Annotated in this window: 56 protein-coding genes and 13 pseudogenes (1 of these 69 only partly in view); 28 read left to right on the top strand and 41 right to left on the bottom strand. The window is 61.1% G+C overall.

From position 1 onward, the window contains the following. The first annotated feature begins 627 nt into the window (after positions 1–627). Positions 628–2,009, top strand: a pseudogene (locus tag E1956_RS44210) (hypothetical protein). 66 nt (positions 2,010–2,075) lie between these two features. Here E1956_RS44210 and E1956_RS47900 read toward each other — a convergent pair. From E1956_RS47900 to E1956_RS44225, 4 genes and pseudogenes are all read right to left on the bottom strand, one after another. Next, a pseudogene (locus E1956_RS47900) lies at positions 2,076–2,237 on the bottom strand (ATP-binding protein); the annotation flags it as partial. Positions 2,238–2,409: 172 nt separating this feature from the next. Then, a pseudogene (locus E1956_RS47250) lies at positions 2,410–2,511 on the bottom strand (IS6 family transposase); the annotation flags it as partial. A 22-nt stretch (positions 2,512–2,533) separates the two neighbouring features. Then, positions 2,534–3,523, bottom strand: a complete 990-nt coding sequence (locus E1956_RS44220; RefSeq protein ID WP_232072623.1) for a porin — start codon at positions 3,521–3,523, stop codon at positions 2,534–2,536. A 250-nt stretch (positions 3,524–3,773) separates the two neighbouring features. Beyond that, positions 3,774–5,180, bottom strand: coding sequence for a purine-cytosine permease family protein (locus E1956_RS44225; protein ID WP_134760881.1), 1,407 nt, complete (start codon positions 5,178–5,180; stop codon positions 3,774–3,776). 362 nt (positions 5,181–5,542) lie between these two features. Here E1956_RS44225 and E1956_RS47255 point away from each other — a divergent pair. From E1956_RS47255 to E1956_RS44245, 5 genes and pseudogenes are all read left to right on the top strand, one after another. After that, positions 5,543–5,811: pseudogene (locus E1956_RS47255) on the top strand (DDE-type integrase/transposase/recombinase); the annotation flags it as partial. Between the two features lie 220 nt (positions 5,812–6,031). Then, positions 6,032–6,268, top strand: a complete 237-nt coding sequence (locus tag E1956_RS44235) for a type II toxin-antitoxin system ParD family antitoxin (RefSeq protein ID WP_134760263.1) — start codon at positions 6,032–6,034, stop codon at positions 6,266–6,268. After that, positions 6,265–6,603 (top strand): type II toxin-antitoxin system RelE/ParE family toxin, encoded by a 339-nt coding sequence (locus E1956_RS44240; protein WP_134760265.1) that lies wholly within the window; start codon positions 6,265–6,267, stop codon positions 6,601–6,603. Before E1956_RS44235 ends, E1956_RS44240 begins: the two co-directional genes overlap by 4 nt. A 64-nt stretch (positions 6,604–6,667) precedes the next feature. After that, complete coding sequence (locus E1956_RS46580; RefSeq protein ID WP_167760352.1) at positions 6,668–6,811, top strand: helix-turn-helix domain-containing protein; 144 nt, start codon at positions 6,668–6,670, stop codon at positions 6,809–6,811. 21 nt (positions 6,812–6,832) lie between these two features. Then, on the top strand, positions 6,833–7,213 hold the full coding sequence (locus E1956_RS44245; RefSeq protein ID WP_134760267.1) for a hypothetical protein: 381 nt from the start codon (positions 6,833–6,835) through the stop codon (positions 7,211–7,213). A 532-nt stretch (positions 7,214–7,745) separates the two neighbouring features. On the opposite strand, the gene E1956_RS44250 is transcribed toward E1956_RS44245, so the two are convergent. The 4 genes from E1956_RS44250 to E1956_RS44265 form a co-directional block, all read right to left on the bottom strand. Further along, positions 7,746–8,318, bottom strand: a complete 573-nt coding sequence (locus E1956_RS44250; RefSeq protein WP_134760269.1) for a DUF6875 domain-containing protein — start codon at positions 8,316–8,318, stop codon at positions 7,746–7,748. Between the two features lie 339 nt (positions 8,319–8,657). Beyond that, a complete protein-coding gene (locus E1956_RS44255; protein WP_232072490.1) occupies positions 8,658–10,460 on the bottom strand; it encodes a serine aminopeptidase domain-containing protein in 1,803 nt (600 codons plus the stop codon). A gap of 26 nt (positions 10,461–10,486) precedes the next feature. Continuing rightward, on the bottom strand, positions 10,487–10,771 hold the full coding sequence (locus E1956_RS44260; RefSeq protein WP_134760273.1) for an acyl carrier protein: 285 nt from the start codon (positions 10,769–10,771) through the stop codon (positions 10,487–10,489). A gap of 45 nt (positions 10,772–10,816) precedes the next feature. Beyond that, entirely contained in the window at positions 10,817–12,442 is a 1,626-nt protein-coding gene (locus E1956_RS44265) for an amino acid adenylation domain-containing protein (RefSeq protein WP_134760275.1), read from the bottom strand. Between the two features lie 274 nt (positions 12,443–12,716). Between E1956_RS44265 and E1956_RS44270 the strand changes: the two genes are divergently transcribed. Together E1956_RS44270 and E1956_RS44275 are read left to right on the top strand one after the other, a co-directional pair. Further along, positions 12,717–12,956 (top strand): hypothetical protein, encoded by a 240-nt coding sequence (locus tag E1956_RS44270; RefSeq protein ID WP_134760277.1) that lies wholly within the window; start codon positions 12,717–12,719, stop codon positions 12,954–12,956. Positions 12,957–13,334: 378 nt separating this feature from the next. Further along, positions 13,335–13,637 carry a hypothetical protein gene (locus E1956_RS44275; protein WP_134760279.1) on the top strand — a complete coding sequence of 101 codons (303 nt, stop codon included), beginning with the start codon at positions 13,335–13,337 and terminating at the stop codon, positions 13,635–13,637. A 26-nt stretch (positions 13,638–13,663) separates the two neighbouring features. On the opposite strand, the pseudogene E1956_RS44280 reads toward E1956_RS44275, so the two are convergent. Both E1956_RS44280 and E1956_RS44290 read right to left on the bottom strand, forming a co-directional pair. Then, a pseudogene (locus E1956_RS44280) lies at positions 13,664–14,475 on the bottom strand (hydantoinase/oxoprolinase N-terminal domain-containing protein). Positions 14,476–14,785: 310 nt separating this feature from the next. Next, positions 14,786–15,826 (bottom strand): polyamine ABC transporter substrate-binding protein, encoded by a 1,041-nt coding sequence (locus E1956_RS44290; RefSeq protein WP_134760281.1) that lies wholly within the window; start codon positions 15,824–15,826, stop codon positions 14,786–14,788. Between the two features lie 493 nt (positions 15,827–16,319). Here E1956_RS44290 and E1956_RS44295 point away from each other — a divergent pair, with 493 nt between their 5' ends. Further along, on the top strand, positions 16,320–16,892 hold the full coding sequence (locus E1956_RS44295; RefSeq protein WP_134760283.1) for a hypothetical protein: 573 nt from the start codon (positions 16,320–16,322) through the stop codon (positions 16,890–16,892). 58 nt (positions 16,893–16,950) lie between these two features. On the opposite strand, the gene E1956_RS44300 is transcribed toward E1956_RS44295, so the two are convergent. Continuing rightward, a complete protein-coding gene (locus E1956_RS44300) occupies positions 16,951–18,375 on the bottom strand; it encodes a chromosome partitioning protein ParB (protein WP_197733032.1) in 1,425 nt (474 codons plus the stop codon). A gap of 179 nt (positions 18,376–18,554) precedes the next feature. Then, complete coding sequence (locus E1956_RS46585) at positions 18,555–19,004, bottom strand: hypothetical protein (protein WP_167760353.1); 450 nt, start codon at positions 19,002–19,004, stop codon at positions 18,555–18,557. A gap of 273 nt (positions 19,005–19,277) precedes the next feature. Here E1956_RS46585 and E1956_RS46590 point away from each other — a divergent pair, with 273 nt between their 5' ends. From E1956_RS46590 to E1956_RS44315, 3 genes and pseudogenes are all read left to right on the top strand, one after another. Continuing rightward, complete coding sequence (locus E1956_RS46590; protein ID WP_167760354.1) at positions 19,278–20,090, top strand: tyrosine-type recombinase/integrase; 813 nt, start codon at positions 19,278–19,280, stop codon at positions 20,088–20,090. Further along, positions 20,084–20,998, top strand: a complete 915-nt coding sequence (locus E1956_RS44310; protein WP_134760287.1) for a tyrosine-type recombinase/integrase — start codon at positions 20,084–20,086, stop codon at positions 20,996–20,998. The genes E1956_RS46590 and E1956_RS44310 overlap by 7 nt, the downstream gene beginning before the upstream one ends. Then, positions 20,995–21,999: pseudogene (locus E1956_RS44315) on the top strand (tyrosine-type recombinase/integrase). The gene E1956_RS44310 and the pseudogene E1956_RS44315 overlap by 4 nt, the downstream one beginning before the upstream one ends. On the opposite strand, the gene E1956_RS44320 reads toward E1956_RS44315, so the two are convergent. Beyond that, a complete protein-coding gene (locus E1956_RS44320; protein ID WP_134760289.1) occupies positions 21,974–22,714 on the bottom strand; it encodes a ParB/RepB/Spo0J family partition protein in 741 nt (246 codons plus the stop codon). The pseudogene E1956_RS44315 and the gene E1956_RS44320 sit on opposite strands and share 26 nt — an antisense overlap. A gap of 172 nt (positions 22,715–22,886) precedes the next feature. Between E1956_RS44320 and E1956_RS47905 the strand changes: the two are divergent. The 7 genes and pseudogenes from E1956_RS47905 (at position 22,887) to E1956_RS44355 (ending at position 26,355) form a co-directional block, all read left to right on the top strand. After that, positions 22,887–23,303 (top strand): annotated as a pseudogene (locus E1956_RS47905) (antirestriction protein). A 52-nt stretch (positions 23,304–23,355) separates the two neighbouring features. Next, the gene (locus E1956_RS44330) at positions 23,356–24,186 is read left to right on the top strand and encodes a DUF932 domain-containing protein (RefSeq protein ID WP_133197037.1); all 831 of its coding nucleotides are present in this window, start codon (positions 23,356–23,358) and stop codon (positions 24,184–24,186) included. 52 nt (positions 24,187–24,238) lie between these two features. Further along, entirely contained in the window at positions 24,239–24,547 is a 309-nt protein-coding gene (locus E1956_RS44335) for a hypothetical protein (protein ID WP_134760291.1), read from the top strand. Next, a complete protein-coding gene (locus E1956_RS44340; protein ID WP_134760293.1) occupies positions 24,544–24,741 on the top strand; it encodes a hypothetical protein in 198 nt (65 codons plus the stop codon). Before E1956_RS44335 ends, E1956_RS44340 begins: the two co-directional genes overlap by 4 nt. 56 nt (positions 24,742–24,797) lie before the next feature. Continuing rightward, positions 24,798–25,025: pseudogene (locus E1956_RS44345) on the top strand (DUF3717 domain-containing protein). Between the two features lie 347 nt (positions 25,026–25,372). Further along, positions 25,373–25,930, top strand: a complete 558-nt coding sequence (locus E1956_RS47650; protein WP_335930048.1) for a hypothetical protein — start codon at positions 25,373–25,375, stop codon at positions 25,928–25,930. 98 nt (positions 25,931–26,028) lie between these two features. Further along, on the top strand, positions 26,029–26,355 hold the full coding sequence (locus E1956_RS44355) for a hypothetical protein (RefSeq protein WP_134760295.1): 327 nt from the start codon (positions 26,029–26,031) through the stop codon (positions 26,353–26,355). A 191-nt stretch (positions 26,356–26,546) separates the two neighbouring features. On the opposite strand, the gene E1956_RS44360 is transcribed toward E1956_RS44355, so the two are convergent. The 10 genes from E1956_RS44360 to E1956_RS44405 form a co-directional block, all read right to left on the bottom strand. Further along, the gene (locus E1956_RS44360) at positions 26,547–26,936 is read right to left on the bottom strand and encodes a site-specific integrase (RefSeq protein ID WP_134760297.1); all 390 of its coding nucleotides are present in this window, start codon (positions 26,934–26,936) and stop codon (positions 26,547–26,549) included. A gap of 15 nt (positions 26,937–26,951) precedes the next feature. Further along, positions 26,952–27,167: a hypothetical protein gene (locus E1956_RS46595; RefSeq protein ID WP_167760355.1), complete on the bottom strand. Its 216-nt coding sequence runs from the start codon at positions 27,165–27,167 to the stop codon at positions 26,952–26,954. 51 nt (positions 27,168–27,218) lie between these two features. Continuing rightward, positions 27,219–27,422 (bottom strand): zinc ribbon domain-containing protein, encoded by a 204-nt coding sequence (locus E1956_RS44370; protein WP_134760301.1) that lies wholly within the window; start codon positions 27,420–27,422, stop codon positions 27,219–27,221. A 103-nt stretch (positions 27,423–27,525) separates the two neighbouring features. After that, positions 27,526–27,831: a hypothetical protein gene (locus E1956_RS44375; RefSeq protein ID WP_134760303.1), complete on the bottom strand. Its 306-nt coding sequence runs from the start codon at positions 27,829–27,831 to the stop codon at positions 27,526–27,528. Between the two features lie 118 nt (positions 27,832–27,949). Continuing rightward, positions 27,950–29,044: a hypothetical protein gene (locus tag E1956_RS44380; RefSeq protein WP_134760305.1), complete on the bottom strand. Its 1,095-nt coding sequence runs from the start codon at positions 29,042–29,044 to the stop codon at positions 27,950–27,952. 18 nt (positions 29,045–29,062) lie between these two features. Next, positions 29,063–29,497 (bottom strand): type II toxin-antitoxin system VapC family toxin, encoded by a 435-nt coding sequence (locus tag E1956_RS44385; RefSeq protein ID WP_133197044.1) that lies wholly within the window; start codon positions 29,495–29,497, stop codon positions 29,063–29,065. Next, the gene (locus tag E1956_RS44390; RefSeq protein ID WP_134760307.1) at positions 29,494–29,742 is read right to left on the bottom strand and encodes a FitA-like ribbon-helix-helix domain-containing protein; all 249 of its coding nucleotides are present in this window, start codon (positions 29,740–29,742) and stop codon (positions 29,494–29,496) included. Before E1956_RS44390 ends, E1956_RS44385 begins: the two co-directional genes overlap by 4 nt. 434 nt (positions 29,743–30,176) lie before the next feature. Then, entirely contained in the window at positions 30,177–30,419 is a 243-nt protein-coding gene (locus E1956_RS44395) for a hypothetical protein (protein WP_232072498.1), read from the bottom strand. Positions 30,420–30,742: 323 nt separating this feature from the next. After that, positions 30,743–31,036, bottom strand: a complete 294-nt coding sequence (locus E1956_RS44400; protein WP_134760309.1) for an H-NS histone family protein — start codon at positions 31,034–31,036, stop codon at positions 30,743–30,745. Positions 31,037–31,176: 140 nt separating this feature from the next. Next, on the bottom strand, positions 31,177–31,521 hold the full coding sequence (locus E1956_RS44405; protein WP_134760311.1) for a hypothetical protein: 345 nt from the start codon (positions 31,519–31,521) through the stop codon (positions 31,177–31,179). Between the two features lie 261 nt (positions 31,522–31,782). Here E1956_RS44405 and E1956_RS44410 point away from each other — a divergent pair. Next, positions 31,783–33,523, top strand: a pseudogene (locus tag E1956_RS44410) (phage integrase family protein). A gap of 59 nt (positions 33,524–33,582) precedes the next feature. After that, positions 33,583–34,440 (top strand): hypothetical protein, encoded by an 858-nt coding sequence (locus E1956_RS44415; RefSeq protein ID WP_134760313.1) that lies wholly within the window; start codon positions 33,583–33,585, stop codon positions 34,438–34,440. A gap of 195 nt (positions 34,441–34,635) precedes the next feature. Here the strand turns inward: E1956_RS44415 and istB are convergent, their stop codons facing one another. From istB to E1956_RS47270, 10 genes and pseudogenes are all read right to left on the bottom strand, one after another. Further along, positions 34,636–35,412, bottom strand: a complete 777-nt coding sequence (gene istB, locus E1956_RS44420) for an IS21-like element helper ATPase IstB (protein WP_134760315.1) — start codon at positions 35,410–35,412, stop codon at positions 34,636–34,638. Beyond that, a pseudogene (istA, locus tag E1956_RS44425) lies at positions 35,402–36,927 on the bottom strand (IS21 family transposase). The gene istB and the pseudogene istA overlap by 11 nt, the downstream one beginning before the upstream one ends. Before the next feature lie 62 nt (positions 36,928–36,989). Continuing rightward, positions 36,990–37,433: a hypothetical protein gene (locus E1956_RS44430; RefSeq protein WP_134760317.1), complete on the bottom strand. Its 444-nt coding sequence runs from the start codon at positions 37,431–37,433 to the stop codon at positions 36,990–36,992. Positions 37,434–37,462: 29 nt separating this feature from the next. Further along, positions 37,463–38,629 carry a hypothetical protein gene (locus E1956_RS44435; protein ID WP_134760319.1) on the bottom strand — a complete coding sequence of 389 codons (1,167 nt, stop codon included), beginning with the start codon at positions 38,627–38,629 and terminating at the stop codon, positions 37,463–37,465. 204 nt (positions 38,630–38,833) lie between these two features. Next, positions 38,834–39,160 (bottom strand): hypothetical protein, encoded by a 327-nt coding sequence (locus E1956_RS44440; RefSeq protein ID WP_134760321.1) that lies wholly within the window; start codon positions 39,158–39,160, stop codon positions 38,834–38,836. 240 nt (positions 39,161–39,400) lie between these two features. Next, on the bottom strand, positions 39,401–40,093 hold the full coding sequence (locus E1956_RS44445) for a peptide arginase family protein (protein ID WP_134760323.1): 693 nt from the start codon (positions 40,091–40,093) through the stop codon (positions 39,401–39,403). A gap of 24 nt (positions 40,094–40,117) precedes the next feature. Further along, positions 40,118–40,315, bottom strand: coding sequence for a hypothetical protein (locus E1956_RS44450; protein ID WP_134760325.1), 198 nt, complete (start codon positions 40,313–40,315; stop codon positions 40,118–40,120). Positions 40,316–40,328: 13 nt separating this feature from the next. Further along, positions 40,329–41,543 carry an RES family NAD+ phosphorylase gene (locus E1956_RS44455; RefSeq protein ID WP_134760327.1) on the bottom strand — a complete coding sequence of 405 codons (1,215 nt, stop codon included), beginning with the start codon at positions 41,541–41,543 and terminating at the stop codon, positions 40,329–40,331. Positions 41,544–41,836: 293 nt separating this feature from the next. Further along, a complete protein-coding gene (locus tag E1956_RS44460; protein ID WP_134760329.1) occupies positions 41,837–43,636 on the bottom strand; it encodes a hypothetical protein in 1,800 nt (599 codons plus the stop codon). Between the two features lie 1,354 nt (positions 43,637–44,990). Beyond that, positions 44,991–45,113 (bottom strand): annotated as a pseudogene (locus E1956_RS47270) (ATP-binding cassette domain-containing protein); the annotation flags it as partial. 104 nt (positions 45,114–45,217) lie between these two features. Here E1956_RS47270 and E1956_RS44470 point away from each other — a divergent pair. Next, positions 45,218–45,889 carry a hypothetical protein gene (locus tag E1956_RS44470; RefSeq protein ID WP_167760321.1) on the top strand — a complete coding sequence of 224 codons (672 nt, stop codon included), beginning with the start codon at positions 45,218–45,220 and terminating at the stop codon, positions 45,887–45,889. Continuing rightward, positions 45,886–46,482: an RES family NAD+ phosphorylase gene (locus tag E1956_RS44475; RefSeq protein ID WP_134760336.1), complete on the top strand. Its 597-nt coding sequence runs from the start codon at positions 45,886–45,888 to the stop codon at positions 46,480–46,482. Before E1956_RS44470 ends, E1956_RS44475 begins: the two co-directional genes overlap by 4 nt. Before the next feature lie 317 nt (positions 46,483–46,799). Here E1956_RS44475 and E1956_RS44480 read toward each other — a convergent pair whose 3' ends face one another. Then, positions 46,800–47,312 carry a Uma2 family endonuclease gene (locus tag E1956_RS44480; protein ID WP_134760338.1) on the bottom strand — a complete coding sequence of 171 codons (513 nt, stop codon included), beginning with the start codon at positions 47,310–47,312 and terminating at the stop codon, positions 46,800–46,802. A gap of 318 nt (positions 47,313–47,630) precedes the next feature. Here E1956_RS44480 and E1956_RS44485 point away from each other — a divergent pair, with 318 nt between their 5' ends. Next, entirely contained in the window at positions 47,631–47,843 is a 213-nt protein-coding gene (locus tag E1956_RS44485; RefSeq protein WP_134760340.1) for a hypothetical protein, read from the top strand. Positions 47,844–48,013: 170 nt separating this feature from the next. Here E1956_RS44485 and E1956_RS44490 read toward each other — a convergent pair whose 3' ends face one another. From E1956_RS44490 to E1956_RS44495, 3 genes are all read right to left on the bottom strand, one after another. Next, the gene (locus E1956_RS44490) at positions 48,014–48,262 is read right to left on the bottom strand and encodes a hypothetical protein (RefSeq protein WP_134760342.1); all 249 of its coding nucleotides are present in this window, start codon (positions 48,260–48,262) and stop codon (positions 48,014–48,016) included. Positions 48,263–48,468: 206 nt separating this feature from the next. Further along, on the bottom strand, positions 48,469–48,639 hold the full coding sequence (locus tag E1956_RS46600) for a hypothetical protein (protein WP_167760356.1): 171 nt from the start codon (positions 48,637–48,639) through the stop codon (positions 48,469–48,471). A 1,061-nt stretch (positions 48,640–49,700) separates the two neighbouring features. Then, the gene (locus E1956_RS44495) at positions 49,701–49,961 is read right to left on the bottom strand and encodes a hypothetical protein (RefSeq protein ID WP_232072625.1); all 261 of its coding nucleotides are present in this window, start codon (positions 49,959–49,961) and stop codon (positions 49,701–49,703) included. Between the two features lie 440 nt (positions 49,962–50,401). Here E1956_RS44495 and E1956_RS44500 point away from each other — a divergent pair, with 440 nt between their 5' ends. The 3 genes and pseudogenes from E1956_RS44500 to E1956_RS44510 form a co-directional block, all read left to right on the top strand. Next, entirely contained in the window at positions 50,402–50,671 is a 270-nt protein-coding gene (locus E1956_RS44500; protein ID WP_134760346.1) for a DUF4148 domain-containing protein, read from the top strand. A gap of 443 nt (positions 50,672–51,114) precedes the next feature. Further along, positions 51,115–51,474 carry a plasmid pRiA4b ORF-3 family protein gene (locus E1956_RS44505; RefSeq protein WP_256377835.1) on the top strand — a complete coding sequence of 120 codons (360 nt, stop codon included), beginning with the start codon at positions 51,115–51,117 and terminating at the stop codon, positions 51,472–51,474. Positions 51,475–51,512: 38 nt separating this feature from the next. Further along, a pseudogene (locus E1956_RS44510) lies at positions 51,513–52,316 on the top strand (ISKra4-like element ISBte1 family transposase); the annotation flags it as partial. On the opposite strand, the pseudogene E1956_RS44515 reads toward E1956_RS44510, so the two are convergent. Continuing rightward, a pseudogene (locus tag E1956_RS44515) lies at positions 52,306–52,638 on the bottom strand (amidohydrolase family protein); the annotation flags it as partial. The pseudogenes E1956_RS44510 and E1956_RS44515 sit on opposite strands and share 11 nt — an antisense overlap. Before the next feature lie 46 nt (positions 52,639–52,684). Further along, entirely contained in the window at positions 52,685–52,843 is a 159-nt protein-coding gene (locus E1956_RS44520; RefSeq protein WP_134760350.1) for a DUF1427 family protein, read from the bottom strand. 142 nt (positions 52,844–52,985) lie between these two features. On the opposite strand from E1956_RS44520, the gene E1956_RS44525 reads away from it, so the two are divergent. Beyond that, positions 52,986–53,909, top strand: a complete 924-nt coding sequence (locus tag E1956_RS44525) for a LysR family transcriptional regulator (protein WP_134760352.1) — start codon at positions 52,986–52,988, stop codon at positions 53,907–53,909. An 89-nt stretch (positions 53,910–53,998) separates the two neighbouring features. Here the strand turns inward: E1956_RS44525 and E1956_RS44530 are convergent, their stop codons facing one another. Beyond that, positions 53,999–54,676, bottom strand: a complete 678-nt coding sequence (locus E1956_RS44530) for a hydrolase (RefSeq protein ID WP_134760354.1) — start codon at positions 54,674–54,676, stop codon at positions 53,999–54,001. 535 nt (positions 54,677–55,211) lie between these two features. After that, positions 55,212–55,857, bottom strand: partial view of an FAD-dependent oxidoreductase gene (locus tag E1956_RS44535; protein ID WP_134760883.1) — the final stretch only. 1,061 nt of this gene lie beyond the right edge of the window; 646 of the gene's 1,707 nt are visible here — the last part of the coding sequence; the start codon falls outside the window, past its right edge; the stop codon is at positions 55,212–55,214.

The raw sequence follows: 55,857 nt of genomic DNA on the forward strand, positions 1-55,857 counted from the left end.
GTTGCGCGATGAACACGCATGCTGGAGACACGCGATTCACTGCAGCGCCTTCAGCGTCATGTATGTATTGGAATACCTGCTTTGCTGTTGCATTGAGAAGGTTCATCATTGAGTCCCTTCACGACCGGTTTATTATGCTCGTCCGCGAGTCGCCTGGCTCGTTTCCCCTTGATCGCCTCGGCAAGTACAGTAGCCACGGCAACTGATCTGTCGAGAATCACGGTTTCAGAGCCGGGGCTGAATATTACGTTATGCCCCAACCAGGAACCCGTTGCTTCACGCAGGTCGGAATCAGTACGCGTGCCCCTGGTGTCAGCAAACCGTGTCATGTACCTCATGCTTCCGCCGCTCTTTCGCTCTCGCTCGCGTCCAATGTTCAGGTACCTCAAGCTTTGCGCTTTCAGGCGTCACGACCCGCTCGGTGAGCGGTATACGCGAAACCCCTGCGGGACTTCATTTCGCCGCCGCCGTGTCCATGCCAGTTCACGCTGTACCAGTATTTTAAAGTGTCTACCACGTTCATTCAGGCGTACATTTTCGTCCCATGGAGCCGCTGGCGCATCAAATGCCAACATCGCCTACGTCTATAATTCAAAGCATATCAACGATCGCATGGAGCCCTACTTTATGAGTCAAACCCGCGGGCGATATGCGGGATCCCGGGACAGCGGCCAACGCCAACCTCGCCACGAAAAGCAATCTCCACCCAACCGGCAGAGACAACCGTATGTGAAGGTGCCTCCCCGGGACGCCACCCAGACTGCCTCCATTTTCAAAACACGATCGTTTCAGTTTCTGGTCGATGCAGTTGGCGCGGAGAATATCGCGATAGCGCTTGAATCCAGCATGACGCGCGTGGCCGAACTCCTGACGGGCGAGCGGTTCACGCCAGAGACCGCCTTTCATATGGAAACCACGCTCGGGTTACCGCAGGGCTTTTTTGACCAGCCCAATCCCGGGCTCTCGGCCGAGACGATCGCTCGTCTGAAGTCACCGCTCGACCTCATTCAATCGGACGACGGAGCAGACGTAGAGTCGGAAGCACCCATGCCGGCTTCTGCCCTGGACGTCGGCCAACAACCCCTTTTTGAAGATAGTTTGTCCGAGGAAGCGCAAATGCCGAAGAATGCAACGGGCGGGTCGCCCAGGGCCCTCAAGAATCGTCGGAGCGAAACGGCGGAACAGACCAAACCTCAAGCGCCGCGAAAAGCTTCGCCATCGAAGGACAAGACGTCGCCTGAAACGACCCAGCAGCAACCGCTGGCACTCAACGATAGCGCCGAGGTAGAAAACATCCGGCGCGCCAACCTTCACGTTCTCACGAGTCGCAACGGATCGAAAGCAAGACTGGGTGTGGTCATGGCGATGAGTGGATCCAACATGGCCCATCGGCTACATGGCAAGAAACGCCTGGACACTGTCGAAGCAAGCCGGTTCACGGAGCGGCTTGGTTTGCCAACTGGCTGGACACCCCACGCGCCGAAGCCGAGATTCCGGAGTCGGTATCGCGTATGCTCGCCCCTGCTCCGCGTGGTCGCGTTTCGGCTCAACAACACGAGCCGCTTGCGCCCGTAACAAACGATGGCGCACCAGGGAAGCCCGCCGATTCAACGGCGCACACGGAGCATGCACGGGCGGGCGCCCTGGGCGATCCGGAAAACCCCTCACCTGTGTCGGCGTATGGCGCAGGAGAGAAAGAGACGATCGTCGTCAGCCCGCAAGTTCATGCAAGTGATCTTCCCGGCGAGCTTGCCGGTCACTCACCTGAAGAAAGTCATGGCGAGACACCGCCAGCCATACCGGCAACCCTGGAGTCGGTCCCCGCCTGCGCAATACCGCCGCGAAACCCGGTAGCGCTCCCCTTCGCTTCGGTGACCAGCCTGGGCAACCTTCACGGTATTGAACCGATAGCAGAAGCCTTGCTCAAGACGCTGGCAGGGAAAGCACGCACCGGTCGCCTGGACGAGTTGAAAGCGCTGGAGCTTTTGCAGCAAGCGGTCCTGTTGTGAGTCAGTGGTAGCGTGCCAGGCCCCCTCGCGCGACGAGGCATCAAGCGCATCGAGGTAGCCCGGGGCTCAAGCAGCACGGCCGGTCATGGTTGTCACGCCTTGTTGATGTTTGTCGCTGGATGACTGTCGGCCCCGGTTGTTCTATTTGTCGCTGGCTGTGCGACGACGGTAGCTTTTGACGTCCATCTCGAAGATCGTCGAGTGGTACACGAGCCGGTCGATGGCGGCGAATGGATTTCGCAGCTCGATACCTGGCCCATGCGTACCTCTGCCAACGCTTCGCCTGCGTCCTTACGGACGCACACGCATGACTCGAGGCCGTCGTGGCTGGCCAGACCTTCAACGTATGACTCTTTCATTCACAACGGCTTGCCGGTTTTGACCGGCGCACGGACGCGTTCATTTCATTCAATTCGACGCCCGCCAGCAGGATCCGGGTCCAGCGAAAAGTCTTGAATCGCAGCGTGGGCCGCATCCGTCGCTTGATTGTCCGATGGGCCTGCGCACACCGGGCGCTCCGGCGTTTAGAACCGGTGGACGATACCGAGCTGCACCCCACGCGCGTCGGCGCCAGGATACGCGAGCGGCAAGCCCGGGTTGGCCGCGCCGGCCAGCGTGTAGCTAGCCTCGTTGCGGTTGCGCAGGAAAGAGAGCGCGCCGTAGAAGTTGGTCCGCTTCGACAGGTCGTACTCGTACATCAGGCCCACCTGGTCCGCGTTGTTGCCCTGCGAGGTCTTGTCGTGGGCGTAGGCATAGCCGACGGACAGGCTGTTGGCCGCGTTGAACTGATACTTCGCGGAAAGCCCGTAGACGTCCGTATGGATATCGATGTCGGTCCACTTGACGCCCGAGTAGCCGCCATAGAGGGTCGTCTTCCCGATCGTGTACGACGCTCCGGCCATGATCGTGCGGTCGGTCGTCGTGGCGGGCGCATTCTTGAGCCATTGCCCCGCCACGAAGGCAGCGAACGGTCCGTGCTCCCAGGTGAGGTCGACCTGCTGGCTTGAACCCGCCGAGCGAAGCCCCCCGGCGTCGCCGAAGCCCAGATAGATCCCACCTTGGAAGCCGGCGACTTCGGGGCTCATGTACGAGATCGTGTTGCTCGTGCGAAATGCGAAGATCGTCAGGTTGTCCATGCCGGAGGCCTGCGTGACCCCGCCGAATGCGTCCTGCCCGCTCTGATCGTAGAACAGCGGCGAATTCTGGCGGCCCGCTCTCACCTGCCCCCACGCGCCCGAGATGCCGACCCAGGCTTGGCGGTTGAACATCGAGCCCGCGTTGTCGACGCTGCCGTCGGTCGGGTTGAAGCCGTTTTCGAGGTCGAAGACGATCTTCTGGCCTCCGCCGATGTCTTCCGAACCCTTCACCCCGAAGCGACTCCCCCATTGCCCGTTCGAGCCCAGTGCGGCCGTATAGCCGTTACCCGTGTTCACATACTGTGCGAACTCGTCGATCAAACCATATAGCGTAACCCCGTCCTGCGCGAAGGCGCCGTGCGATGCCAGTGCCAGCATGGTCGCACAGCCCGCCTTGAGCCCCGCGGCACGACGTGACGATTCCATGAAATTTCCGATGCGATTCATATATTTGTAGTCCTATTTAACTTTATAGTGAAAAATCGCTTTACTGATTTTGACTTTCCATAAAAGGAAAAAACGAACGTCAAGCACCAGAGCTAGAACCAGTGCTCGACGTTCGGTCAACCGGATCGGGCGGGCAAGGCCTGGTGGAGGGGCTCCTGCCCGATCGGCATGCCGGCGACAGTCAGTGTGCCTGTTTGCGCAGCTCCTGCACGTCGGCAGGGAGAATGAGGCGTTCGGGAATGATGCGTGCCGAGGCGCGGGCGCAGACGTAGTAGAGCACAGCCGGCACCACGAGGCCGAGAATCCACGAGATGTCCGTTCCGCCCAGGTCGTCGACAAGCGGACCGGTATAGAAGCTCGTCGAAATGAAGGGCATCTGGACGAGCACGCCGACCACGTACACCGTAATGGCCATGACGTTCCAGCGGCCGTAGCGTCCGCTCGGGTCCGTGAGTGCCGGGACGTCGTAGCGCGATTTCGTGAAGCAGTAGTAGTCGACGAGGTTAATCGCACTCCACGGAGTAAAGAACGCGAGCAAGAAAAGAATGAACGCCGTGAACTCCTTCAGGAACGAATGACGCCCGATCAGCGCGAGCGCGGTCGAAGCGGCCACCATCGCGAGGATGTAGAGCAGGCGATGGCGCGTGGACATGGTGCGTTGGCCGCGAAAGCCGCTCACGATCGTCGCCATCGACATGAAGCTGCCGTAGGCGTTGAGCGTCGTCACCGTCACCTTTCCGAACGCAATGCTGAAGTACAGCAGCGCGGCAACCGCGCCGGACGACCCAAGGCCGACGATGAACGACACCTCGTGATGCGCGAACTGCGATCCCGCCAGTGCCGCGGCGAACACGCCGAACACCATCGATGCGTGCGCGCCGATCACCGACCCGAGACCCACGGCGAAGAACGTGCCGACCGACGATGTGGAGCGCGGCAGGTAACGCGAGTAGTCGGCTACGTAGGGGCCGAAGGCGATCTGCCACGAGGCCGACAGCGACATCGAGAGCAGGAAGCTCGCGATCGAGAAGTGCCGGTTGGCGAGCAGCGTGCCCACGTCGTGGTGCGCAAAGAGCGTCGAGAACATGAACGCGAACGCGGCAACGCCGATTATGCTCGCAATGCGCCCGATGAAGTGGATGGTGCGATAGCCGAGGATTGTCAGGATCACGATGATGACTGCAAAGATCGTAATACCGGCCGCGTCGTCCACGTTGAGCAGCTGTGCAACGGCCTGACCGGCCAGCACGGTGCCGCTGGCCGAGAAGCCGACATACATCAGGCAGACCAGAACGATGGGAATCATCGCGCCATAGACGCCGAACTGCACGCGGCTCGAGATCATCTGCGGAAGTCCAAGCTGCGGTCCCTGCGCGCCATGCAGCGCCATCACCACCCCGCCGACCATCTGGCCGATCAACAGTGCGATCAGTGACCAGAAGACGTCGCCGCCCAGTACGACGGCGAGCGCGCCCGTGACAATTGCCGTAATCTGCAAATTCGCTGACAACCAAAGCGTGAACTGGCTCGCCAGGCTGCCATGACGCTCTGAGTCAGGAATAAAATCAATCGACCGGGACTCGACCAACTCGCCGCCGGCACCACTCTCTCTATCGCTCACCACAGAACTAGCTCCAGAATTTTTCACGGATGACACTCCGATCAGGGACGAACGGACGTCACGAGGTACTTCGCTACCCGTCCAGCCTGTCACCTGGCGCGTAGTGAATGAAAACGGACACGGGCCGCCCCACCGAAACGAGTCGCAGGCAGGCCACAGATGCATTGTCTTGTATAGACAACTATGGTGATATCGGGAATTACCCCGCAAGGCCTTGCGTAAGGTTTGAACACCTGATCAATGCCATGCTTTGGCACCTATTCACATGATATGTATACATTTAAATACGTATCAGAATGATCTCCCATCTAAGTTGAATGGACAACTTTGCGGGCTTCGCACGTCAAGTCACGGCGGCTCTCCGGAGGCGGGACATCACCCGGCATCTTGATGAAGTGTTTGTATCGTTGTGTGGCGAGCCTTATCCGCTATGGCGGCGGTTGATGAGCGTGGCGCCAAACTCGGCATCCTGGTGCAGAAACGGCGGGACAAGGCGGCCGCCGAACGGTTCTTCAGCCGCGCGCGTCGTTCATGCCCGCTGCCACGCAAGATCGTCACCGATCAGCTTCACGCGCCTAACGCGGTCTTGACGGAGGTGTTCAGCAAGAGCATCGGGTCATGACCAGTCATCCCGCGCGTGGCACTTAACAAGGCGTTAAGTGGCCTGGAAGCGGATAGGAGAAACAGTCCATCGCCGCCCGCACGATTTCCCGGAAAGCTGCGTCAGATAAGGCTATTCGAACCGGTCAGGCCATACCTGAACATCTCCGGAAAGATGACCTTGGCAAATTTTGCCAAAGCCTGATAGACTGGTTCGCATGAGCACGATGAACATTTCCCTTCCCGATTCGCTGAAGGAATACGTCGACGAGCAGGTCGGCGAGTGCGGCTACGGCACGAGCAGCGAATACGTCCGAGAACTTATCCGTAAGGATCAGGATCGCAAACGCCTGCGCGCAATGATCCTGCAGGGAGCGACTTCGGGCCTCGCGGATCCCGCCGATCCCGACTACTTCGAATCGCTGCGCGCCCGCGTGCGTACTTCGCGCAAATGACGGCCAAGCCCGTCATCCCGACCCGACTGGCCAGGCAGGACGTAGAAGACGAGCTGACCCACTACCTCGTGAACGAGGGCTCGGAACAGGCAGCGCTCGGGTTCATTGCGGAGCTCGAAGAGGCATACGCGCATCTCGCCAAACACCCCAACATTGGCTCTCCCCGTTATGCGTATGAGCTGGACATACCGGGCCTGCGCTCATGGTCTCTCGATCGCTACCCGCATCTGATCTTCTACATTGAGCGCAAGGATCACGTCGAGGTCTGGCGCGTGCTCAACGGCAGGCGTGATATTCCGGCGTGGCTGTTGAGTGATGACAGCGGGTTCCATTGACACCATCTGCACGGCACAAAGCCCGCGAGCCATCCGGCATCGCGGGCTTCATCATTTTCAGACCATGACGAAAGCAAAACCGTTTGACGCAGCACGCTCCCTGACCGACGAAGAGGCCATCCAGCGCTACCTCGCACAGTCGTTCGAAGCGGGCAACCCACGTCGTGCCAGCAAGCGCTCGGCAATGTTGCGCGGGCATTGGGGGTGAGGGACATCGCGCAGCGCAGGGATGACGCGCAAGGCCTTCGAGCGGACATTAACCGACAAGCATGTCAGCTTCGATACCATCGCGCGCATCGTCGGCGCGATGGGCTACAAGTTGACCGTCCAGCGCACCACGCAGCCGAACGCATCGGACATCTGGCAGATTGCAGGCGCACGCTACACCAGGAAAGCGGGTAAGCTGCGCGTCGAATTCGCGCTCGGGGTGCGGTATCACATCCCGATCACCCGGTTTCCACAATTCGCCGCGCTTGATCGCCAGCCGACCGCGCGTGACCTGAAAGCGGTCAAAGTATCGCCCAAGGGGCGCAGCGTGCGATTCCCGCGGCTCGGTGTAAAGGTCCGCATTGCAGACGTCCGGCAAGCAATCAGCGGCGGGAGCATTTGATGGACCGCGAATATCGTTCGCGGAGACTGGAGCCCCACAAAAGAATAAAGCCGCCCGACCATTGTCAGCTCGCGAACTCGCCTAAATTGATTAGTTATACGATTTTTCTACAAGACCGGACTGCCATGGAAGAACCGGCGTGACGATGGCCTTTTCATGTGTCACCGAAGGGGCCCATTGTCATTGCAGACTTGTCCGCGCCCCTGCTGTTGCAGGCGCGTGGAAATCTGGTGCTTGGTGGGCCTAGAACCGACCGTTAGTCGCAAATATGACCCGGACTGTCTTACACCCGGAATTTGACATAGTCCCGCATTATCAAACTTCACAAATTTTGTAGTGGCCAAGTTCAAATGTCCCCCGAGTCGGACATCTGTATCTGGCCGGGACTCGAACGAACGCGCTTTTATTGGGCGTAGTGGCTGTTGACTGAGTCAATTGGCCCCGTCAGCAAGGACCTGATAACTGAAAGCAGATCGGCAACGTCGACCGGCTTCGTCAATAGCGCGCTCCATGCGTCCGGAGGCACGCCCGATCAACTTTGCATCGCAATCGCCGACCTGAGCTCCATGATCCGGTGATGAATTCTCATACCTTCCGCCTCCGGCAGACCGTCGCCAACCCATCGCTGGTAATTCATCAGCTCGTGAAGACGGACTTCGGCGGGGCTATCGGCCCGATCGATAAACAGTGCGTCATGAGGAGACATCGCCCGCACAACAAATGCGGGCTGACTACTGCGCATCGGCAGGAACGTCTCCGAATGAACACCCTTCGTCTTGCTCAAAGGATGAAATTCACCCAGCATCAATCCTGCCTCCATAAAGGCAGGCTTGATCAAGGAATGGGCTCCGTCTATATACCTACCATATTGTTCTTCCTCGAGTCCGCGCACGAATATGCACATCGAAAACAGCTTCGAATTCCCGTGCATGCGGGCAAGCAGCCTGAAATAGGATTCGGGAATTTTCTTTAATACGCACAGAAAATCATTAAATCGCAGATTATTTGCATTCCACACACAGAAGATCAGCGAATCGTCGTTATGAACGGCCCTGGCGAACGGGCAGACAGCGCCACGGCGACCCAATTCGGCATGAGGTTCCATGATAAAGCCCTCCATCCATGCGAGACCCGATTGAAATAGCCTTCGGGTAATCTCGTCTGACGTGGATTCGATTGCGGTCGACAGACATGCCGAACGCTCTATTTCTATGATTTCCCGATCGACTATCGAGCGGAGAGACTCGTACGCGTCATTAGTCACCATGATAATAATCCACTCGTCTGGAAACAGGGCCGCGCATCGCCCGGTGGCGCGTGTCAGGACGCGCGCCACCCGGTCGTACAGCGTTAGCCCGTCAGGTTGCAGCTCGGTACTGCCCGCCTGCGATGCGGAGGTTGAGCGTTGTCGTGGTTGGGCAGCTCTGCTCAGACCGCGTTGAACCTAAGTCCGGCACAACCGGCGTGAGCCCAGATTTGCTGCGCCAGGGGCATCAGCACGCGCGGCGCCAAGCGTCCTCCCGCGCAAATAATCCTCGAAAAGAGCCATGACAGTTTCTCGCGCACTGCGCGAAAACAGCGAGTGATCCACCTTCTCGTGCACCTTGACATTGACGTTCGTCAGCCTGTGAAGTGCACTCCCGTTGCGCCCAAAACGGCTCTCCAGTTCATCCAGTCCTACATCGATCGAACCGTAGACCAGCGACGTCTGCACGCCCTTGCGCTCGAGGTCCATCAGCAGCCTGCCAATGGCGTCTGTCGAGGGGTTGATGCCAGATATCCCGTCGATCGGGCTGCTGGCGAGCGAAGTCAGGCGCACGAACCAGCGGCGTGCCAACTCCAGCGCGATCGCGCTTCCATTTGACCGCCAGGTCAGCAACCTGAGCCACTTGCGGGGACTGCGCACCGAGCGCCAATACACGCGGCTGGATTCGACACGCCGCGCATTCGGTTTCGTTTGCGGGCCGTTCCAGAAAAAGAACGGCAAGTTGATCGACATGCAGCCCACCACGCGAGAATGAGCCAATGCCGCGTGAATGCTAACGTAGCCGCCTGAGCAGACGCCAAACGTCACGACGCCCTGATATCCGGCCGCCGTCAACCAGTCCACACCCGCGAGCGCGTCCGAGACTGCATGACGGGCATAAATGTCTTCAAGCGTCGTGGACGCCCCGTGTTGCTGACTATCTCCGAGCCCCCCCATATCCATGCGCATCGAGGCGATGCCCTGCGCCGCAAGCCTTCTTGCCATCAGCACGGCAAGCCTCGCGTCACCGACACGATGAACCCCGCCAGTATTGACGATCAGTACGGCGGGTGCATAACTTTTCGCGTGGCGCGGCCTGCAGAAGATGCCCGCATACTGCCCTTCCCCAAAAACCACAGGTTTCTCGTGGCCATGTGCAAAATCGATCCGTGTGTCGGCGGCCGGCGGCAGCAATTTCGGCGCAAGCCTTCGCTGCCCGCTGGACTGATAGCCCAGCCACTCGAGCACACTGTCGAAAGCCCGTCGAGGCGTCACGCTGGATCGCGGATCGGTCAGGAATTTGTCGAATTCGGGAAAGACCTGTACGTCCGCGCTCGCACCCCGCTCATGGTAGTGCTCCACCAGGTGGCGTGAAGCCGAACTGCTGCAAACATCCTGCACCAGTACACGCCGCGCAGGCACACGCGCACGCCGCGCAAGGTCGACGCCGGCTAATTCGTCGAGTGTGTCGGCATGCAACTGGAATCCAAATGCGCCCACCGATTGCGCATCGGTATCTGCTTGTGCCGTGGTCTGGCCGTTGGGCGTCTTGAGCCAGCTCTCATGCTGCATGCCCAACTCCCGGATATAGCGCTTGCCCGTTATAACCGGCGCCATCAGGACCACGCTGTCCACATCCCCCAGTTCCTCGGCAGCCACGACCGCGAGAAGCGCGCCAAGCCGCAAGCCACAAAGAATCAGGCGTGTCGCACCGGTAGCCGCGCGCAAATATCGCGCTGCGGCCTTGATGCTTTCGACCCATGCGCGGAGACGTTGCGGATCTTCCTCATAGCCTTCCGAATCACCCGTTCCCGGATAGTCGAAGCGCAGAACGGACGTCCGGCCTTCTGCCGTCAGTCTTTCCGCAAGTTCGCGCCAGCCGCGATGCACGCAAAGCGCGTCGTAGCCGAAGGGACTGCACAACACGACAGCCGTCGTCGCCCTGCCGCTTGCCGGCAGGTGCAGCACCCCATAACAGCCATCGAAGGTAACTGGCCTCATTGCTGACCTCATCGCTGCCCTCCCTGTTATTCCCGTCGTTGCATGGCCGCGAACGGTGCGCACTCCGTTCGTCCGTCCTGTTTCAGCGAAGCGAGCAAGCGCGCAAGGGACTCGATGCTTTGAAACAGATCAAACGTGATCAGCTCGGCCGGTATCTCGATACCCAGCGCCTCTTCAATCGCCAGCATCACACGTATGGTGCCCAGCGAGGACAGACCGACGGCATAGAGGTTGTCGGTGTCGCTCAAGCTTGCGACCGGCACGTCAAGGCATGCGGTTTCCGAAATGATGCTGCGCAGATCGGCTTTCATTCATCCCCCTGTCAGCGTGTACATCTGGGTATTTCGTCCACGCGTTCATGCATGGAGACGTTCTGCAATACGCCGCACAGACCGGTCCACGGTTTTGTCGGCAATTGTGTCGCTGATGCACTGTTGTGCGAGCACCTTTCTGTCGATCTTTCCGTTCGCGTTGAGCGGCAATGAATCAACAACAACGACACGCTCTGGAATCGCATAGGACGGCAAGCGCTGCCGGCACGCCTGCAGAACCCGATCCGGCTCGACCTTGACATTCGCCACGAAGGCGATCAGCCCGGCGGCACGTCCCGCCTCGTCAACCCGCCATGGGATCACCGCGCACTGCGTACCCTGACTACACGTTTGCACGACGTTCTCGACTTCTTCCAGCTCAACGCGGTTTCCGCGAATCTTGACCTGCATGTCGAGACGACCATGAAACACGATTCCGTGGTCCGCAGTCGTGCGCGCAACGTCGCCTGTCCGGTACCACCGACGCGCGCGCCTGCCAGGATAGTCTTTTTTTACAAATCGGCTACTGCCTGCTTCGTCTGGTACGAGATAGCCGCCTGCAATCTGCGGACCCGCAACCAGCAACTCCCCCCGCTGACCGAAGGCGACACGTTCGAGCGCGGCATCGACGACCATCAATTCCACACCCGGCAACGCCCAGCCCAGCGGCATCACAGTGTTCTGTGCGTCTTCAAGAAATCCCCTCCGCACCTCGAAGCACGTACAGGCAATCGTTGCCTCGGTTGGCCCGTACATATGCAGGATTCGGCTGTTGGGCGCCGCGCGCATCCATGCAAGCGCCAACAAGCGGGTCAATGGCTCGCCACCGAACATGGAGACCCGCAGGCTCGGAAAGGCCGCTGGCGCCAGCTTGCGCATCTGCTGCATGAGACCGGCCACGGAAGGCACGCTATTCCAGTGGGTAATCTCGTGTCGCTTGATAAAATCCGCGTTGAATAGAGGGTCAACAGTGTCCGGTACGTACAGGCAACCGCCGTTCGCCCAGCAAACGAACATGTCATGCACGGAGGGATCGAATACCAGTTCGCATAACTGAATATAGCGTGCGTTACTGTACTTCTCCTGCAACTTCAATTGGCCTTTTACGTAGGCGTCGGCGTTCGCATGGGTGATTGGAACCCCCTTCGGTGCGCCTGTCGATCCGGAGGTGAACAGCACGTAAGCAACATCGTCCATCGTGCCCCGGCGTAGCGTGTACGCTGCATCCGGCAGAGGCTGCAATCGGGTGGCACCGGAAAGCTGGTTGGGATTGATTCCCTCTTCGTCAAGCCGGAAAATCCGTGGAGGTTCCTCGAGAAGGGGCAGCACCTCATCAAGCATTGCGGCGCAATGACGATCGACCAGCATCACCGGCGCACCGGACTGCTTAATAATGGCCGCGATCCGCGCCGCCGGCATCTTCGGACTCAGCGGCACATAGGCCAACCCTGCGTCGAGAATGCCTAGCACGCCCCAATAGGCCGCGGCACTCCGATGCGCAAACAGTAGACAACGCTTCGCGTCGCCGGCCTGCTCGACCGATGCCAACCCGGACGATACACGTCGCACCTGAACCTCAATCTCCCCATAGGTATAAGAACGCCCATCAACCCATAAAGCGGGACTGTGCGGTTGGTTCGCGGCCGAATCGAAGAAGAAGGCATGCAACATTGGACGCTCCGGTCGTTCTCGGAAAGATGGCACCCGCGGCGACCACAACACCGCTGGCGTCAGCAACATGCCAACCCTTTTCGTCGACTGACGTCACGAACAACTTCGCTGTCAACAGCCGAACCGGCGCATTGCTCGCGACCAAGCATAGAGGACGGCAACCCTATGAGAAAAGCATATCCTTGTAACAGGATGTGATCAGTTTATTTAGGAATACGATATTTATCGTGCGCATTAAAAAAAGTTCCAGGTCTTGAATATCGGACACCGCTACGTGACACGCGCCAAAGCCGATTCAACTACGCCGATGGAATATCTCATCTGCACATCGAGAATATCAACGCAGTCTGGATCCACCCTGGACACCACGGGGATCCTCCTTTCAGGCAAGCGCAGCACCGCTGATCGACAGAAAATCGTCAGCCTCGCAGCCTGTTCGATTCTTTGGTCTGACGAATTCCGTGATTTTTTGCCTTTTGTGGGTACGGATGTGCCGGGAGCGCGGTTCGCATGATTTATTTCTCGATTTCTTTTCGATTTTTTGTCGCCTATCGTTAGCACCATTATGCGTGCGCGGCCAGCCCGTTCCTGCCGGCCAGGCGTCAACCGGGCATCGTAAAGTGGCGAGACGTACACGGCGTCTCACGCAGCGACGAGAACGAAGATCTCAACCGCCCCCTTTGCGCCAGGCTTTCCCGCCTTGAAGAACGCGAGGCGATGCGCGTCTGACCTTTCGAACCTGCAAGCCTCGGCAGGCGCCCCCCCGGGAGTTTCCCAAGGGACGCCTCAGGTTGTGCGTGCTATTGTTGCGCGCGTGCCGCCAGACGGTTGCGAATAGCGCTTTCCGACACGCTACCGATAGAAAAACAGAATGAACATTAGCAGTGCACGCATGCTCGATCCTGTCGAAGAACGATACGCCTGCTACGTCGACGGAAGAGTCCTGACTGTAGTCATTCGCAACGGTGCAGGAGTCACGGCACTGAGTGACTTCGATACGTTTTCACCCGACGGCAATATTTGCGTCGTCGTTATTCACGGCGCGAGCAGCGTTACTGACCAGTTGCAAAAAGCGATCGCGGAAGCGAGGGACGGTGATTCGATTCTGGTCTACTGCCCCGTGAGCGAGCGCCATCAGGCCGCACGACGTATGCTCCGCATCGGGCAACGGAACGTGGCTTACGCGGAGGCCTGACCGCAACTGCCAAAGAGTCGTCCCCGTTACCCAGGCAAAGCGATGCCCGCCGGCGGAGTCGCGCCCTCATCCACCGCATCCAGATATCGCCACGAGTCGACTTTCGCCTGAACTGAACTACCCATTCGATACAAATGTAATTGTCTGTTAGCGGCGAACCTGATGGTATGTCTTAACGACAGGGACGCACTGTTGCTTTGGTACGATCCGGGCTTTCGTCCATCGCATAGCCACCGCGAGCCACCCGTACGTATCGTTTTGTCGTGAAAGCGTTCGAACTCGCGGACTTCCGGCGACACGCCAGATGACAAGCTGATCCACAACGACGGCAAACGCGCGGCGAGCCGCTCGGCGGCCAGACGTTCGTGACGCGGATCGCGGTAGCTGTGCAGAAAGCCAATCGCGAGGCTTTCGATGTTGCGCGTTTCGAGTTGCCGGGCGACCGTGAAGCGAAGGTCGCGCGGGATCAGTGGAGCCGGTTGCCGGACGCACAGATCGTAATGGTCGGCGCGCGCCTCGAAACCCGTTTTGATCACATCGCGAAAGCCCTCAGTGGTGAGCAGCGCGGTGCGGGCGCCGCGGCGATTGATCACCGCGTTGGTGACGGGCGTCGTAATGTGCAGGATGGCACCGAGGTCGGTGGCAGCGACGCCGGCTTCGGCGAGCAAATGCCGCAGACCTCGAGCACCGCACGTTCGGGCGCGTCGGGCGTGGTCAAGCGCTTGTGAGTATGGCGGACGCCACCGGCTTCGAGTACGAAATCGGTAAACGTGCCACCGATGTCGATACCGACGCACGGCTTCGCTGGCGCGGCCTCCGGTGCAGCAATTGGGTTCATGACGGATCAGGCGAAGGAACGGTGCGCGAGATTGGGCAGTCGATATCGAAACGATACGGGTCACAATTCGCGGCCGCGTTCGACTTCGGAGCTCTGATGTTCGCTAGCCGATCTTCCTGCGCTGAAATTCAGCCAGCGAGACATCCATCCGCCGTGGCACTCATCGCTCCACCCGGCAACTCGACCAAGCTATTCGCCCTTACATCCAGATCGAGAACGCTGATTCGAAACCTTTCAACTGGGCCAGATCGGCCGACGACATCCTCGCCAGCATCAAGCGATTTCGTCTACGATGTTCTGGCTCGGGACACTAGATCCCCGACTTCAGTTGACTCCATAACCGATGTTCGAGCCGAAGAATTTCAGCCGGCATTGGCTTGAGCGGATACAACGTTTTCATCACCGATTCCGGCGGGTAGATGCCCGGATCGCTCGCGAGCTCCGGATTCACGTATTTGCGCGCCGCGAGGTTGGCGGTGGGGTAATAAACCTTATTCGTAATCTCCGCATTGGTTTCCGGCTTCTCGATGAAGTTGATCCATGGGAGCGCCGCCTCGGGGTCCGGCGCGTCTTTCGGGATCGCCATGATGTCGAATCCCACCGGCGCGCCACTTGTCGGAATCACATAGCTGATCTGGTAGGGCTTGTGCGCTTCGAGCGCACGGTGCTTCGCGATGTTCACGTCGCCGGAGTACCCGAGCGCGAGACAGATGTCCGCGCTCGCAAGATCGTTGATATAACCCGACGAGTTGAACTGGGCGATATACGGACGAATCTGCTTGAGCACATCGAAGGCGGCTTGATAGTCGGCGGGATTGGTGCTGGCCGGGTCCTTATGCAGGTAATGCAGCACCTCGGGAAAGACATCGGTCGGCTCGTCGAACACCGAGACGCCACATTGCTTGAGCTTCGCCGCGTTTTTCGGATCGAGGAGCAGGTTCCGGTCGTCGATCTGCGCGTCGTTGCCGAGTACGGCCTTGACGCGTGTGACGTTGATGCCGAGACCGATCGTCACCCACGTCCACGGGATACCGTACCGGTTGCCGGAATCGGCGTCCTGCACCATCGCCATGATGGTCTTGTCGAGATTGACGAGATTCGGCAGCTTCGATTTGTCGAGCCGCTGGTAAATGCCCGCGCTGATCTGCTTCGCCATGAAGTTCGCCGAAGGCACCACCACGTCGTAGCCCGTGTTGCCGGCCAGCAGCTTGGTCTGCAGCGTGTCGTTGCTGTCGTACACGTCGTACTTCACTTTGATGCCCGTTTCCGATTCGAAATTGGCAACCGTGTTCTCGCCGATGTAGTCGGACCAGTTATAGACGTTGAGCACTTGCCCCGCACTCGTCGCCATTGCACTCGAGCCCAGCAGCGCGCAGAACACCGCAGCCTTGCATAGAGATCAAATGCGCAAGCGCATTGCGCGCGCCGAGTTGGATGTCCACACCACACCGTCGATTGACGGTCAGCCCTGCAATGGGCTCCGATCTACTCGGGTAGCCGGCGTTCTCTCTGATTCGGAAGGCACTCGCGTTGGATACCCGCAACACCGTGCTTCGCACGGTGTTGCCCCGTCTGGCGGAGTCGACCGGGTTCTCCAAGGGGCATCCCCTTGGAGCACGGTATATGTAGACGGAAATGCGTCAGCATTTCCGTCTACATATACGTCGTGCCTCGGCTTTGAGCCGACCGCCCGACGACAGGCCATTTTTGGATCAGAATGAATCGCTTTTGGATCATTTCTGGATCGCTGTCAGAGCATGGAGGATCACAGGTTGAGCGCTAATGGCGCATCTTTCGATCATTCGCGGCATACTGACGCGGTTTCCTCTCCCGCGAGAGCTCAAATGGACGCCCAAATCGCCGCGCAACGCGCACAACGCCTCGATGCCCTGTCGGCGGCATCGGATGGCCGGTCCAAGACCGCCCAGCTTCGCGATGTGTTCGACAGCGTCGAGCGCGCCATTCGCGCAGGCGTCCGGTACGCCGCGATCATTCAGGACCTGGCCGAGACCGGCCTCGTCTTCACGTACCAGACTTTCGCTCTGACCCTCAAAAGACTCCGGCGCGAGCATGGCATCGTGCTCCGCCACCCCCGCGCGCCACACCCGGACACTGGCACGGCAGCCCACCGCGCGGAGGACGCGCCAGACCCGACAGCGGCACGCACGCCAACGCCTGGCAATGACGCCAGATCCGCTCCGGACGTGGTACCCGCCCCGCCCGTTGTGCGCGAACGTCGCCCGATCGCGCCGGTCGGCGCAAGGCTCCCCGATGACTGGCTCACCGCCGACCTGACGCGCGAACAGAAACGACTGCTGACACCTGAACAGCGAAGCGCACGCGCGGATGCGAAGGTCAAACAGTACTGGCCTAACCCGTTCGATCCGGTGCCGCCCAAAAAAGACAACCCCGCCTGAGCGGGGTTGTCGTGATACGACGCACAACGGACGTCAAAGACCTGAGGGGCAACCCCGCTCAGTGCGGCTCGTCGTCCTCCTTGCCTGAACCCGCCTGAGTTTCTGATAGTTCGTCAGCTTCGGCCCCGGTGTCGACTCCATCCTCTTCGTCGTCGTCCTCGCGGTATCCGTATGTGACGCGCTCCGGCACTTCGCGGTTGCGCAGGACTTCCGGCAACCATCCCGAGTCCGTCATGCGAAGCTCTGCCGTCGCTGCTGCGTCGTCCTTCTTCATGCCGCGCAGTTCGCCCGCCACCTGCGGCGAGACGCTCTCACTCACCACCGCCGCAATCCGGTCTTTCGCCACGTGCGCAAAATAACCGGCGTGCGTCGGTTTCCAGTAACGCGAGAGGTCCACCGCTAGCGTGTTGGCCACCTCGTTCACGGCGTGCGGACGGTCGGCGCTGCTGATCCCGTCAACCGTGGCCGCCACGCAGAAGGCAAAGAGGTTCGACGTCACGTCCTCGCCCTGTTCCAGCAGCCAGGGCAGCAGTTCTTCGACCCGCCTGGGCAGAATCCGCGCCCACTTCGCGCGCTCGCCTTCCAGTGCCTTCCAGGCCACGCTCCCGGCCATGTCGTCCGCATTCGATACCAGCGCATCGCGCGACGTATGCAGTTCAATCTTCACCGCGTGGTCGATGTACGACCGCGCATAGACGTCATCGAATACAACCGGAATCATGCGCTGCATCAGCACGGCAAGCGCCACGCCCGGTTGCTGCGCAAGCTCGATCTGCACGGCGGCGGTCCGGTGCGCGGTCAATCGCCTGCACAGCTTTTCGCCATGCAGGGGGCGCTCTTTCGGGGCGCGTACTGCGTTTGGAATCGCGCTGCCCACAGGCGACGCGCTTGCCAGCGCACCAGGCGTCGCCTCCCGGCGCACCAGGCCACGCTCGATACACACACGCCCCTCGTCATCGAGATAGATAAACGCCCCGGCCTGCTTCATGTCCTCCGGATCGAACGTCTCGAAGCGCTCGGCGTACTGGTCAGCGGCATACGTCGCGGCGGTGGCCGTCGCCTCCAGACGCTCCTGCCGTGCCTCGTCGGGTTCGCTGTCGTCGTCGTAATACGCGTCGAGCTCGGCCTGCGCGTTGTCGCGCATCGCGATCAGTTCCGCAAGCTCCGTCTTTTCCTTTTTCGTCGGCTTGCGTGTGGTCGAGGCGATGCGTCCATGACGCATGATTTCCATCGCCTCGTAACGGGTCCGGCATTCCGTCCACTGCCAGCCTTCCGCGGCGACCGTCTGCGAAAGCTCGATCAACCGGTCCGACGCGAGCCGGTACAGCAGTTCGGCATCCTCAATGTAACCCGCGTGCTCGTCGTCGCTGAACAGGTCGCGGCGAACACGACCGCCCGCAGCCGCGTAGGCCTCCAGGCCAACGAACTGCGCGAGAGCATTGTCCCTCGTGTCGATTTCCTCGCGCGTGATCGCCGCGCGCAACTCGGCGGGGCGGCGTTGCCATGCGTTCACGGCTTCGTGCCAGATTCGTTATCAAGAGCGAGAGATTATGCCGAGTATGGCGGACGACCCGCCGGCTAGCGTGGGTGATCCCCTGTAATTGCTCCGCATAACAATAATCCCCTTGTTATCAACTGAAAGGGGGCAACATGACAGTCCGCTCATATGTTTCGTTGGATACGGCGCCCGCGCGTCGCGTCACGACCGATAGCGCTTTTCTTCTGGCCGAGTATCTCAAGACTCAAGCCGGCTTCTCTTCCTTCGAAACCCGCGCCAGCGCTGCTCGTCATTTTCTCTACTGGCTGCAGCGACATCACCTTCCACTCAGTCAGGTGGACGCTGCCGTCGTTGAGCGCTTTGCTCACCATCGATGTCGGTGCATGGGGCACGGTGGCGTATGCTATAGCCGGCGAGAGTTTCAGCGGCCTCGGTACATCACGAATGTTCGTCGGTTCGTCAGTTTTCTCGAAGATTGCGGTACGATTCGCATTCCAGAAGACCTCGCTCCAATCGTCCTCCGGCTCCCTGTCTACGGGAATCATCTCAGTGCCTTGGGATACAGCCGTGGAACCAGAAGCATGCTCTTGTCCGGAGCTGAGCACTTCGTCCATTGGCTTCGCTTGTCGCGAATTCCGGCGCGGGATGTAGACGATTGCGATATCGAACGTTTTGCGAAGCACGACTGTCGTTGTTTTCTCTGTCGGAAGCACGGGTCACTGACTAATTCGGGCGTGACTCGACGACGCCGTGCGGGAGTTTCATTCCTTCAATACCTGCGTGGCTGCAATCTGGTGCCTCAAGGCATCGTTACGGAGGAAGATCCACGTCTCGTCGCTTTTCGAGCTTGGCTTACCCATCAGTGTGGGGTCACTGCGCAGACCGTTGTGCGCTATCTAGCCGAGGCAGCGCGGTGGCTGCCCGCTCTTTCCCAGGACCCTGGAACTTACGACGCCATCACGATTCGCAATATTGTGCTGCATCAGCCTCCGACGCGATCTCACAAGTCGGTGCAGCTGACTGCGACAGTGCTGCGAACCTATCTCCGATATCTCGTGGCCAGTGACGCGTGCCGTCCCGAACTTGTGTATGCCGTCCCTTGCTCACGACGACGACGTAATGCCGCTCTCCCGAAGTTCCTCAGTTCCGCAATCATCCAGCGGATCATCGCGTCCTGCGACATCAATACGCCATTGGGCCTGCGGGATCGCGCGATCCTCCTCCTCTTGGCGCGGCTCGGGCTGCGAGCTGGAGATGTCTGCCAACTTGGACTGGCAGACATTGATTGGAGGAATGGGCGTCTGCGCGTCGACGGCAAGAACCGCAGGGCGTCATGCTTGCCATTGCCGCAAGATGCAGGTGACGCACTGTTGGCGTATATCGAGCATGCTCGCCCGCCCGCACATGAAGATCACGTGTTCCTACGTGTTCAGGCACCGTTCAAGTCCTTGAAGCCATCGACGATCGCTTGCATCGTCGCAAAGGCGCGCACACGAGCCGGTGTTGAAGGTGTCCCGACGGGATCGCATGTGTTTCGCCATTCGCTGGCAACTTCCATGCTACGAGCTGGCTACAGCCTGGAACAGGTGGGCGCAATCCTTCGTCACCGCTCGCCCGACACGACGGCGATCTACGCCAAGATCGATATCGACATGCTTGCGCGTGTTGCCCAGCCATGGCCAGGAGACTCATCATGCTGAGTGACGACGTCAATCGTTACGTTGCCATGCAACGTGGTTTCGGCCTTAAATTTGATGCACCGTGCCGGATTTTGCTGCAGTTCGCCCGCTACGCTGAAGAGCACGGCGATCGATATATCCTGACTCAACGGGTCTTCGATTGGTGCCGGATTGCATCCTCACCAACTCAGGCAAGTACCTTCTTTAACGCCATCAGACGTTTGTGTGTCTTTCTCCATGCCGAGGACACACGCCACGAACTTCTTCCGGTCGGGGCCTTCGGCCCCAGTCAACTGCCACGCCCGACGCCGCACCTTCTGGATTCTGATGATGTCCGCGCCATCATGGAGGCCGCACTCGAGCTCTCACCCAAAGATTCGATCAGACCGCACACATACCATCATTTGTTTGGCCTTCTGGCGGCCACCGGTTTGCGCATATCCGAGGCACTGGCGCTCAAGTGCAGCGACCTCAACGAAGAAGGCCTTGTCGTTCGTAGCGGCAAGTTCGGCAAGAGTCGACTCCTCCCGATACATCCCACGACACGGCTGGCACTGGCCCGCTACCTCGCCATTCGAGACAGGTTCGCCGCCGATGTTGACGATCTATTTGTGGTCACGACCGGCCGCTCTCCGAATAAATCCACGGTTTGCCGCGTATTTGTCCAGCTAGCGCGAGAGTTAGGATTGCGCCCACCCAGTCCGACGCGGGGGGTTCGCCTTCATGACATACGACATACCTTTGCAGTACGTTCGCTGGAATCCTGTGTGCATGATCGACATGTGGTCGCCAACCACATGCTGGCACTCAGCACCTACCTCGGGCATGTCAACGTCGCGAACACCTACTGGTATCTCGAAGCGACGCCGGTTCTGATGAATCACATCGCCGAAGCATGCGAGCACTCATTCTCGGGAGAGATGTCATGACAGCTCTGGCTCCGCACCTTACCGCGTACTTGCGGGAGCATCTGCCGCGCGAGCGGAATGCCAGTCCGCATACCGTCGCAACCTACGCCCACTGCTTCTCACTGCTCGTTCGTTTTGCGGCCAATCGGCTCCGCCGCCGACCGAGTGACCTTTGCATTGAAGACCTTGGACCGGAACTCGTGCGCAAGTTTCTCGACGACATAGAGATTGGTCGCGGCAACTGCGCCCGAACACGCAATGCCCGGCTTGCTGCAATCCGGGCTTTCTTTCACTATCTTGAGTACCAGGTGCCAACTTGCCTCGACCAGGTGATGCGTATCAGGGCGTTGCCTCAGAAGCGGATGGATATCGCACTGATCGATTATCTGACTCGAGAAGAGATCCAGGCATAATTGGACGCACCACGCACTGACACCATCAGCGGCACGCGTGATCGAGCCATGCTGCATCTCGCCTATGCCGCAGGCCTGAGGGTTTCTGAGTTGCTGTCGCTGCGCACGGACGACTTTCCCAATCGATCGTTAGCTACGGTGCGGATTCTCGGCAAAGGTCGCCGTGAACGTGTACTACCGTTGTGGCATGAGACCCAGACGGTCCTGCGAGCGTGGATCGCCGTTCGCCCACCGGCGCCAACACCGGAGTTGTTTCTCAACCGCAACGGGAGACCAATGTCGCGGGACGGCTTTTCCCATCGGCTTGCCCAGCACGTGGCGGTCGCGGCCCAGAGGCACGCTTCGCTGCTGGAAAAGCACGTGACGCCTCACGTTCTACGGCACAGCTGTGCGATGCATACGCTCGCCGCCACAGGCGACATCCGGAAGGTCGCGTTGTGGCTCGGACACGCGAGCATTATGACCACTGAGGCCTACTTACGCGCGGACCCAACCGAGAAGCTTGCGGTGTTGGCCGGGCAAATGTCGCCATCCATCAAGCCAGGAAAGTTTCGTCCTCCATCTGACAAGCTCATCGCGATGCTCAGCGAAGTTCGCAATGGTACATAAGGAGGAAGGGCTCGAAGTGGAACACGGTTATGCCGAGCAATTGCAGGGAATCACCCACGCTAGCCGGCGGGTCGTCCGCCATACTCGGCATAATCTCTCGCTCTTGATAACACATCTTATGCCGACGTCGGCATAATATGCGCTCCTGGGTCGCGTGATCGTCGGCCAGCGCAAGCGCCTTCGCCTGCTCGTAGTCGAGCTTGTCATCGCGCAGCAGGTCCAGCAGCACGGGCGCAAGGTTGGCGATTTTCAGCGCGCGACGCACCGCGACTTCCGGAATGCTGAACAGCGCCGCAATATGCCCCGTCGTTTTTCCTTCTTCGCTGAGCAGCCGGAAAGCCACGCATTCATCCGCGAGACACATAGGCTCTCGTTCCCGGTTCTCGATCAGCGACGCGGCGACCGCCTCACCTTCACTGACGATCAGGACCGGCACTTGGTAGTCCTTCGTAATTCGCCCCTGCTCATAGAGCATGTCGAGCGCGGCCAGGCGGCGCTGGCCCGCGCAGACGCCCAGGCAGGGCGACTTCGCGCGTTCCTTCAATTCGTGTACGGCGAGATTCTGGAGCAAACCCTTCTGGGCAATCGATTCGGCAAGGGCTTCAATGCCGGTCGGCGCTTTCCCGCGCACATTAAGCGGCGAGCGTGCCAGCCGCGCATACGGGACGTACTGGATGGCGGCACGATCCGCCGTGGGTTCAACAGCGTTTTGCATCAGAGTTGCCTCCGGTAAGTGGCCAGAGCAGGAAGCCCGGCCCCACGTGAAATATAGGCTAATATGCCCTAACATACAAGCTAGCTTTGCTTGTATGTTAGGGCATATTAGCCTATATTAGAGCTAGACAACCCACGCATCCCGCCTCGGGTGTCTATTCCGGAGATTTCCGATGACCAGCGAAGCACAAACCTGTATTACCTCGGCAGTGGTCCCCGACGAACTGCGCCTGAACGTCCTCCCGCGCTACCTCGGTCGCCATTACCTCACCGGCGAGTCCTACGTGTACGACTGGGCCGCTCGCCTGTGCCGTAGCTATCAGGGCGGCCTGTGGCACTTCTTCACCCTCTCCAACGGCGGCTTCTACATGGCTCCGGCTGACTCCGGGCGCGTCCATGTGCGCTGGCACCTGAACGGCTACAGCGACATGATGGGCGCGGACGCGTTCGGCGTTACCGTGACGCTGTTTGCCCTCTGCCACCTCTCTGAAAAGACGCTCGACGATTCGGTCATCGAGCGTTAGCACCAGTTGCGCGAGTTCGCCTCGCAGCACACCGAAGCGGCCAATATCCTGCGCGCCATCGACTAACTGACCGGCCCCGGCCCTCGGGCCGGGTCTGCTCCATCATTGGGGAAAAGACATGAGTACGCTTGCAAGCCGCTTTAGCAGCAATGCCGTTGTCCTGCGCTCGGATCACCCGCTGACGAACGACGAAATTGCCGAAGTCGCGCCTTCGGTCCTTGCCAACTGCCCACACGAAAGCCGTACGGCGCGTTACACCTACATTCCCACCGTTGATGTGCTCGATGCACTCCGGAAGGAGGGCTTCCAGCCCTTCATGGTCTGCCAGACCCGCGTGCGCAATGACGGCATGCGCGAATACACCAAGCACATGCTGCGGCTGCGCCATGCCGACCAGATCACGGGCACGAGCGAAGCGAATGAGGTCATCCTGCTGAACAGCCATAACGGGGCCAGCAGCTATCAGATGCTCGCCGGAATGATCCGCTGGGCGTGCCAGAACGGGATTGTGTGCGGTAGTGACCTGAGCGATATCCGCATACCGCACAAGGGCGATGTGATCGGCCAGGTTGTCGAAGGTGCGTTCAAGGTACTGAAGAGCTTCGATGAAACGGCCCAGCAACGCGAAGGCATGGCGGCGATGGTCCTCGATGAGGGCGAACAGGCTGCGTTTGCCCGCGCGGCGCTCACGCTGCGTTATGACGAGGACAAGCCTGCGCCGGTCACGGAACGCCAGCTTCTCGCGCCGCGCCGGATGGAAGATCGCGCGCCCGATCTATGGACCACCTTCAACCGCGTCCAGGAGAACATGATTCGCGGCGGACTGCACGGTCGCAACGCGAGCGGTCGGGCCACCACGACCCGCGCCGTCACGGGCATCGACCAGAACATCCGCCTCAATCGTGCCCTGTGGGTACTGGCTGACGAACTGCGCCGCCTGCGCGGCTAACCGGATTGCCCCGGCCTTCGGGTCGGGGCATATCCCACCAGGGGAATATCACATGGACACCCTGAACATGCGTCCGACGTGGCTGACTGCCCTGCTGCCCCTGCTCGCCGTCTGGCAATACGGCGACCGATCGATGGCGCGCAGCGAACTTTTCCGCATGGCCCTGTCGGCAGATGCGGCGGCGCGCGCAGCCCGCGCGCTCGAACAGATTGCCGACATGCGAGACCGCGACGGACACGCGATCGAAATGCATCGTGACGAGCTTCGTGCAATCGCACGCAACGCCCTCGCCGAGCTTCAGCGCGTGCCGCCTGGCGCGCCGGTCACGGCACAGGTCTGCCGATTGGAGCAGGTCGGATGAGGTGTGCCAGACGACGCGGTGCCGAACTGAAGCCAGGCGAGGTCGTACGGACGTGGTTCGGCACCCTGACCATTCTGGAGATCCGGCCATATCTCGGCCCGTTCGATTTCGTCAGCGGCATTGCCTGTTTCGGGTCCGCAGCCATGTCGATCATCCGCGACCACCCGTACGAGGTACTGCTGCCGGACCTGTAAAGCGAAACCACCGGCCCGCAGTTTGCGGCGGGCTGATTTAGCATGCGTGGACGCACATGAAAGCTTCCCTCACAGTCGCCGAAATCAAGCAGGCGATCAATTACTGGCGTGCGCGCGAGGCCTCGGGCGAGGATGGCATGTTGTGAGCGGAGGCGCGTTTGCTGGCTAATGCTTACGGGCAGATGATCTTCGAACGCCTGCAGGCAATTGCCGTGTCACGGCTGATGCCCGGGCCGGCCGAAGCCGCACGCGTCGCGCTCGACCAGTGGGAGCGTCCGTTGTGAGCATGCGCCGAGCATCGCATGGCATCGTGCACGACCCGCCGGCTGCCTGGACGCACACCCGGCGACGCCACTTTGTGGTACGCCGTGACCGCCCCTCCTCCCTGCCGGCCGGACTTGCGATAATCACGCAACGTCTCGCGCGCGCCGCGCGCCCGGATCGAGGCGCACGGGGACCCACGCCGCAGGCGTGGGGAGAGCGCCGGCACGCCGCGGCTGCGGCGTGACGATCCGGCTGGGCCTGGGTGGACCACCGGTCGGGGTCGTCAAGCTCCCGCAGGGAGCGTGTATTCCCCGCGGCGAAGCCGTGGGGAGTGGAATGTGGATCGTCTTTTTAACCCGGACCGACGATGGATGAACAAACGAGTATCCGGCCAGAATGTCTGCGTCCAGCAAATGACTTCTGGATTCGACCGGAAGCCAATGAAGTACGCGAAGTGCTCCGACGGGGCAAACTCACCGGCGCGAAGGCCGCGCAGATACTGGGCCTCGGTACCGGCGGATCGCGCACGATCCGCCGGTACACGGGGGGCGACGCGGCGATTCCCTATGCGAGCTGGGCCATCCTGTGTGAGGTCGCCGGCCTGGGCCGCATCTGGCAGGCCGAGGGTGGTTCACCACCCGCCGATGCTCCGCCGTCTTCAAGTACGCCCCCATCGGCCGACGAGCTCGCGGAGGCTTTTGGACGGGCCGAAGAATTCATCGAGCGAATCTGGACCGGTCAGGACGCCGCTTCGGTAGCCACCATCGGCGACTGTCGCGATGCACTCGTGCGGATGAAACAGGCCTGGCATGCCATGTCCACACGCGAGCAGCCAGCCGGGCTCGGTCACGCCCGGCTTGAACAGCGGATAGCCGCCGCGCAAGACAGGGTGAAAACCATGTCCAGCTGGGTGGATCTGTCCTGATGAAACACGTGGCCGCTGTCGACACTGCGCATGGTCGACCACACCCGGCCCGGGATGCTCAACTTGCGTGGAAAGCCCCTGTATATGGAGGTTTATAGATGCCCCATACGCCTGTCTCTTTTCGCCGGTACCTTGCTGCGTCCGCCGTTGAGGCAATCGCGCTATGCGCGACGATTTACGTGCTCTGGAGCATCGTTCCGTTCTTTCGCGGAGACCTTGGCGAGCCTAGCGCATACGCCATTCACTGTGTGACACTCTGGTTGACGCACCTCGTCAATCAGTTCTTCAGTCTGCCCGTGGCGCACGGCACTGACGGGCTGACCTACTACGCCAGTGGTTTTATCGTCTGGACGGGGCTCTCAAGTTTTATGATCGCCATGGGCTACGGTCTGAGCCGCACGGCGGCAGGCCATCAGGATGACTGACGACGATATCGGTAGTTCGCGGCCGGCGGTAGCGGGCTGAACGGCGCTTCCGTTGTCGCTTCGTTCGGGGATGCCGCATATTCACGACGCGCGACGTGCGCTTTGAGCTCCGGGTCGTTCGTCTGGCGTGTGGAGACAATCATTGAAAGGCCGCCTGGGCCGCCCAAGGAAAGTACGGCCACGCCGCCTTTTCACTTTCCCGCCGCCCCATCCCGATCTGGCCGCACCGCCGCGTTAAAGAACTGATCGACGAGTCCGAAACGCCGCGCATTGTCGACCTTCGTGTGGAGCGTCGTCGTCGCGAGACTCGCATGGCCCGGCCCGACCTGCACGTCGCGTACGACGCCGCCGGCGTCCAGCGCATGGTTTGAGTGCGGGCGCCCAAGCCAGTGCGTGCTCGCGCGTCGCAGATCCGCCGCGGCACCCGGATACGTCCGCTCCAGCTGGTCCGCCGCGCGCACGAATACCCGATTGAAGAGTGCCCGGACCATGCTGGCCGACAGCGGTTTGCCCGTGCCGAGGTGCGCGAGCAGCGGCGGCGCCGGTCTCCGGTGCGAGCCCGGCGGCGGCGAGCTGGTCACGCAGGCTGCCCGGTTTCAGGCGCAACAGGTGCGGCGTCCGTGACGCGCGCGTGGCGCGTGGCGCGTGGCGTGCGGCGTGCGGCGTGCGGCGTGCGGCGTGCGGCGTGCGGCGGACGACAGCGTGTCGCGGATGAGCGCGATCTGCCGCGTGATCCGCACGTCGGTGCCCGCGGTTCCGTCGCTCGCGTGCGGCGCCGAGTCGTCCACCCCTTCGAGGCGCACGCCCGGCACAGCGCAAAATCCGCGCGGGTGAGGCGCGGCGCACGGGCGGGGCGTTGCGTGTCATCGTGAATCCGCGCTGTCGTCCCCGGCCGGCGGCGTGACGTGCAGCGTGACCCCGCCATCCCACTCGAGGACAACCGGGCCGCCACACGACCTGCAGCGGGCCGCTTCGCCGTCGTGCGTGTCGTCGAGCAGGCGGACTTCACCCCGGGCACTGCACGCGGGACACCGGTACACGTAGAGAACCTGCGCTGTGTCTTCCATCCTCGTCTCCAGATCAACTGGCCATCGTCTGATACACCCGCGTCGGAAAGACTCGAATCCGCGCAGGGGACGTCCCTGCAGCAGGCAAGAGCGCTCCCGCGCCTCAATCGCCGCGGCCCGGAACGGCCGGGAATTTGGCCCTGCGGGCGTTTTCCGCCTTGACGGCCGCCCAGTACCGCTTCGTGAGCACCCGCGCCATCAAGGCCTCCGCGAGACAACCTGCCGCGGCAGGTGCGGCAAGGGATCCGTACTGGTCGAAGCGGGCGATCGTGAAAACAAACAACCAGCCGCAGGCGATAGAAACAAGCTCGAGTGAAATCAGGCGCACGGGGAGAAACGCGAACGCCCATCGCCTCATGCCCCAGCCCGTCGCTGTGATAACGAAGCACACCGCAATAACTATGGTCATCGGTTACTCCCGTGAGAACACCGGCTCTCCGCAGGTGTCAATGAGCAGCAGACCGTGCCCTGGCGGGCATTGTCTCGCATTCATTGATAGGCAGTCCTTTACGTATGCGCAGCCGCTGCTAGAACCCGTACGGGTCCTGCTGCCAGCGGCGCAGCACCGCGTAGTCGCATTCCGGCAGCACGATCAGGCCGGCCTCGGCCGCCTCGAGCACGCGTTCCATCTGGCCGCTTTTCACGAGGTTGCCGTGCAGGCCGTAGAAGTACCAGGCGAACGGCATGCCGATGCGCTCGTCGAACTGGTTGAGCCTGCCGTACAGGCCGTAGGCATTGAGCCGGTGCGTGTCCTTCAGGGCCGCGATTTTCCGCGTATGCGCCCACTGCGGCACGAAATTCAGGTGCCGCCCGCCCCCCGGTTCGGTGTAATCCGACGTATTGAAGGTCCAGCGCGCGCACGCACGCTCGCCGGCGTGGCCCGCGCTGGAGTCCGTCCAGTCGTCGAAGAAGCGGCGGCCCGGCCAGCGTTGGCGGTCGTAGCCCGGCCAGAGCTCGCGCACGGTCAGCACCCGGTCCTGGCCGGTGGCGAGATCGCGCTCCACGATCCGGCGGTCGCCCTCGGCCTGCCGCCGCGCGTGCCAGGTCGCCCCGGCGAGCGCCACGAACCGCTGCATGTCGGTCGCCTCCTGGAGTGCGTAACGGGGTTCACCCAGCGTGCGCCGTTCGATCCGTTCCTCCGTCCCGTTTCCCGACGCGCGCCGGAGCTCATTGACATCGGGCAGACCCCAGCGTGGGTCGGACGGGAACACGGCGCGCTCGACGTACTCCTGCTCCTCCCAGACCGCAAACTGGGCGAAGTTGTCCTGGGCGCCGCCGCGGTCGTGCACGAAGTAATGCAGCAGCGGCCGGATCTCGGTCAGCCAGTAGCCGCTCTCCCGGTGTGCGTCGACCACCGCGCTGACCGACCCGTGTTCGGCCAGCTGTGCGTCGATCCATGCGCGGTAGTCGGGGGCGATCTCGCGCCCCTCGCCATCGATCACGCGCGCCGGCCAGTCGCTGTAAATGTCGCGTGTCATGACATAGCGCGCCGCGCGCCAGTCGGTACGTGTGGCGAATGCCGTCAGCAGCGCGGCGTGCTTTTTCGTGACCGGCGTGGTCGCAACGATCGTCGCCAGCACATCGGTCTGCAGGTCGTATTCGTGCCGTGTTCCGCGTGTCACGCTCGCCTCCCGCTGGACTCAGTTCGCCTGGCCGCGCATCAACCAGGGATTGTCCAGGTCGACCCCGCAGCCCGCGAAATCCTTGACGTTGCGCGTCGCGACCGCCGCACCGCGCGAGCGCGCGATCGCCGCAATCATCGCGTCGACCTGGCTGACCGGCTGGCCGGCCAGCCTGCGCTCCGCGGCCAGAACGGCCCAGGCGTCGGCGGCGTCCCAGTCAAAGGGCAGCACGCGGCCCGCGAAGTCGACGTCGAAGATGGCGGCGATCGCGGCGGCGAGACCCTCGCGCCGCGCGCCGGCCGGCAGCAGGTTCACGCCGTACAGCATCTCGGCGCGCGACAGCGTGGTCGTAAACAGCGCGGCGCGCGGCTGCCGGCCGAACCAGGCCAGCACGGCGGGTTCCGGCGCCGGGCGCAGCAGTTCGGACAGCACGTTGGTATCGAGCACGATCATGCGACGCCCAGGTCCGGTTCACGCATCGGCTCACGGGCCGGCAGCTCGAGCTCGACGCCCGCGAACGGCGCGACGCGCCGGCGAATCGTGTCCACGAGGCTGTCGCCCTGCAGGGGCTCGGCGGCGAGCGCGCTGCGCAGGATGTCGCGCGCCTCCTCCTCCATCGAGCGCCCGTGGCGGGCGGCCTGGATGCGCAGGCGCGCCTTGAGCGGCTCGTCGAGATTGCGGATGGTCATGATGGCCATGGGAGCCTCCGGGGTGTACACGACATCCACTGTAGTCAATGAATGCATTGCAGTCAATGCATTCATTGACTACACCCCGGCACACGGGCGCTTCGCCGCCGTGCCTTGCCCGGCGGGCGTCCGACGAAGTGAAAGTCAGCGTGTCCCGGAAGTGAATGTTTTCGACCCGCCCGGCGAACGCATCCATGACCACCACAGGTCCCCGTGATCAGCCAGTGGCTCACCACACTGGCGCGCAGCGCCCGGTATTCGGAGATGACCGCATAGGGCGAAAAACCCTGTCCGAACCACCGATGACGTTCGAACGACACGTGCCCGAAGCGGTGACAAATTGTTTGCGCTCCACATCCCGCTAGCGACGCAGGGGCACAACCGGCCTGCCCGTCCCGCATGGCCCGACCGTCGCGAACACCGGGCTTTGGGCACGCATCCCTTCAGCGCTCAAACGCAGGTTCGTCGAACAGATCGGGGCCCACGCGAGACGCGGCGGGCTCGGGGACTTCGCCGGCGCGGACCTGCTCCAGCAGGCGCGGGGGCAGCCAGACCTCCTCCAGTGTGCCGATCCCGCCTTCGATCAGTTGCTGCAGGAAGAACGACGGTTTGCGACCACTCGTTTCGGCCAGAAGCCGGAGCCTACGCTCGATGGCCGGATCGATGCGGACTGCGACAACCTTCAATTTTTCTGCTTTCCTGGGCCTGACCAACCTGCGCTCCGCAATTTTCAACGTATGCGCATTCTACGCGGAGCTCCCGGACGTAAGGCACTGCGCGTCAGGAACACGTAACGCGGTACCTGCCCGCACGCGTCGGCGAGCCCGCAACGCTTAGCGTTCGCCGGCTTGCGTCGCGCCCTTGCCCGATGCCGTCGTACGCGTTCACTCACCCCCCTGCACGCCGACAAGATCGCCATCCGTCACCGAGGCGATACCCCCGCCTCGAGACGTTAATGCACCCCGAGGTTTGTCCTCCGGCGCGGAGCCCTGGCTGCGGGACACTCTGCTCATAGAAGGAACCGGTCGCGGTTCTTCGCATCCTTGATCCAGTTCGGCGCACGGCCCCGGCCCGACCAGGTTGCCCCGGTCTTCGGATCACGATATTTGGCCGGCACAGCGCTTTCGGCCGTTTTCCTCGGTCTGCCGCGCCCGCGTCCGAAGATGTCCTGCTCGGTGAACCCGTAGTCGGCCACCTTGGCCCGGATGTCCGCGAGGACCTCCTGAAACTCAGCCGCCCGGGCCGCCGCCGCCTGCGCCTCGAGCTCGGCCATTTGGGCTTTCAGCTCCTTGAATGTCGCCAAGATTCGTCTCCCCCACGTAGATTCGGTGATGGCGATCATAGCCCGCTTCGCGTCGATGCGACCGGCAACTGCCCCCCAGTCGCAAGCAGCCGTCCAGACCCTGCATGCGCATCCAGACGCGCCTGCGGCTGGTCCACCAGTTACGAGAACAACCCCTGCTGCCGCACATCTCGGGGAGGCGGCAGCGAGACCTTCGCGCGGTGAGCGGTGCGACGGCGCGCGAGGCGGCGCACATGGGCCACGAGCTCGGCCCGGACGCCCTCCGCCACCAGCACCAGTGAATACAGCTGCAGGCCGTCGGGTCCGGCTTCAGGTCGTGCGCGCAACGAAATGCGCAGGGCCAGGCGCCGCGCGCGATCAAGTAGCTGGGTGCGGCTCATACCCGGCCAGCACGCGGCGACCAGTGCGGCAACCGGCGGCGGAAGCGATTCGGGGGCGCAGCCGGAGGGCAGCGCGAGGGCAACGAGTTCGAAGCGGACGGCCATATCGTGTGGAGATGCTGTTCTAACCTACGGAGAAGACCGGGCGACCTGCTCATCCTGGCGTAAATCCCGCTGCGCTGCAAACCCCTTGAGCAGCCGGCGTCATCGCTACCCGCTGACCATCGCAGAAGCCGCCAGAGCACCGTAGAGCACCACCGCCGCGCCAAAGCGGATCCAGGTTTTTCCCAAAAATGTGCAACACAACCAAGCCATTAAGATAACCTTCTTATCACAATGCACCGATTTGTACAGTAAACTCTGAGCATGACAAATCGCCCTGACCGGCTCCCGGCCCCGCCTTCCCCCGAACCCGCCGGCTTTCCCGACGCCGATGAACTCGCCATGCTGCGCGCGTGGTATTCCGGCCTTTCGGTACGCCAGGCCGTGGCGCGCTACCTGCCCGCGCGGCTCGGGGACGGCAAGTCCGCGCGCGGCGTGCTGGGCACGATCCGGCGCCGGCTGCAGGCCCTCGCCCGCGCCGCGCACCGCGACGATTGGGTGGCCCTCTTTGACCATCCCGCGGACGAACGCGAGCGCCACGCGAAGGCCGTCGCCCAGGCGATCGACGCCCTGCGCACCGCGCGCGCCCGAGCCGCAGATCGCCGATGCCATCGCGCAGTGGTTCGCGCCGCGCGCGGTGCGCGTGCTGCACGCGCACGGCATCACGACACTGGCCGACCTCACCGTGCGCATCCCGCGCCGCCGCCAGTGGTGGAAGGCGGTGCCGGGACTTGGTGTGGCGAGCGCCCGCGCGATCGAGGCGTTCTTCGCGGCGTGGCCGGCGCTCACGGAAAAGGCCCGCGCGCTGGTGGTTGCGGACCGGCGCGGCCCGATGGACATGATGTGCGTGCCGTGGGAAGCGATCCGGGTGCCGCACGAGGTCGACGGCTCCGATGGCACCTTCCGCGCACCGGCCGCCACCTGCACGCTCGATGCATCCAACGACTACGAGGCCGTGCACACCTGGCTCGCGCTGCACGAATCGCCCGCCACGCAGCGCACGTACCGCAAGGAAGCGGAGCGGCTGATCCTGTGGGCCATCGTCGAACGGGGCCGCGCACTGTCGTCGCTCACGACCGAAGACGCCATCGCCTACCGCACCTTCCTGCGCCACCCTTCGCCGCGTGGGCGCTGGGTCGGCCCCGTGCGGGCGCGCACCTCGCCGGACTGGCGGCCGTTCAACGGCAGTCTCTCGGCGCGCTCGGTCGCGCATGCGCTGTCGATCCTCGGCGCCCTGTTCCGCTGGCTCATCGAGCAGCGCTACGTGCTCGCGAATCCGTTTGCGGGCGTGAAGGTGCGCGACGCGACCGGCACCCGGGTGCTCGATACCTCGCACGCGTTCAGCGAGGGCGAATGGGCCCTCGTGCGCACGATCGCGGACGGGCTCGAATGGTCGTCGAAGGGGTCACCGCGCTGGTCGGCGCCCGCGGCGCAGCGGCTGCGCTTCCTGCTGGATTTCGGCTACGCAACCGGCCTGCGCGCGAGCGAGCTCATCGGCGCGACGCTGGGACACGTCGAAACCGATCCGCGTGGCGACCACTGGCTGCGCGTGACGGGCAAGGGAAAGAAGCTGGCGCGCGTCGCACTGCCGCCGCTCGCGTGGGACGCGCTTGCGCACTACCTCGCCGCACGCGGCCTGCCCGTGCTGCCCGTGCGCTGGAATCCGGCCACGCCCATGATCGGCAGCCTTGACGTGGGCACCCCTGCGGGCAGCGACGCGGCGATCAGCAGCGTGCGCCTGTGGATGGTGATGCGGCGGTTCTTCGTGCTGGCCGCCAATGCGATCGAGGCCGACCATGCGCCACTCGCGGAAAAGCTGCGCCGCGCGAGCCCCCACTGGATGCGGCACACGCATGCGACGCACGCGCTGGGTCGCGGCGCGGAACTCACCACGGTTCGCGACAACCTCCGGCACGCGTCCGTGTCGACCACGTCGATCTACCTGCACAGCGACGAGGTCAAGCGCGCGCGACAGATCGGGGAGGCATTTGCCGTCAAGAAATAGTATGTCCGGTCAGTACGCGACACACCGTTCGAAGCGACCATTATTGTCTTGCATAACAAATGAACGATCACCGATCCAACAAGCTGGATACATGGTGGAAAGCGCGGTCGCACGACGCGTCACATTGGGTCGCCAATCCCGTCGCGTACTACGTGACGAATGTACTCAGCATGGCATTCGCCGTTCCCCTCATATTTCACGCATTTTTTTCGAATGAAACCTTTTGGAGGAACCTGAACAATATCCTGATTGCCGGTTCACTCACCCTCGCACTTGCGGTCGGCTCGCTATTCCAGCTAAAAGCGCTACGCCTGTCGACAGGCGTTCCAGCGGTAGTCATTGCCATTCTGGCCGCGTCCGCATGGCTCTACCTGGACGCAAACAACCAGATTGTCGTCATTCTTCACCGCTACTTCACCTTCGATGTCTCGCAACTCACCCAGGCAATTTCTACTGGAACGCGGGTCCTGTACGCGCTGGAAGTATCACTGGGCGGCGGCGTCCTGGCGGCGATCGGTGCGCTGTCACTGACCTGGTTTTACGCCATCAGTCGACGTCGCCAAGGACGTCAATGGCTCGACTGGTGGTTTTTCGGGATTTCATCGGGGATGTTCATCGGGTTTCTGACAGTTGCATGCATCTCCTCGAGAATTGTCGATACATTCTCGATCGACGCCATTGCATTGCATGCGGCCTACGATTTTGACTTTACCGATCGCTTTGACTGCGTGCATCCGCCGAAAGGAGCAAAGGTCCTGCTGTCGAAGATGTCGGATAACGTTGGCTATGCGGCCAGAATGACAATACCGAATCGACCGATACTGCACATCAAGGAAACGGACGGGGATGTGGTGCCCCTGTTGCAGTCATACCGGGACATCACAGTGCTCAAATGCAACGAAGCGAGCGCTCCGTAAGTTCCGCACTTACCCCCGCCGTGAACTGCGCGGTCTTGCCGCCGCGCGCTTCGACGAGATCTGCCACAGCATGGCTGCTACGCGCCGAGGGTGCAGCGGCGTCAGACCGGAGCCCCTTACCGTGTTGATTTGCACGGAATCCTGACCCACGATTTGCATTGAATTCTGACCCACCCGTTGGACCAGCTTTGTGGGTTATTCGGTGGGTGTCTGGGTCTTCTTTCTCTCCTTCTTTGGCTGTGTTGTGCTGTTTCTGAAACGATAGCTATCGTTTCCTGTTTCTACAATGTGGCAGTGGTGCGTGAGCCGGTCGAGTAGCGCCGTCGTCATCTTTGCATCGCCAAACACACTGGCCCACTCGGCGAAGCTCAGATTGGTGGTGATGATGATGCTGGTTCGTTCGTAGAGCTTGCTGAGCAGGTGGAACAGCAGCGCACCGCCGGTCTGGCTGAAGGGCAGATAGCCGAGTTCGTCCAGCACCACGAGATCGGCATACACAAGCCGCGTGGCGAGTTGTCCGGGCTTGCCCACGAGCTTCTCCTGTTCGAGCGCATTGACCAGTTCGATGGTGGAGAAGAAGCGCACACGGCGGCGGTGATGTTCGAGCGCCTGCACACCGATCGCGGTTGCCAGATGGGTCTTCCCCGTGCCGGGTCCACCCACCAGAACGATGTTGTGCGCCGAGTCGATGAACTCGCACTGGTACAGTTGGCGCACCAGCGCCTCATTGGTATCGCTGCAACTGAAGTCGAAGCCGCCAATATCGCGATACGCCGGGAAGCGTGCCGCCTTCATCTGGTACGCGAGCGAGCGCACTTCGCGCTCTGCCAGTTCCGCCTTGAGCAGCCCGGCGAGCACCAGCGAAGCCGACTTGTAGGCCGGCGAGTCCTGCGCGGCGAGCTCGCCCAACGCTTGCGCCATGCCGTGCAGCTTGAGCGACTTGAGCATCTGCATCATGACGTCAGGCTGCATGGTTGTCCTCCCGACCCCTTAGACGGTCATAGCGGCTGACGTTGGCCTGCGGCTCGACGGTCAACGCGAAGGCCTGTGGCGTCTGCAGCGGGGGCACAGGCGGGCTGTCAAGCAGCCGGCTCAGGATGTTCAGCACCGTCTGCTTGTTCGGTGCACCGGCTTCGAAGGCCAGTTCGACGGCTGCGAGCACCATCTGTTCGTCGTGCAGCAGGACCAGCGCCAGAATCTCGACCATCTCCCGGTCACCGCCGGGACGCTTCAGCAGCACGCCCTGCAGCTTGCGGAATCCGGCTGGGAACTCGGCGAAGGGTGCGCCGTTGCGAAGCGCCCCCGGTTTGCGCTGCAGGACTGCCAGGTAGTGCGCCAGTCGTAAATGGTCTCGCCATGGTCGTGGCTGCGGTTGATACACCGGTCGTGCTCGGCAATCACCTGACCTTCGGCAACGAACACGAGCTTTGCGGCGTAGACGCGCAGGCTGATGGGCCGGTTGGCAAACGACGCCGGCACACTGTAGCGGTTGCGCTCGAAGTTGACGAGGCAGGTTGGCGAGACGCGTTTGGTGTGTTCAACGAAGCCGTCGAACGGCTGGCCGACCGGCATCAGGTGTGGCCGCTCGGCCGACCACGCCTCCCATATCGTCATGTCCTGCTCCGGGTGCCGCGTCTGCTGCCACAGCAGCACGCACTGGTCGGCCAGCCAGTCGTTGAGCGCGGCGAGCGAACCGAACGTCGGTACCTTCTGCCAGAGCCGGTGACGGCTGTCCTGGACGTTCTTCTCGATCTGCCCCTTCTCCCAGCCCGAGGCGACGTTGCAGAACTCGGCGTCAAACAGGTAGTGGCTCACCATTGCACTGAAACGCGCATTGACCCCGCGGACCTTGCCGGGGCGTACCCTGTCGACGGCGGTCTTCATGTTGTCGTAGATGCCGCGGCGGGGAATGCCGCCCCAGGCGACGAACGCGTGATGATGCGCATCGAACAGCATCTCGTGGGTCTGCAGCAGATAGGCGCGCAGGAAGAAGGCTCGGCTGTGGCTGAGTTTGAGCTGCGCGACCTGCAGCTTGGTACGCTCGCCATTGATGACAGCCCAGTCCTCGCTCCAGTCGAACTGGAACGCTTCGCCGGCGGCAAACCTGAGCGGAACGAACGTCCCGCGCCCGGTCGTCTTTGCCTGCTCGTGCTGTTCCTGTCGCCAGCGTCGGGCAAACGCCGCCACGCGATCATAGGAGCCGGTGAAGCCCAGCGCACACAGGTCCGCGTGAATCTGTTTGAGGGTTCTGCGCTGCTTGCGGGGCCGGTTTGCTTCGGTCTTGAGCCAGCCTGCGAGCTTCGCAGCGAACCCGTCGAGCTTGCTGGGACTGTGGCGCTCGGAATAGACGGGCAGCACAGTGCCGGCCCGTATGTAACGTCTGACCGTGTTTCTGGACACGCCCAGGCGTTTGGCAATCTCGCGCAACGAGACATGATCGCGAAAGTGCCAGCGTCGGATGATGCTCAATATAGCCACGTCGATCACTCCGTTCCCCTGCCCGTTGCCGAGCAGGTCAGTGTTCTACGTGGGTCAATATTCGATGCAAATTACTGCGTAGGGTGGGTCAGGATTCCGTGCAAATCAACATTCAGGCGCTTCTGCAGAACTTTCACCTGTAAGAGCTGATTGTCGCGTTCTTCGCGCGGATGCAACACTTCCTTTCGGTGAAAGGCGAGCAGTTGCTGCTCCCACGTGTGGTACAGCAGCGGCGCAAACGAATTGATGAGCGACTGTCTGACGGCCTGCATTCCGGTGAAGTGCTCATAACCGGCCACAAATGCGGCTTCTGCCAGCATGGACTCGTCCGTCACGTCCGGATCGAACGGCATCGACATCATGTCGTTGTACGTTTTCTCCTGGAGCGCGGTTGCTTCACTTTCGATCCCGTCGAAGGTCGGAAGAAGGCGCTGGTCAAGCACCTGCATCGTGCGTTCCAGGTGCGGTTTGAACATACTATGAAAATAGCGCCGCCAGAACGAAGCGTTGTGCATCTCGGTCCTCTCTCTGCCATTCATGAACGTCAGGGTTGAGCGTCTGGACGCTCGCGAAGACCGGCAGGGAACTTCACAACCCTATCCTCCTGCTCGTCCGACGGCCAAGCCCGGCGAGGATCAAACGTCGACACGCTCTGAACCCGCGCGTAAAAATGGCGAAATGGCGCATTCTTTCCGTTGAACGGCGCGTAGACGTGTGGATCGCTGAAGTAATCTTCACCAATCTCGTCAATGTCCAGGATGTCTTCGAACGGAACGATCCCGACCACTTCAAGCCACGCGCGGTCCTTCTCGGGGATGGCTTCCCATGCGTGCCACGCCTCGTTGCGTTTTGCGCGCGAATTCTTGTCCGATCTCCAGTAGTCGTCGCGCAGATCGACGGCATCGTCGCAGCACAGCATTGCGTCCCAGCTCTTTTCGTCATCAGCGAGATAGGCAAAATGCCGATGTAGCAAAAACTCCAGGCCGTCGTGATTGAAGCCTAAGTACTTGCGCACGAGCCATTGAGGTCGCTTTTCGAAGTCGGGTATCCCTTCAGCATTCGGATACTCCAACGCATCGGGCGATCGAAGCAGCACGCTATCATTTTCCTTGTGACGCAGCAGGCGATTCGCCTTGCGCTTCATTGCCAGTTTGGCGCGCAGATCTGCCCGCTGGGAACGCCGGCGAATAGTCAGTGAAACGCCGAAGTATGCGAAGAGCAAGCCATCGTTTTCCGGCCGATACAGCCGGTCCTCGATTTCAGCTTTGCCCCACAGGTGCCACTCCTGCAAGCCCATAGCAGCACACTGGTCGCGAAAGCGATCCCTGGCAGTCTTCGAAAAATCGCAGGCGGCTGCAAAGATTATGCCGTGCAGGATTTCGCCTTCGGTTAGTTTGATTTCGTCGAGGTATTGCAGGAGCTTCGTCGGACCTATTGCCCGCTCACGTTTGCATTGGACGAGCCAAAGGCGATCGCCAATACCTACGACCGCGGCCTCTTCGTCATCGGTCTCCGACGCTGATGGCGCATCCGCATCGACAATCTCGTAACCACGCGCGTCGAAGCCATCGTCGGACCCGGCGCGGCCAGTTGCTTCCAGGCGGCGCCATGTTTTGAAGTCGTAGACCAACTGGCGGCACAGGTCTTCGAACCGCTTGGGTTCAAGGTCTTCAAAGTGAAGCGGACCCAGCGTTCGAGTCGCGGAAACCATGCAAGCTCCCAAGTTTGTCGTTAGGGATCAGCGCTGTCGCGTCTGCCACGAATTTCATTGCGCCTGCATGCCCGTCCATAGGTCAGCGGATGAACCGAGCCACGCTGCCAGCTTCGCAATCTGCTCGGACGCTCACGCCGTCCGGGACCCGTCCGTGCAGCACTTCGCCCGGGTGCGATGGGTCATGCATCAGAGCCGTCCGGATCAATGCAGCGCCTTGAGCACGGCGTGGGCTTGAGGCTGCACGTTGTCGAGGTAGGCGTCGACGGCAGCATCCTGAACGGCTAAGGGTGCAGCCTGCGCGACCGTGGCGAGTGGCCAGTCTACCGTCGCGGCTGCTTGGGTGATCGCTCGCAGTAGCATGGGGAGCGCAACGCCGGGATACCGGCTCTCGAGTTGGCCTGTACGTACCATGTAGCGCACCAGCATCGGCGACACGCCACCCGTGCTCATCAACGTCATCGGGTCTTCAATAGCACCGAGTTCGGCGTAGGTCATGCGGCTCACTTCTTGCAGCGTGTAATCCTTCATGCTCCCTCCAGGTTGTGTTGAACATCCAGTGAACTTGCCGGCAGCACATCACAGTCTTCGAACATCGAGCGGAGCTCGTCTCTGTGCGCCGTGCAGATCGTCGGCCACCGTCAGTCATCCTTTCAATACCCCAGCGCGTCGCACCGGCTTCTGCTCTGGTTGCCCCGGGCCATTGCCGAACACTATGCAAATGGTCTCATACGGAACGTACAGCTTGCCGCTCTCGGTGCGGTGGTCGCTCTACTGCGGCGGAGCGGATCGCCACTGTTTAAGTAGGGGCAATACTCGCGACGCGAGATGACGCGTGTCCGCCTCCGAACCGGAACATCCAAACGAGAGCGAAACCGTAACGAGCTCCGCCTGTTCGATGAGCGGCCGCATCTGATCAAGAAAGTTGGTCACTTCGGCGTCGCTCCACAGGTCGCCCGTCAACCATTGATCTGATCGGTTGAACAGGTCGAGGCACAGATCAAAGATGACCGGTGCATCGAAATTCGCATGCGAAAGTTCGGCGGCGTCTAGATGAAGGGTTTGACGTGCGCCGGCAGCGTCGAGCGTGTCCTGATCCACGCCCGGGTCGGTGTCATCCTGCAGGCAGAAAAAATGTACGTCGCTGAAAAGCCCCCGAATAACAGCCGGCGCAATAAAGGAGTCGTAGCGAATCCAGTTGCCGTCGCGGATCATGTCCTCAAGTGCGCAGAGGTCCGCGCCCAGCAACCGGTTTCGTTGTTCGTCATTCTGATAGAAGTCGTTCACGCCATCCCAATGGAAGTCGGCGTGGACCAAGGAGAATGGACGGACACGACGCTCGTGGGCGAATCGCTCCCAGACGAGCAGTGCCCAGCGGTGATCGTCCATCAGCCAGATGTCCTCGCCTAGCGCGGCGAGGTAGGCGTCGTCTTGCTGCAATTGTGCAATCTCTCGCTCATCCATCACCCTTCCCTCACAACGAACACACTACGTTGACACGTCGGTCCGCCGGCTCCCGTCTGCATTGTTGTCGCGCACTGTTGCGTGGCGAATCCACGGCACGGGTTGTTTAACGAACTGGTATTGAATGGCCTTCACGTCGACGATGACGATCGAATCGGTACAGAGACGTAGCGCGGGCATGCGGTCATCCCATCGGCCACGCTGCGCGTCCTCATCAAGCATGATCGGATGTTCTTCAGGCTGCGCGACGACGGCCGGCTGACTCGACTCGATGATTTCGAATGTCTCCTGATACCAGCCAGTCCGGCCCGCGCAGCTCGAGAAGTTTGTCGGGCGATAGCTGTTCAACCACGCTGGCGTGATGGAACAGGACCGCGTTGCTCCCCTGGCCGCCCGACTGAATCGACGGGTAGATCACGCCGTCGAAACGCGGCAGATTCCGGGAGCCGAGATATTCCGCGACCATTTGCGACGGAAGATAGCCGCTGGTTTCCTCGCCCGGCAGCACCGGGATCTGCAGTGCGCTGCTCAAGCGCTGCAGAAATGCGACGCGCTCGTGCTTGCGCTGGTATTCAGGATCGAAGTGGCTGATGTTGCGCGCCTCCACACGGGCAAGTGCCGCGATGTCAAGCAACTGCAGTTCGCGTGTGATGTCGAATGCCGCGGCCACACCATGCGCACCGACCGGCGCACGGACTTCGCCCAGGCAGGTTTCGACATCCGCGGCGCCGTAGAAGACAGAAATCCCGATTGGATTCATGCGTCCCGCGCTTGCCACGCGTGACGGCGGAGGCCCAAGCTTTTGCGCCGGGCTCATCAGCATGTCGTAGACTTCCCGCCAGTCGCTCGCAATGCGCATCCGCCAGAGCCGTGTGAGGTCAGTTTCAGGGCCGGCGCGCCTGATCACTTTCTCGCCGTTTTGAGCGACGAGCTCGTCGACACCGGCGAACATCTCCCGCAGCCGCTCCTCGATCTGCGGATTGAAGTACCGCGACCGGGTTCGCAACGCTTCTTCGATCTCGGTCCACAAGAACGAACTCGCCGACGCTCGCGGATCGGGGCTGAAACGAAGATCGTCATCGAGCGGATCGTCATCGCCATCCTGCGGCCACCAAAACCAGACCTCGCGCAACGATTCCAGGATCAGTTCGGCCGTGCGATCGTCGCCGCACTTTGTCATCTCCTGAATGACGTCGACCGCGCTGCACCCTTCCGCGGCCAGCCATTCACCCATGGTGTACTCGGGCCTGGCAGAAATGAAACGGTTCTGGAACAGTGGCTGAATGCGTTCGGCGTACTGGCGTGTTCCCCAGCAAAGCGCCGTTGTGCCGCAAACGACGCACTGATCGCTTCGGCCAGTATTCGAAACCTCGTCGCGCAGAAACAGGTCACCGGCGCACTCAAGGCAAATCGGCTGGTTGTCGGGCTCGTGTTGATCGTTTTCGGTCATTTTGTTCTTGTAGCCCCCGTCATCCAATGAATCTACCGTGGCGGGCCGATCGTCAGCAACCGTGGGTCGTAGACAAACGGGCCATCATTCCGAAACGAGATGATCGCATCCTGCTGCCCCGGTTTTCAAGGCCTACGTCGGCAAACCGGAACAGCGACGCATGCTCAGTGCGCACGCGGGTTCGCAGATCAGCGGCGCTGCTGCCCGCAAGGTCATTCCGTTCGAGAGTCCCCACTGATGGTCTCCTCGTGGTTGCGGGACGCCAGGCAGGTGAAATGGCCGTGAGCTGCACGCTACGCCTGCTGAGGCTTCAGTTCCTTCAGAAACGCCTTGAGCGCGCCCGCATCGCCGCCGCGCAGGGAATCACGCGCGCTCGCATAGCTGTGCTCGGCCCGGACGAAAAACTCCTGGGGACTCGCCAGCGTCGGGATGCGCCCGAATGAGGCGAGCTGCGCGGTGAGTACCGACTTCAGGTACGCCTCAAGGTTCGCACACAGCAGGGCGATGTTGACCATGCGGCCGGCGCTGTGCACGATATCGCAGCGGGCGCGGTAGATCCGCTGCAGGTGCCAGCGCAGCCCCTGTTCGACCCGCCCAAGAAATGTGTTCATGTCGGTCGGCGAAGCAAGAAATGACATGAACTGGTCAAAGCGCATCTGCGTGAGCGGCTGATCCCCCAGCCGTCCGTTAATCGTCTGGCGATGGACCGGTTCGGCGAGCACGTCATAGAGCTGGGCGAAATCCAGCTCCTTGAGAGCTATCGGCTGTCCGCTCGGCGCGTCGACGAGCTCGACCGACTGCTCCAGCAGCACTTCACGATAAGCCGTCAAGTGGTTGATCACCGAGACCCCCATCAGGACCGGCGTGACACTGTCTTCGACTGCGGCACCGATCGGTCCTGATCCGCTCATCCCTTTGGCGAGAAATTCCAGTCCGGTCCACCAGTTGACGAGCTTGTTCTCGAAGCTGGTGGTGTCCGCGCCCATGCGATACAGCCGGAAAGCTGCAAGCACGCGATCGCGTCCCTCTCTTGAGAAACGCTCACCCGTCACGAGCTGGCCAACGTTCTGAGCGAACGCATCGAGCTCAGCCGGGCTGACCGATGACTGTGGATTCGGAACCACTTTCGGGATCGGCAGCAGTCGCCAGTCTGGACCTGTCGGTCTCGGAACGGCAAACTGGTCCGAGACCGCAATGTTGGCCCGGTCGTACTCGAAACGGACCAGATCGAGCACACGGTTGATGCGATCGTGGACCAGCTGGCCTGCGGTGCGTGCGTCAATCGCGTCCGCCTCGCCGTAGGCAAACAGACGGTGTCCCTGTTCCTTCATACCCGCAAGCGTGGACAGTTCCGGTGGAACCGCCGCACTGAACACGATGTCGCCGATCTGCGGTGGAAACGACTTCGTGTCGGTGACTCCGTCGATCGCAAAGCACGCGCGCCAGGCTCGGCTCTCCGATGTGATCAGCTTCCTGAGCAGGTCAAAGCGTTGCGCGAAGACATAGGCTTTCTTCTGCGGCTTGACCGGCACCAGAACCTGACGGTACAACTGGTAGAGACCTTCGATGCTCTGGCCACGCGCGATCAGATAACTGATCAGACTGCCTGTCAGCGACCGGATCTCGTTGAAACGATCTGCCTCGGGCCGGCCGTCCGGCGCGAGCACCGCTTCATGAATCCCCTGAATGACCTCGTGGACGTAGCATCGATGTAACTGGCTCACGTATTCGCGCAGATAAGAGTCGAGCAACGAGCGCCCCTTTTCGATCGGCCCCTTGTCGAATTTCTCGCCGAATGACTTGCCGAGCAGCGCGCGGATCACCGCCGTGGACGCGCTGAGTGAGGGACGCTTCAACGCCGACTCGGTATCCAGGATGCTGATCGCCTCGCGCGCGACCATCCAGCGGTCCTCGTTACTAGCGTGCGGCAAGGCCGTCAACCGGAGCAGCTCTTCGAGAATGTTGACCGCGTGCATGACCCGCACGCGGTGCGAGTCGAGCGAATAAGCATACGTCATGTTGTACCAGACGCTCGCAAACACGGCCTGTTCGCGGGTGAGCGGATACTGTGCTAGTCTGGGGTCGTGTTTCATTGCCTCTGTTTTTCGTGCGTACTTTTGACCACGCATTATGGGCGCGCAGTTTTCACGTTGGTTTCCAGGCCACATTTTGCAGCGGCTTTTTGTTGACCGGGGAACTCTGCCCGCCTATAGTACGTCCTGCTTTAACAAGCCCGTCGCGTTTTTTGACGGCACGGTTATCACGGGGTCAGGGGTGTAGGTCTGGGCGGTGTCCCGCTACATTTTCTGTTCCCCAACCATTAGAGGGCCCGCCACATGGCGGGCCCTTCGTGTTTACGGCGTCAGCCCTGGTCGCTGTCCCACTGCATCTCAGCCATCCTTCCCTTCTATTTTTCCAGGCGAAAGACCGTCCGTTTCCCGCCGGCATAAAATCGCCAGATCTAATAACTGTGGTAATCAGGAATGGAGTTTCGGCGCCGGAACGCGCGAACAAAGCCAGCCCGCGTGACCCCAACCCATCGCCGCGTAGTTTCGGCATAATTAAATACGTAGTTTCACTACATTTTACATATCCTCCCGACTGTCTCCGGCCGGTCTGAGGACGGCTGCCACGCAAGCCCGATCCGTGCGGCGCGCCGTCACGCGAAGACGGCAACAACCGGATGGCGGGGCGCGCCCCGCCCGGCGCTACCTGCCCTGCCCCTGACTGCAAAAAACCGTCAGGGCCGGCGCGCACGCCTGGCGGGCCGCCGAGCAAGGAGCCGTGCCACGCGCCGCGGCATCGCCGCTTCGCCGCGGGTCCATCGACCCATGGTGCATGGTGCGGCGGACGTCGCCCGAGGATCCGGCGACCATCACCTGGGTCCAGCCGGGGTGCGCCCGTGCGCAGGCGCGGTCAGCCCCTCGCGGGGCGATTCTGACAAAAAGTCTCATATCACTGCGATCTGGAGGGACATTTTGTCATCACTAAAAACAAATCCAATTCCAAACCTGCCCTTCGGTACCGCCTAATGGGCGAGGTGGTCGCGACCAGCCCCGCGACCGCCATCGGTCTCCCCTCCCTGTGGCGCTCGCCCCGCCGCCCGTTTCCGCAACAGTGGGTTCCGGCCTCAGCTGACTGACGCCAAGGCGTGATCATTCCCTTTATCGACTTCCCTGTGCTGCTTCGTATTGTCGCCGAACGGCGTTGACTGATTTGGATGTGGTTCACTGTTAGTTGCAGTAAATTTGAAAACTCATGATCCTGATCATCATCTCTCCGGCCGCTGGAGACCGAACGGCACAGCGAAGAAAACGGACGCGACCGCCCCTCTCTCCCCGCGAAAAACGCAGGCTCCTGAAGATGGCCTCGGAGGAGATCTTCGAGATCGTTGCCGCGCTCACTCCCGATGGGGGCGTGAACGTATTGCTCGCCGGGCAGATTCAGCGGCGCGAACCCCATGGACGGCTCGTCGAGCAAAACCAGAGCCGGGCACGCCATCATTGCCCGGACGATCGCAACCATCTGCTGCTCACCGCCCGACACATAGCCTGCGCGAGATTTCTGACGCTCATTGTCCAGAAGAAAGCAATTGACCTGATTGACCTTTTTGACCTTATTGTCGGTTTGTGCGAGTATACCGAAACAAGGGAATTCGCGGATGGAGGTGGAAAATGAGCGCGCACATCGAAAAGCGCAGCGCAGGAAAACGCAGCCGGGCCACGCCACCGTCACTGCCCGCGCCTACGGACCGCTTGCTTACCAGTGCCGCCGGCGCAGTTATGGCGGACGATGGCGTATTGGTGCTTCTGGATTTGCCGGACGAAGAAGTCGGGCAACTCCTGAAGCGGAAAGTGCGCGACCTGCGCAAAGGGCTCCTTCTGCTGGACGACGCCCCTCCCCTAAAAGCGATCAAGATTACTCCGGTGCAGATTGAAGGGGTGATACCGACGCCAGTCAAGTCGGACGTCTATCAGCAGGCGGAGAAAGCCAGGCGTCGCCTGGTACAGCTTGGAGAACTGCTCGACTCGTCGCAATTGAGGGAGTCGCTCAACATCACCAAGCAGGCGGTGAGCGCAGCCACCCGCGCCAATAGAATGTTCACAGTAGAGGTAGAGGGTCAGGCGTACTACCCGGTGTTCTTTGCCGACGGAAAAGTCGACAGAACCGTGGTTGAGCGCGTCGCCCGCTTGCTGGGGCAACTTCCAGGCTGGACTAAGTGGGATTTCTTCGTCAGCCGCAGAGGGTCCCTGGGTGACCTGAGCGCGCTTGAAGCGCTGGGCAAAGGAAAGGTCGACCTCGTCGAAAAGGTCGCATGCGCATTTCATGAGGAGATGACGCGTTGAGCATCGACCTGGCGCGCGATCTAAGCTCCGTCAAGCTGGACATCGAGGAGATCAATCCGTCGAAACTACTGCGCATTTCCCGATACGAATCCGGAGAGCCGCACTTCAGCAAGTCGGGCCTCAACCGGTTTGACACTCCGGACGGCTCTTTCGGCACCTGCTACTTTGGACTGACATTGGCCTGCGCATTCGCGGAAACCGTTCTTCATGACCGGACAGCAGTTTCCGGTGGTTTCCCGCTTGTGTATGCGGACCTCGAGCAGCGATGGGTTGTCCGATTCAAGAGCGCGGACAAGCTGCGGCTTGCAACATTCCGGGGCGCTTCGCTTAAAAAGCTTGGCGCAGATGGCCGCGTTTCAACGGAGGTCCCTTATGGTGTGCCGCAGGCCTGGTCCAAGGCACTGCACGACCATCCCGAGAATATTGATGGCTTCACCTATCAATCGCGGCATCTCAATACAGAGCCTGCTGTTGTGCTGTTTGACCGCTGTTCGTCGAAGCTGACCTGCAAGCCTGGAAAGTACAAGAACTTCCTGGACTATCCCGGTGCACTACGAGAGCTGCAGACGTTCAATGTGTGGCTGACGGCTTGATGTGGCCCGCGCACCCGGCGCTGGCCTGCGGCAAACGCAAGGAGAGCTTGATGTTCTACTCGGCGCAGATTGAATCGGATTTCCGGAAATACGCGAAAATGTTTAAGGCAAGCCTCGACGTGGCCGCATTCACGCGGCTGTTCCTTGAGCCAAGGGGGAATGCGGCATCTATGTGGTGCCCGTCGAGCTGCGCTACAAAGTTGCTTCAGCCGCTAACGAAGCGGCGCGCCCCACGCCCACGCTGTACGGATGGGCGGTTCCACAGATATTACAGACACAATTTAGCACTGCGAATTAGTGGGAAGACGGGCTAGCTCTTAGAAGTACATTTGCTCAAGTGAGAGCGTTATTCCGAACGCCGAGGCTTGCTGCGGGCCATTCGCGCCATAGAATTCCAGTTTACCGTGCTGGTCGACAACGATGACCTCTCGGGCGCCGCCTTCGAGGTAAGCCCTGAGTCTCGGGCCGATCTCGTCCGCAAACTCGCGGTCAAGGAGCACCTCGACACACAAGTCCGGTACAAACGGGATCGGACCTTCCCGGTCATACCCTTCCCACTTTTCAGGCGGCATCCAGACGACGTCAGCTACGCGGATGCCGAATGCCGGAGTCGTCACGGGGACCGACATTGCCGCCACGTGACCAATCTGCTCCGCGATTTGACAGTAGGCGTCGGTCAGAACAATCTGGCGCCTTGCTGAGGGTTGAGGAAGCAGCACCGTTTCACCTCGACCATCCAGCTCGCAGCATCCCAATGACCCTGCATCAAAATTCGGGTGGATCCGACGCCAGGTTGCAACGAGTCCGTCCTGCTCGAGAAGAGTAGACACAACGGCAAGCCTCCAATGGGGGAATCGCGTAAGGGTAATCCCTTTGCTGGCGCGTGAAAAGCGGAAAATAATTGTGCGGCGCACAAATCAATCATGCGGCGTGCATGAGATGTGCTATTTTGCCGTTATCGGGCCTGAAGATTAGGCCTGACGCTCCTCGTAACGCGATGACTGCGAGGTCAGGCCTGGCTCTTTCCCCTATTTATGCTGCATCGCAGCACCACAGATGCCCGAGGGGGGTGGCGACTTATCGCTGGCGACGAAGGCGGATTCGCTTTGGTGCCGTGCTACCGTATTCGATTGAAAACGAGAAGTGAAATGAAACTCGATGAGGAGACATTCCGGCGGCTGCGCCGGCTCGCCCCGGTGCTTGACGACATGCTCAACGCAGGAGAAGTCGAACATGCGGACCAGGCGGTGAATCTCGCTGCACTCGCCCAACTATGCTCGACCCTGTCCGACACCTACTACTCGACGCACCCCGATGAGTCGGCGCAAGCAAGCGTCGACGGGGAAGAGCCGCAAAATTAGCAGCGTACTCTCCACGCTCGCCCGTGCCTCGCCTTATTCCATACGCCTGTGCCCCGTCGTAGTAGTCACGGAACTGGCTGCCGATTCTCATATGCTCGTTGTTTGTAGGTGGACGTTCCCGTTTGCAGGCGCGGCCCGCAAGCGGGGCAACCACGGCAAAGCGGGTGGAGTCAGTCGTGCGCGGCGACTTTGCCGGACTGAGCCTGACCGGAGACGAGACACGACGAGCGGAAGTTCTCTCCCTGGCTGCGCGCGCCGCTAGCGGAAAATCCGCGTGCGAGCGCTTCGAGCCGGACGACTTCCGAACCCTTCTCGCAACTGACCCAACCGGCACCATGCGTCTCCATGCGAGTCAGAACCCGGTTCCCGATGAGAACTGCGATGGCGATGACGATAAGAACATTGAATGCCGGTCTCATGATTTCGTCTCCCTATGCAATCGGACTATCGCGTGTCAGCCGGAGCCTGGCGCCAACGAGATTACTGGCGCGAACCTATTCCACAACGCCCTGCAGGCCGGGAAACTGCGCAAGCGACGCAGGTGCAAGGTGGACAGCACAGAATGGCACCAAAGCAATGATAAGCCCGTGTATCGGCTCCGGTTGTTTGGACACGCTTTTGCAGCTCAGGCGGCCAGCTTCATCAGCCATTCCTGACGGGCTTCGAGGGGTGATTTGAAACCCAACTTTTCGAGACGCCAGTCGCGATTGTATCGATCCCTGAACGCGACGGCAGCAGCACGAACGTCCTCCAGGTTTTTTTTGAAGATGCGCCCATGAATAGCCTGTTCCTTCATGGTCCGGTTGACTCGCACAGGAGAACCCTATTTGAAAACCGGCGATCAGGCATGTAGCGATGCGCCGCATGCAATCATGACTCGCCGAGAAAGTCACCACTGATCGTAGACTTGGCAACGCTGGTAATAGCCGCCGTTGGAAAATGGAAACGCGACCGGCTGCTATGCCCGAGAAAGGCTGCAATCGACCGGTTGAATCCGCCTTTGAGAACGGCCGTTGACGTCCCTGCAACAGGAATTGTGGCAACGGGTCGCTTTATGCCATTTGCATGACGTCCAGTCGGCGACGCCGCCGCGCGGACTCATGAGGCAAAGTTCGGCCAGATTGCGACCGTCGCAAAAGGATCTACGAGTCACCTGAGCGACTGCTTTGGGACATAGTAACGGCCCCTCAGATACTGCGTACGCAAGCGAACATTGCGATAACGATTGTTGGCTGTCTTAGAGGAGCGCTTTCTATATTCGAGTTAGCCGAAGGACGATTGCGACGTGAATTGCGATTGCAATAGAACGGAGACAGCGGTATGCCATTTGTTCGCCACCAAAAGCCTGATTCTATGAAGCGTTGGGTGCAATTTGCCGCTGCAATTTCCTCAGCCGGCGGAATTTTGATCGGAGGCATAGGCGTAAACGCTTCATTTTCCGAGTGTCGGCCGCGACCCGGCAATTCGAATGGCAACTGTCCGCCGCCCGAAATGCAGTTCTTGAACTCACCGACTTGACGCCCAGTCGACTGCTGGCATATCTTCAGTCAAACTAAGCGGCCATTTGACCTTTCCGAGAAAGCATCGCGTGCGATGTGGCCACCGGGAATCACAAGGATTCTCAAGCGACTGCATCCATCTATTGAACGCAATCCTGCTGGCAACTGGTTGCGCATTGCTGTGTGTTTCAATCTGAAGAACTGCAATGGCAGTTCGTGCGAAAGCGAAGCAAGACGCAACGTTGTGGGAAAAGGCAAATGTTGGATGTCGACGTCCATGTCATCGTCAGGAATGCAAAGATAATAGGCGAATGCGTGGGCAGCACGCTGCACCATCAGTAAAGCTCTAGTCCGGCGATCACGAGCAGTGGTAGCGGCGCAGATTGATCGTCGTGTAGGCCAGTGTTTTGAACGCGTAGTGCAACTCACTGATGCGTTCAAAGCGCAGCCGCAGGCGGCGAAACTTGTCTTCCCAGGCGAACACGCGCTCAATGGGAAGATCCTGTGCGGCGACAGGGTCGGTGCCGGGGCGCGTCGGCCATGACCTTTGGCCAGATGGGGCAAGACAAACTGCTCGAACTGCGCTTCGCTCAATTTCGTTGGAATGGCCTGCCAGCATGGGCTTCACGTTATTCACACATCCAGAAATCTGTGCGCTAGCCTGACCGGGGCGGCAGCGCCGAAATCCAGCCCCGACATGCCTCGCAGAAAAAGACAATCCCGGAATATTAACAACCAGTTGTCTGACAGCAAATTCAAGTCGGCTCAGCATCTGAAGTTAGATGGTAGCTCGAAGTAGTGATGCGTGCGGCTCGCCCTGTCCGCGAACGGACATCCCAGAACTTGACGGAATACGAATTGGGCCTCTCCAGCGCCGCCGTTGATCGTATCAGAGATTGACGGTCGGCAGTCGGATTCTGTCCCGATATAAGCTTCGTTCGAAAATCGGTCAACTTGTTGTTTAGGTATTTACCCTAGTATTGTCGTCTCCTATACTGCGTAGATCGCTGCGGACAACGCAGATCTCGGCCACGCAAGGTAATTCAAGAGGTAATAGTCATGAAATCGCTCGTTCAAGCTGTCATTGTCGCCGCAACCCTTGCTGCCCCGCTCGTTGCTTTCGCTCAATCGAACCAGCCGGTGACGCGTGCACAGGTTCGCGAAGAGTTACTTCAGGTCGAAAAGGCCGGGTACAACCCTGACTCGCATGCGCACCGCAATGAATATCCAGACAACCTTCAGGCCGCCGAAGCTCGCGTCGATGAGCAGAACAGTGCGATGGGCGGCGTAGCCGGCGGGTCGTCGCAGCAAGGCCAGCCAGCGCGGTAAATTGTCTGCAGACCGCTGCGGCTGCTTGACAGTACCGTCCCAGTATCAAGGACAAGCGGGCCGCCATTGCAACTGCTCGTTGAAGGCGCAGGGTTCGCGGCCGACGCAAGAGTAGTGGAGTAGTGGTTGTGTCGCGATAAGGAATGTGGGATGAGCAGCCGCCTGTAGTAGAGAGGACTGCCAACATCACGGGCGCGTAAAATTGCTCGACAGCAGTGTCGTCAACGCGATCCTCCGCAACTGCCGCTTGCGCATCATGTGCATGATCGGAGACCGCACCAGAGTGGGCGCGAAATCGGGTCGCAGCGAATATGGCCGATAGAATGCAGCTCGCGATGGGCTGGGACGACGAACACCTGCACCAGTTCATCGTACGCGGATGGCGTTAGAGTGGACATCACGACGGTGCTTTCCAATTCTTCGACGGGCCAGACACCTTGTCGTTGGCGGCAATGGGCCTGCACGAACATGAGCGCTTTGCCTACCTGGACGACTTCACCTCGTGGTGGTTACATGACACGCGCATCGAGCGCCGCTCGTGCAACCAGCGGTCAAGGCCGATGCCATGCTGTGTCGCGAGCTCCGGGCGTTGCCCACCAGAAGACATCGGAGGCCTCGATAGATACATGAATGCTCTGGAAGTTCACGGCGAGCACGAATTTCTCGAGCGGATCGAGACTTTACGCGAGGGGCAGATTGACGTGAACGTTCTGCACGTTGAGGCCGACGAATGGTTGATCTGGCTGGATCGGGGTTTCGACCGGCGCGCAGCGGATGAGCGGCTGCAGGTCCTTGCGCGGTAAGCGCATCGTCCTGGTGACGCGCGCGGCGGGCGACTGCGATGCAAATCAGCGTGCGGATTGTGGTTCAGACCGAAGTCGACGAACAGGCGAACATTACGGAGATAGCCCGCTTCCAACGGGACGGATTCGATGCTGGTTGTCTCGGCTTACATCTTGAGGAGGCAAAGGCGCTGTTAGGCCGGTTGCAGCGTTCAATGATCGAAGCCGAGGCCGCTGAAGCGATCGCTCGAATGAGCGTGTGTCCGGATTGCGGCCCCCTTCTGGCTGTGAAGGGCCATCATCGCCTGATCTACCGCGCGGTCTTCGGTCGGCTGTCGATCGATAGCCCGCGGTTGTATCAATGCCGGGGTTCCGGAATCGGGCGCCAATCCGTCTGCCCGCTGGCCGCTCGCCTGCGTGAGCGGACGAGTCCCGAATTGCAGTATTTCGAGGCCAAGTTTGCCGCGTTGATGTCCTACGGACTGACTGTCCGGGTCCTGGAGGAGGTGTTACCGCTGGGGTATCTGCTCGCGGCCACCACCATCCGCAGACATGTTGCTGCACTGGGTCGTCGCCGTGACAGCTCGAAGGCAACGGTCGCCGTCGAACAACGGCAATACGTCGATATGACTGCCGGCCGGTGTGCTATTCCGCGGCAAAGTTCAGCGCGTGGCGTGGGAATCGGCGGCGGGTATATCCGCCTGATCGGACACAGCAGTCGGCAGGACGGCTGGTTCGAAGTCATCGTCGGAAAATCACTGCGCGACGACGGTCGCGGACACAGCTTCGCTTACGTTCACACACTCGAGCAAGAACCTGCCGATCGAATGCTGGCCTTTCTTTCGCAGGCAGCGGCGCGGGCGTGATGGCCACCTGCTGCTTGAGCATCTCCATCGCCACCGCGAGCGAGCGCACGCCGTCCCAGCGCAGCTCCATGTTGTAGTTCAGGCCACCGCGGATCAAATGCAAGTGATTGTCGATCAGACCCGGCAAAGCGGACCGGCCGCCCAGGTCGACGACGCGGGTCGAGTCGACCGCGAGCGGCATGACGTCGGCATCGCTGCCCACGGCAACGAAGCGGCCATTGGCGATCGCCACGGCTGAGGCGATCGGGTTCGAACGGTCGAGTGTCGTGAATCGTCCGTTATGCAGAATAAGATTGGGTTGGGTGCCGATGGCGCTCATGTGCGTTTCCTCTCTTCGCTCAATTCACGGAGTTCGTTTGATTCAATCAAAAGCCGAGCCATTGCTTGACTAGCTGCACGGCCTGTGCGCCGACCAGCAGGCCGACGAGGGCAGTCAGCGGCGGTGCGGGCGATCGACACTTGATCACGCTATAGATCACGCCTATCAGCACGCCCGCGCCTAGTGATATCAAATACGCTTGCATACGATCGGTCTCCGAACGATTAGAATGCAGGTCATTGCATCCCGGTTTGCGCCTCCGGGTCCATCTGCTCGCCACCGTTGGCATGGGGTTGTCCCCAGTGCCGCGGCAGGCCCGTCAGACGTTCGTCGACTCGATAGCCAACATGCAAAATCTTCCCGACCTTGAAGCCTGGGCCATCTTTTCGCGCGTCGCCGAAACCGGCTCGTTCGCGAAAGCCGCCGAGCTGCTCGGCATCTCGCAGCCCACCGTCTCCAAGGCCATTGCCCGACTCGAGCAACGGCTCGGCACGATGCTGCTGTACCGCACGACGCGAAGGCTGTCGCTCACGCCAACCGGGGAGCTGTTGCGCGAGCGCGTGGTCGACCTGCTCGCGAATGCCGAAGTGTTCGAGAGCGAGGCGTCCGTGCTGGCGATCGAGCCGCACGGCGTGATCCGCATGAATGCGCCGATGTCGTTTGGCCTGCGCTATCTCTCGCCGCTGCTGCCCGCGTTTATCGAGCGCTTCCCGGGCGTGGACGTCGAGCTCACGCTCACCGACCAGCTGATCGACGTCGTGGCGGGCGGATTCGATGTGGCGATCCGCATTGCCGAGCTCGACGATTCCACGCTGCGCTCGCGCCGCCTGTGCGCGGTGCGCCGGCCACTCGTGGCGGCGCCCGCCTACCTCGAACGGCATGGGCGGCCGGCTCACCCGCGCGATCTCGAGCACCATGCGAGCCTCACCTATTCGAACATGTCGACGCCGGACTTCTGGCGCTTTCACCACACGGCCTCGGGCGACGAATATGCGGTGCCGGTGCGCGGGCGCATCCGCTCCAACAATGCGGACGCCATCGTGCCCGCGCTGATCGCCGGCCACGGCCTCGCGCTGCAACCGGAGTTTCTCGTGTGGGAGGCGCTGCAGCGAGGCGAACTCGAGCACGTCATGAGCGACTGGGCCATCGCCGACATCGATGTACACCTGCTCACCCCTCCCGGCATGTTGCGCACCGCGCGCGTGACCGCGCTGCTCGACTATCTCGTCGAGCATCTGTCCCACGCGCCGTGGGCCATGTCCGAGCGTTGAGCGCGCGGCGGTGTGCCGTGTGGGGCTGCTGTTGCGGCGCGCTCGCGAGGAGCGCGCCGCAACAGCTCGTGCAGAAACGAGACACGCGCTTAGTGCGCGGCGACCGCCGGTTGCGACTCATGGGTCGTGGCCGTGCGCTGCGGTGCCTTGTGGACCATCGTGTAGGCATAGTCGATGCCCATGCCGTAGGCGCCCGAGTGCTCCTTGGCGATCGCCATGACGGCGTCATAGGTCTCGCGGCGCGCCCATTCGAGCAGGACCTGCTGCCAGGTGACAGGCACGACGCCCGCGTGAATCACGCGCTGCATCGCGTAGTCGTGCGCGTCCTTGGACGTGCCGCCCGACGCATCGGCGACCATGTAGATCTCGTAGCCGCCTTCGAGCATCGCGCACAGCGCGAACGTCGTATTGCTCCAGACCTCGGTCCACAGACCCGCCACGACCACCTTCTTGCGGCCGTTCGCGGCCAGCGCGTCGCGCACCTTCTGGTCGTCCCACGAGTTCATCGAGGGGCGTTCGAGCGTCTTTTGGTTCGGGAACACGTCGAGCACCTCGGGATACGTGAAGCCCGAGAAGCTTTCCGACTCGACGGTCGTGATCGTGGTCGGGATCTCGAACACCTTGGCCGCCCTGGCCAGACCAACGACGTTGTTCTTGAGCGTCTGGCGGTCGATCGACTGCACGCCAAAGGCCATTTGCGGCTGTTGATCGATGATGATCAGCTGGCTGTTTTGCGGAGTGAGTACTTCAAGCTTCGGATTGTTCACGACGCGTATGCCCTATGAGTTGAAGAGAAATGAGACCGCCTCGTCGTAGTGACGACGCTGGGTCCATAGTGCATTACGCTGGGGTAAGTGCTCATCCAGCTGCCGCCATTTGACACGGAAACGCAGCGAAGGAACACCCAAAATATTGAATTAATTCAATTCCAAAAAGATTCCCGTTAAATCGTCTTAAAATAACTTAAACAGGCTTTTCTTATTAATTAGAGAAACCCGATACGCTTTGGGCAAATTGCCGTGTTGCGCCTGTCATGAGTCGACTGCCTGGCCTTGGTGCTGACGCTCATTCACCAGAACCGATGCCGCGTACAGCACGCGCGCTCTTATCCTCGACCACCCCGATACGCCAAGCCCCCCTTGCTATTTCGCGTACAAGCTCGCCTGATCAATTCGGGCTTAAGTTGAGAGCATTGCCCCGCACAGGGGCAACACGGATAGATCGATACGAAACCGGGGAATTGCCAAAGCGCGACAACCAGCGCCGAAAGACCGAAGTCGTCGCCACGACGCCCGCCCCCCCTCAGGACACCGTATCGCAAGCATCCGCATTCTCGAGCCACGCATGAATCTGCCCCACCACGGCCGCGCCATCGCCTACAGCGGCGGCAACGCGCTTGGGCGCACCCGCCCTCACATCGCCAATCGCAAACAACCCCGGCACGCTAGTCTCCAGCGGAAAGCGCCCCAAGTCCTCACCGTCGCCAGAAGGCCCGGTCATCACAAACCCACGCTCATCGAGCAGCACACCACTTGACGCCAGCCAGTCGGTCATCGGATCCGCCCCGATAAACAGAAAAAGATGCCGGGTCTCAACGACCTCACTACCGGTTTCCCGATGCCGGATCCGGATCCGTGCGAGCCCGCCCTCGCCGGCCTCAAGCGACTCAAGCGCGCAATCCGGGCAAATCGAAACATTGTCCAGAGCACCAATCCGATCGATCAGATAGCGCGACATCGTCGCTTCCAGACTGCGCCCGCGTATCAGCACCCGCACACTCCTCGCGAAGTTCGCGAGAAACACCACAGCCTGTCCCGCCGAGTTTCCGCCGCCGACGATCACGATGTCACGGCCCCTCACAAGCCGCGCCTCGATAGGCGAGGCCCAATAGTAGAGCCCACAGCCTTCGAGGCCCTCGAAGCCAGGTACGGAGGGACTGCGGTACGCC

This window comes from Paraburkholderia pallida, from assembly GCF_004524855.1.
Classification (GTDB): Bacteria; Pseudomonadota; Gammaproteobacteria; order Burkholderiales; family Burkholderiaceae; genus Paraburkholderia; species Paraburkholderia oxyphila.

Bases quoted from the DNA above. Each gene is read 5' to 3' on its own strand.
- E1956_RS44455 (WP_134760327.1), bottom strand. From the start codon at position 41,543: ATGACCGAAAACGATCAACACGAGCCCGACAACCAGCCGATTTGCCTT.
- E1956_RS44490 (WP_134760342.1), bottom strand. From the start codon at position 48,262: ATGAGACCGGCATTCAATGTTCTTATCGTCATCGCCATCGCAGTTCTC.
- E1956_RS44430 (WP_134760317.1), bottom strand. From the start codon at position 37,433: ATGCACAACGCTTCGTTCTGGCGGCGCTATTTTCATAGTATGTTCAAA.
- E1956_RS44370 (WP_134760301.1), bottom strand. From the start codon at position 27,422: ATGGAAGACACAGCGCAGGTTCTCTACGTGTACCGGTGTCCCGCGTGC.
- E1956_RS44235 (WP_134760263.1), top strand. From the start codon at position 6,032: ATGAGCACGATGAACATTTCCCTTCCCGATTCGCTGAAGGAATACGTC.
- E1956_RS44220 (WP_232072623.1), bottom strand. From the start codon at position 3,523: ATGCTGGCACTGGCATCGCACGGCGCCTTCGCGCAGGACGGGGTTACG.
- E1956_RS44470 (WP_167760321.1), top strand. From the start codon at position 45,218: ATGAGCGCGCACATCGAAAAGCGCAGCGCAGGAAAACGCAGCCGGGCC.
- E1956_RS44520 (WP_134760350.1), bottom strand. From the start codon at position 52,843: ATGCAAGCGTATTTGATATCACTAGGCGCGGGCGTGCTGATAGGCGTG.
- E1956_RS44485 (WP_134760340.1), top strand. From the start codon at position 47,631: ATGAAACTCGATGAGGAGACATTCCGGCGGCTGCGCCGGCTCGCCCCG.
- E1956_RS44275 (WP_134760279.1), top strand. From the start codon at position 13,335: ATGCTCGATCCTGTCGAAGAACGATACGCCTGCTACGTCGACGGAAGA.
- E1956_RS44290 (WP_134760281.1), bottom strand. From the start codon at position 15,826: ATGGCGACGAGTGCGGGGCAAGTGCTCAACGTCTATAACTGGTCCGAC.
- E1956_RS44375 (WP_134760303.1), bottom strand. From the start codon at position 27,831: ATGACCATAGTTATTGCGGTGTGCTTCGTTATCACAGCGACGGGCTGG.
- E1956_RS47650 (WP_335930048.1), top strand. From the start codon at position 25,373: ATGGATGAACAAACGAGTATCCGGCCAGAATGTCTGCGTCCAGCAAAT.
- E1956_RS44500 (WP_134760346.1), top strand. From the start codon at position 50,402: ATGAAATCGCTCGTTCAAGCTGTCATTGTCGCCGCAACCCTTGCTGCC.
- E1956_RS44255 (WP_232072490.1), bottom strand. From the start codon at position 10,460: ATGAGGCCAGTTACCTTCGATGGCTGTTATGGGGTGCTGCACCTGCCG.
- E1956_RS44335 (WP_134760291.1), top strand. From the start codon at position 24,239: ATGGACACCCTGAACATGCGTCCGACGTGGCTGACTGCCCTGCTGCCC.
- E1956_RS44445 (WP_134760323.1), bottom strand. From the start codon at position 40,093: ATGGATGAGCGAGAGATTGCACAATTGCAGCAAGACGACGCCTACCTC.
- E1956_RS44390 (WP_134760307.1), bottom strand. From the start codon at position 29,742: ATGGCCATCATGACCATCCGCAATCTCGACGAGCCGCTCAAGGCGCGC.
- E1956_RS44310 (WP_134760287.1), top strand. From the start codon at position 20,084: ATGCTGAGTGACGACGTCAATCGTTACGTTGCCATGCAACGTGGTTTC.
- E1956_RS44330 (WP_133197037.1), top strand. From the start codon at position 23,356: ATGAGTACGCTTGCAAGCCGCTTTAGCAGCAATGCCGTTGTCCTGCGC.
- E1956_RS44295 (WP_134760283.1), top strand. From the start codon at position 16,320: ATGGACGCCCAAATCGCCGCGCAACGCGCACAACGCCTCGATGCCCTG.
- E1956_RS44320 (WP_134760289.1), bottom strand. From the start codon at position 22,714: ATGCAAAACGCTGTTGAACCCACGGCGGATCGTGCCGCCATCCAGTAC.
- E1956_RS44250 (WP_134760269.1), bottom strand. From the start codon at position 8,318: ATGGAACCTCATGCCGAATTGGGTCGCCGTGGCGCTGTCTGCCCGTTC.
- istB (WP_134760315.1), bottom strand. From the start codon at position 35,412: ATGCAGCCTGACGTCATGATGCAGATGCTCAAGTCGCTCAAGCTGCAC.
- E1956_RS44440 (WP_134760321.1), bottom strand. From the start codon at position 39,160: ATGAAGGATTACACGCTGCAAGAAGTGAGCCGCATGACCTACGCCGAA.
- E1956_RS44525 (WP_134760352.1), top strand. From the start codon at position 52,986: ATGCAAAATCTTCCCGACCTTGAAGCCTGGGCCATCTTTTCGCGCGTC.
- E1956_RS44495 (WP_232072625.1), bottom strand. From the start codon at position 49,961: ATGCTGGCAGGCCATTCCAACGAAATTGAGCGAAGCGCAGTTCGAGCA.
- E1956_RS44450 (WP_134760325.1), bottom strand. From the start codon at position 40,315: ATGCTTGATGAGGACGCGCAGCGTGGCCGATGGGATGACCGCATGCCC.
- E1956_RS44415 (WP_134760313.1), top strand. From the start codon at position 33,583: ATGAACGATCACCGATCCAACAAGCTGGATACATGGTGGAAAGCGCGG.
- E1956_RS46600 (WP_167760356.1), bottom strand. From the start codon at position 48,639: ATGAAGGAACAGGCTATTCATGGGCGCATCTTCAAAAAAAACCTGGAG.
- E1956_RS44435 (WP_134760319.1), bottom strand. From the start codon at position 38,629: ATGGTTTCCGCGACTCGAACGCTGGGTCCGCTTCACTTTGAAGACCTT.
- E1956_RS44240 (WP_134760265.1), top strand. From the start codon at position 6,265: ATGACGGCCAAGCCCGTCATCCCGACCCGACTGGCCAGGCAGGACGTA.
- E1956_RS44460 (WP_134760329.1), bottom strand. From the start codon at position 43,636: ATGAAACACGACCCCAGACTAGCACAGTATCCGCTCACCCGCGAACAG.
- E1956_RS44340 (WP_134760293.1), top strand. From the start codon at position 24,544: ATGAGGTGTGCCAGACGACGCGGTGCCGAACTGAAGCCAGGCGAGGTC.
- E1956_RS44260 (WP_134760273.1), bottom strand. From the start codon at position 10,771: ATGAAAGCCGATCTGCGCAGCATCATTTCGGAAACCGCATGCCTTGAC.
- E1956_RS44405 (WP_134760311.1), bottom strand. From the start codon at position 31,521: ATGGCCGTCCGCTTCGAACTCGTTGCCCTCGCGCTGCCCTCCGGCTGC.
- E1956_RS44265 (WP_134760275.1), bottom strand. From the start codon at position 12,442: ATGTTGCATGCCTTCTTCTTCGATTCGGCCGCGAACCAACCGCACAGT.
- E1956_RS46585 (WP_167760353.1), bottom strand. From the start codon at position 19,004: ATGGACGAAGTGCTCAGCTCCGGACAAGAGCATGCTTCTGGTTCCACG.
- E1956_RS44245 (WP_134760267.1), top strand. From the start codon at position 6,833: ATGACGCGCAAGGCCTTCGAGCGGACATTAACCGACAAGCATGTCAGC.
- E1956_RS46580 (WP_167760352.1), top strand. From the start codon at position 6,668: ATGACGAAAGCAAAACCGTTTGACGCAGCACGCTCCCTGACCGACGAA.
- E1956_RS44385 (WP_133197044.1), bottom strand. From the start codon at position 29,497: ATGATCGTGCTCGATACCAACGTGCTGTCCGAACTGCTGCGCCCGGCG.
- E1956_RS44355 (WP_134760295.1), top strand. From the start codon at position 26,029: ATGCCCCATACGCCTGTCTCTTTTCGCCGGTACCTTGCTGCGTCCGCC.